The 57,671-nt window shown below is 25.7% G+C and carries 52 protein-coding genes, 8 tRNA genes and 1 pseudogene (1 of these 61 running past the window's edge); 25 read left to right on the top strand and 36 right to left on the bottom strand.

Features of this window, described 5'->3' with window-relative positions; all coding sequences use genetic code 4:
• The 5 genes from T380_RS03815 to T380_RS0100935 form a co-directional block, all read right to left on the bottom strand.
• On the bottom strand, positions 1 to 2,039 hold a 2,039-nt coding region (locus tag T380_RS03815), incomplete at its 3' end, for a coiled-coil domain-containing protein (RefSeq protein ID WP_036436703.1).
• Positions 2,040 to 2,423: 384 nt separating this feature from the next.
• Positions 2,424 to 3,605 (bottom strand): restriction endonuclease subunit S, encoded by a 1,182-nt coding sequence (locus tag T380_RS04445; protein ID WP_211246871.1) that lies wholly within the window; start codon positions 3,603 to 3,605, stop codon positions 2,424 to 2,426.
• A complete protein-coding gene (locus T380_RS03830; protein WP_245594769.1) occupies positions 3,548 to 5,350 on the bottom strand; it encodes an HsdM family class I SAM-dependent methyltransferase in 1,803 nt (600 codons plus the stop codon). The genes T380_RS04445 and T380_RS03830 overlap by 58 nt, the downstream gene beginning before the upstream one ends.
• Before the next feature lie 86 nt (positions 5,351 to 5,436).
• Positions 5,437 to 5,634, bottom strand: a complete 198-nt coding sequence (locus tag T380_RS04500) for a hypothetical protein (RefSeq protein WP_211246872.1) — start codon at positions 5,632 to 5,634, stop codon at positions 5,437 to 5,439.
• Positions 5,635 to 6,266: 632 nt separating this feature from the next.
• Complete coding sequence (locus T380_RS0100935) at positions 6,267 to 7,961, bottom strand: hypothetical protein (protein ID WP_027334082.1); 1,695 nt, start codon at positions 7,959 to 7,961, stop codon at positions 6,267 to 6,269.
• Between the two features lie 96 nt (positions 7,962 to 8,057).
• On the opposite strand from T380_RS0100935, the gene T380_RS0100940 reads away from it, so the two are divergent.
• Genes T380_RS0100940 through T380_RS0100960 form a run of 5 tightly spaced genes read left to right on the top strand, consistent with a single transcriptional unit; the run spans position 8,058 to position 13,295 of the window.
• The gene (locus T380_RS0100940; protein ID WP_027334083.1) at positions 8,058 to 9,884 is read left to right on the top strand and encodes an ABC transporter permease; all 1,827 of its coding nucleotides are present in this window, start codon (positions 8,058 to 8,060) and stop codon (positions 9,882 to 9,884) included.
• The gene (locus T380_RS0100945) at positions 9,884 to 10,591 is read left to right on the top strand and encodes an ABC transporter ATP-binding protein (RefSeq protein WP_027334084.1); all 708 of its coding nucleotides are present in this window, start codon (positions 9,884 to 9,886) and stop codon (positions 10,589 to 10,591) included. Before T380_RS0100940 ends, T380_RS0100945 begins: the two co-directional genes overlap by 1 nt.
• Entirely contained in the window at positions 10,563 to 11,600 is a 1,038-nt protein-coding gene (locus T380_RS0100950; protein ID WP_156930187.1) for an aromatic motif membrane protein, read from the top strand. The genes T380_RS0100945 and T380_RS0100950 overlap by 29 nt, the downstream gene beginning before the upstream one ends.
• Positions 11,590 to 12,432 (top strand): aromatic motif membrane protein, encoded by an 843-nt coding sequence (locus T380_RS0100955; protein WP_027334086.1) that lies wholly within the window; start codon positions 11,590 to 11,592, stop codon positions 12,430 to 12,432. The genes T380_RS0100950 and T380_RS0100955 overlap by 11 nt, the downstream gene beginning before the upstream one ends.
• An 11-nt stretch (positions 12,433 to 12,443) precedes the next feature.
• A complete protein-coding gene (locus T380_RS0100960) occupies positions 12,444 to 13,295 on the top strand; it encodes an aromatic motif membrane protein (protein WP_027334087.1) in 852 nt (283 codons plus the stop codon).
• A gap of 24 nt (positions 13,296 to 13,319) precedes the next feature.
• On the opposite strand, the gene T380_RS0100965 is transcribed toward T380_RS0100960, so the two are convergent.
• From T380_RS0100965 to T380_RS0101035, 15 genes are all read right to left on the bottom strand, one after another.
• On the bottom strand, positions 13,320 to 13,616 hold the full coding sequence (locus T380_RS0100965; protein WP_027334088.1) for an MMB_0454 family protein: 297 nt from the start codon (positions 13,614 to 13,616) through the stop codon (positions 13,320 to 13,322).
• The gene (gene efp / locus T380_RS0100970; RefSeq protein ID WP_027334089.1) at positions 13,616 to 14,176 is read right to left on the bottom strand and encodes an elongation factor P; all 561 of its coding nucleotides are present in this window, start codon (positions 14,174 to 14,176) and stop codon (positions 13,616 to 13,618) included. Before efp ends, T380_RS0100965 begins: the two co-directional genes overlap by 1 nt.
• An 8-nt stretch (positions 14,177 to 14,184) precedes the next feature.
• Positions 14,185 to 16,851: a cation-translocating P-type ATPase gene (locus T380_RS0100975; RefSeq protein WP_051599941.1), complete on the bottom strand. Its 2,667-nt coding sequence runs from the start codon at positions 16,849 to 16,851 to the stop codon at positions 14,185 to 14,187.
• Between the two features lie 38 nt (positions 16,852 to 16,889).
• A complete protein-coding gene (locus T380_RS0100980; protein WP_027334091.1) occupies positions 16,890 to 17,441 on the bottom strand; it encodes a hypothetical protein in 552 nt (183 codons plus the stop codon).
• Between the two features lie 72 nt (positions 17,442 to 17,513).
• Positions 17,514 to 19,778, bottom strand: a complete 2,265-nt coding sequence (locus tag T380_RS0100985; RefSeq protein ID WP_027334092.1) for an ABC transporter permease subunit — start codon at positions 19,776 to 19,778, stop codon at positions 17,514 to 17,516.
• Positions 19,765 to 21,366: a sugar ABC transporter ATP-binding protein gene (locus tag T380_RS0100990; RefSeq protein ID WP_211246873.1), complete on the bottom strand. Its 1,602-nt coding sequence runs from the start codon at positions 21,364 to 21,366 to the stop codon at positions 19,765 to 19,767. The genes T380_RS0100985 and T380_RS0100990 overlap by 14 nt, the downstream gene beginning before the upstream one ends.
• Positions 21,367 to 21,485: 119 nt before the next feature.
• Positions 21,486 to 21,561, bottom strand: a tRNA-Lys gene (locus T380_RS0100995).
• A 5-nt stretch (positions 21,562 to 21,566) separates the two neighbouring features.
• Positions 21,567 to 21,652, bottom strand: a tRNA-Leu gene (locus T380_RS0101000).
• 123 nt (positions 21,653 to 21,775) lie between these two features.
• On the bottom strand, positions 21,776 to 22,429 hold the full coding sequence (phoU, locus tag T380_RS0101005; RefSeq protein WP_027334094.1) for a phosphate signaling complex protein PhoU: 654 nt from the start codon (positions 22,427 to 22,429) through the stop codon (positions 21,776 to 21,778).
• Positions 22,430 to 22,432: 3 nt separating this feature from the next.
• Complete coding sequence (gene pstB, locus T380_RS0101010) at positions 22,433 to 23,248, bottom strand: phosphate ABC transporter ATP-binding protein PstB (RefSeq protein WP_027334095.1); 816 nt, start codon at positions 23,246 to 23,248, stop codon at positions 22,433 to 22,435.
• A complete protein-coding gene (gene pstA / locus T380_RS0101015; RefSeq protein ID WP_027334096.1) occupies positions 23,241 to 25,250 on the bottom strand; it encodes a phosphate ABC transporter permease PstA in 2,010 nt (669 codons plus the stop codon). Before pstA ends, pstB begins: the two co-directional genes overlap by 8 nt.
• Before the next feature lie 19 nt (positions 25,251 to 25,269).
• Positions 25,270 to 26,379 carry a PstS family phosphate ABC transporter substrate-binding protein gene (locus T380_RS0101020; protein ID WP_169734556.1) on the bottom strand — a complete coding sequence of 370 codons (1,110 nt, stop codon included), beginning with the start codon at positions 26,377 to 26,379 and terminating at the stop codon, positions 25,270 to 25,272.
• A 369-nt stretch (positions 26,380 to 26,748) separates the two neighbouring features.
• Positions 26,749 to 27,159, bottom strand: coding sequence for a hypothetical protein (locus T380_RS0101025; protein ID WP_027334098.1), 411 nt, complete (start codon positions 27,157 to 27,159; stop codon positions 26,749 to 26,751).
• A gap of 40 nt (positions 27,160 to 27,199) precedes the next feature.
• Positions 27,200 to 28,087 carry an aquaporin gene (locus tag T380_RS0101030; RefSeq protein WP_036436714.1) on the bottom strand — a complete coding sequence of 296 codons (888 nt, stop codon included), beginning with the start codon at positions 28,085 to 28,087 and terminating at the stop codon, positions 27,200 to 27,202.
• Positions 28,087 to 29,127, bottom strand: coding sequence for an NAD(P)-dependent oxidoreductase (locus T380_RS0101035; RefSeq protein WP_027334100.1), 1,041 nt, complete (start codon positions 29,125 to 29,127; stop codon positions 28,087 to 28,089). Before T380_RS0101035 ends, T380_RS0101030 begins: the two co-directional genes overlap by 1 nt.
• An 87-nt stretch (positions 29,128 to 29,214) precedes the next feature.
• On the opposite strand from T380_RS0101035, the gene T380_RS0101040 reads away from it, so the two are divergent.
• Positions 29,215 to 30,006 carry a PTS glucose transporter subunit IIA gene (locus T380_RS0101040; RefSeq protein WP_027334101.1) on the top strand — a complete coding sequence of 264 codons (792 nt, stop codon included), beginning with the start codon at positions 29,215 to 29,217 and terminating at the stop codon, positions 30,004 to 30,006.
• A gap of 98 nt (positions 30,007 to 30,104) precedes the next feature.
• Here the strand turns inward: T380_RS0101040 and T380_RS0101045 are convergent.
• The 3 genes from T380_RS0101045 to T380_RS0101055 all read right to left on the bottom strand — a co-directional run bounded on the left by T380_RS0101045 (position 30,105) and on the right by T380_RS0101055 (position 34,160).
• A tRNA-Gly gene (locus T380_RS0101045) sits at positions 30,105 to 30,178 on the bottom strand.
• Between the two features lie 82 nt (positions 30,179 to 30,260).
• A complete protein-coding gene (locus T380_RS0101050; protein WP_027334102.1) occupies positions 30,261 to 32,114 on the bottom strand; it encodes a hypothetical protein in 1,854 nt (617 codons plus the stop codon).
• 69 nt (positions 32,115 to 32,183) lie between these two features.
• On the bottom strand, positions 32,184 to 34,160 hold the full coding sequence (locus tag T380_RS0101055) for a beta-N-acetylglucosaminidase domain-containing protein (protein WP_027334103.1): 1,977 nt from the start codon (positions 34,158 to 34,160) through the stop codon (positions 32,184 to 32,186).
• A 162-nt stretch (positions 34,161 to 34,322) separates the two neighbouring features.
• Between T380_RS0101055 and T380_RS0101060 the strand changes: the two genes are divergently transcribed.
• The 4 genes from T380_RS0101060 to T380_RS03835 all read left to right on the top strand — a co-directional run bounded on the left by T380_RS0101060 (position 34,323) and on the right by T380_RS03835 (position 35,777).
• The gene (locus T380_RS0101060; RefSeq protein ID WP_027334104.1) at positions 34,323 to 34,541 is read left to right on the top strand and encodes a phosphopantetheine-binding protein; all 219 of its coding nucleotides are present in this window, start codon (positions 34,323 to 34,325) and stop codon (positions 34,539 to 34,541) included.
• Positions 34,542 to 34,571: 30 nt separating this feature from the next.
• Positions 34,572 to 34,647: transfer RNA gene (locus tag T380_RS0101065), tRNA-Trp, on the top strand.
• Positions 34,648 to 34,717: 70 nt separating this feature from the next.
• Positions 34,718 to 34,984, top strand: coding sequence for a 30S ribosomal protein S20 (rpsT, locus tag T380_RS0101070; RefSeq protein WP_027334105.1), 267 nt, complete (start codon positions 34,718 to 34,720; stop codon positions 34,982 to 34,984).
• Positions 34,985 to 35,039: 55 nt separating this feature from the next.
• Entirely contained in the window at positions 35,040 to 35,777 is a 738-nt protein-coding gene (locus T380_RS03835) for a glycerophosphodiester phosphodiesterase family protein (protein ID WP_036436718.1), read from the top strand.
• Positions 35,778 to 35,788: 11 nt separating this feature from the next.
• Here T380_RS03835 and truB read toward each other — a convergent pair whose 3' ends face one another.
• Positions 35,789 to 36,643 carry a tRNA pseudouridine(55) synthase TruB gene (gene truB, locus T380_RS0101080; protein WP_027334106.1) on the bottom strand — a complete coding sequence of 285 codons (855 nt, stop codon included), beginning with the start codon at positions 36,641 to 36,643 and terminating at the stop codon, positions 35,789 to 35,791.
• A gap of 106 nt (positions 36,644 to 36,749) precedes the next feature.
• Between truB and T380_RS0101085 the strand changes: the two genes are divergently transcribed.
• Complete coding sequence (locus tag T380_RS0101085; protein WP_156930188.1) at positions 36,750 to 37,586, top strand: alpha/beta hydrolase family protein; 837 nt, start codon at positions 36,750 to 36,752, stop codon at positions 37,584 to 37,586.
• A gap of 18 nt (positions 37,587 to 37,604) precedes the next feature.
• On the opposite strand, the gene T380_RS0101090 is transcribed toward T380_RS0101085, so the two are convergent.
• A complete protein-coding gene (locus T380_RS0101090; RefSeq protein ID WP_084259803.1) occupies positions 37,605 to 38,156 on the bottom strand; it encodes a DJ-1/PfpI family protein in 552 nt (183 codons plus the stop codon).
• Positions 38,157 to 38,248: 92 nt separating this feature from the next.
• Between T380_RS0101090 and T380_RS0101095 the strand changes: the two genes are divergently transcribed.
• The 6 genes from T380_RS0101095 to infB all read left to right on the top strand — a co-directional run bounded on the left by T380_RS0101095 (position 38,249) and on the right by infB (position 42,595).
• Positions 38,249 to 38,323 (top strand) — tRNA-Cys (locus T380_RS0101095).
• 4 nt (positions 38,324 to 38,327) lie between these two features.
• Positions 38,328 to 38,404 (top strand) — tRNA-Arg (locus T380_RS0101100).
• Positions 38,405 to 38,538: 134 nt separating this feature from the next.
• Positions 38,539 to 38,952 (top strand): ribosome assembly cofactor RimP, encoded by a 414-nt coding sequence (locus T380_RS0101105; RefSeq protein ID WP_027334109.1) that lies wholly within the window; start codon positions 38,539 to 38,541, stop codon positions 38,950 to 38,952.
• Positions 38,953 to 38,963: 11 nt separating this feature from the next.
• Positions 38,964 to 40,550, top strand: a complete 1,587-nt coding sequence (locus T380_RS0101110) for a NusA N-terminal domain-containing protein (RefSeq protein WP_027334110.1) — start codon at positions 38,964 to 38,966, stop codon at positions 40,548 to 40,550.
• Positions 40,534 to 40,803, top strand: a complete 270-nt coding sequence (locus T380_RS0101115; protein ID WP_027334111.1) for a YlxR family protein — start codon at positions 40,534 to 40,536, stop codon at positions 40,801 to 40,803. Before T380_RS0101110 ends, T380_RS0101115 begins: the two co-directional genes overlap by 17 nt.
• Positions 40,793 to 42,595 (top strand): translation initiation factor IF-2, encoded by a 1,803-nt coding sequence (gene infB / locus T380_RS0101120; RefSeq protein WP_027334112.1) that lies wholly within the window; start codon positions 40,793 to 40,795, stop codon positions 42,593 to 42,595. The genes T380_RS0101115 and infB overlap by 11 nt, the downstream gene beginning before the upstream one ends.
• Before the next feature lie 31 nt (positions 42,596 to 42,626).
• On the opposite strand, the gene mnmA is transcribed toward infB, so the two are convergent.
• Entirely contained in the window at positions 42,627 to 43,709 is a 1,083-nt protein-coding gene (mnmA, locus tag T380_RS0101125) for a tRNA 2-thiouridine(34) synthase MnmA (RefSeq protein WP_027334113.1), read from the bottom strand.
• A gap of 56 nt (positions 43,710 to 43,765) precedes the next feature.
• Between mnmA and T380_RS0101130 the strand changes: the two genes are divergently transcribed.
• A complete protein-coding gene (locus T380_RS0101130; RefSeq protein WP_027334114.1) occupies positions 43,766 to 44,212 on the top strand; it encodes a hypothetical protein in 447 nt (148 codons plus the stop codon).
• Between the two features lie 32 nt (positions 44,213 to 44,244).
• On the opposite strand, the gene rplT is transcribed toward T380_RS0101130, so the two are convergent.
• The 4 genes from rplT to T380_RS0101150 form a co-directional block, all read right to left on the bottom strand.
• Positions 44,245 to 44,598 (bottom strand): 50S ribosomal protein L20, encoded by a 354-nt coding sequence (rplT, locus tag T380_RS0101135; protein WP_425411600.1) that lies wholly within the window; start codon positions 44,596 to 44,598, stop codon positions 44,245 to 44,247.
• 6 nt (positions 44,599 to 44,604) lie between these two features.
• Positions 44,605 to 44,784, bottom strand: coding sequence for a 50S ribosomal protein L35 (rpmI, locus tag T380_RS0101140; protein WP_425411598.1), 180 nt, complete (start codon positions 44,782 to 44,784; stop codon positions 44,605 to 44,607).
• Entirely contained in the window at positions 44,750 to 45,487 is a 738-nt protein-coding gene (gene infC, locus T380_RS0101145) for a translation initiation factor IF-3 (RefSeq protein WP_425411599.1), read from the bottom strand. Before infC ends, rpmI begins: the two co-directional genes overlap by 35 nt.
• A gap of 91 nt (positions 45,488 to 45,578) precedes the next feature.
• Positions 45,579 to 45,848, bottom strand: coding sequence for an HPr family phosphocarrier protein (locus tag T380_RS0101150; protein ID WP_027334118.1), 270 nt, complete (start codon positions 45,846 to 45,848; stop codon positions 45,579 to 45,581).
• Between the two features lie 134 nt (positions 45,849 to 45,982).
• On the opposite strand from T380_RS0101150, the gene T380_RS03840 reads away from it, so the two are divergent.
• From T380_RS03840 to T380_RS0101165, 3 genes are read left to right on the top strand one after another with little or no spacing between them, the layout of a single operon-like run.
• Entirely contained in the window at positions 45,983 to 46,267 is a 285-nt protein-coding gene (locus T380_RS03840; RefSeq protein ID WP_051599942.1) for a putative quinol monooxygenase, read from the top strand.
• Between the two features lie 8 nt (positions 46,268 to 46,275).
• Positions 46,276 to 46,974: a purine-nucleoside phosphorylase gene (deoD, locus tag T380_RS0101160; protein ID WP_027334119.1), complete on the top strand. Its 699-nt coding sequence runs from the start codon at positions 46,276 to 46,278 to the stop codon at positions 46,972 to 46,974.
• Positions 46,974 to 48,269, top strand: coding sequence for a thymidine phosphorylase (locus tag T380_RS0101165; protein ID WP_027334120.1), 1,296 nt, complete (start codon positions 46,974 to 46,976; stop codon positions 48,267 to 48,269). The genes deoD and T380_RS0101165 overlap by 1 nt, the downstream gene beginning before the upstream one ends.
• Before the next feature lie 90 nt (positions 48,270 to 48,359).
• On the opposite strand, the gene T380_RS0101170 is transcribed toward T380_RS0101165, so the two are convergent.
• Positions 48,360 to 48,452 (bottom strand) — tRNA-Ser (locus T380_RS0101170).
• Positions 48,453 to 48,531: 79 nt separating this feature from the next.
• On the opposite strand from T380_RS0101170, the gene T380_RS0101175 reads away from it, so the two are divergent.
• Entirely contained in the window at positions 48,532 to 49,860 is a 1,329-nt protein-coding gene (locus T380_RS0101175) for a C1 family peptidase (RefSeq protein ID WP_027334121.1), read from the top strand.
• A gap of 12 nt (positions 49,861 to 49,872) precedes the next feature.
• Here the strand turns inward: T380_RS0101175 and T380_RS0101180 are convergent, their stop codons facing one another.
• Positions 49,873 to 50,712, bottom strand: a complete 840-nt coding sequence (locus tag T380_RS0101180; protein ID WP_027334122.1) for a methionyl-tRNA formyltransferase — start codon at positions 50,710 to 50,712, stop codon at positions 49,873 to 49,875.
• Between the two features lie 90 nt (positions 50,713 to 50,802).
• Between T380_RS0101180 and T380_RS0101185 the strand changes: the two genes are divergently transcribed.
• The 3 genes from T380_RS0101185 to T380_RS0101195 all read left to right on the top strand — a co-directional run bounded on the left by T380_RS0101185 (position 50,803) and on the right by T380_RS0101195 (position 53,068).
• Entirely contained in the window at positions 50,803 to 52,164 is a 1,362-nt protein-coding gene (locus tag T380_RS0101185; RefSeq protein WP_027334123.1) for a M17 family metallopeptidase, read from the top strand.
• Between the two features lie 162 nt (positions 52,165 to 52,326).
• Positions 52,327 to 52,770: a hypothetical protein gene (locus T380_RS0101190; RefSeq protein WP_027334124.1), complete on the top strand. Its 444-nt coding sequence runs from the start codon at positions 52,327 to 52,329 to the stop codon at positions 52,768 to 52,770.
• Between the two features lie 34 nt (positions 52,771 to 52,804).
• Positions 52,805 to 53,068 carry a hypothetical protein gene (locus T380_RS0101195; protein WP_027334125.1) on the top strand — a complete coding sequence of 88 codons (264 nt, stop codon included), beginning with the start codon at positions 52,805 to 52,807 and terminating at the stop codon, positions 53,066 to 53,068.
• 36 nt (positions 53,069 to 53,104) lie between these two features.
• On the opposite strand, the gene T380_RS0101200 is transcribed toward T380_RS0101195, so the two are convergent.
• The 4 genes and pseudogenes from T380_RS0101200 to T380_RS0101215 form a co-directional block, all read right to left on the bottom strand.
• Complete coding sequence (locus tag T380_RS0101200; protein WP_027334126.1) at positions 53,105 to 53,785, bottom strand: 16S rRNA (uracil(1498)-N(3))-methyltransferase; 681 nt, start codon at positions 53,783 to 53,785, stop codon at positions 53,105 to 53,107.
• 3 nt (positions 53,786 to 53,788) lie between these two features.
• Positions 53,789 to 55,540 (bottom strand): MATE family efflux transporter, encoded by a 1,752-nt coding sequence (locus tag T380_RS0101205; protein WP_036436724.1) that lies wholly within the window; start codon positions 55,538 to 55,540, stop codon positions 53,789 to 53,791.
• Positions 55,541 to 55,973: 433 nt separating this feature from the next.
• A pseudogene (locus tag T380_RS03845) lies at positions 55,974 to 57,299 on the bottom strand (glycosyltransferase family 2 protein).
• Positions 57,300 to 57,616: 317 nt separating this feature from the next.
• A tRNA-Ile gene (locus T380_RS0101215) sits at positions 57,617 to 57,671 on the bottom strand (it continues 22 nt past the right edge of the window).

Consider the following 57,671-nt stretch of genomic DNA (forward strand, 5'->3'; position numbering starts at 1 on the left):
AAACTTGAATCATTAACTTTTGTTTTTAAATCACTTAAATAGTTTAAATAATTTGTTTTTGAAGCACTTGTATATTTATCGTAATTTTCGTTTTCTTCAGATTTAATTTTTTCTAGAAGTAAATGTTTAAATGTTGTAGCTTTTGCTAATTCGTCTTGAATTTCTTTTTTCTTAGTTTGAAGATCGCTATTGTTTACATCTGCGGGTACATTATATTCATTTAAATATTTTGTAAGTTTTTCTTTTTCACTAGCGGGAAGTGATTTATTATTTTCTACAGATTTTTTAGAATCTTCAATAAATTTCTTTAATTCGTTAACTTTATTTTCTTCAAGTAACTTTTTCTTTTCATCTATTTCTTTTAGCTTTTGATTATATGTTGTTTCATTGTTTGCAAAATTAGGATCGTTAACTTCTTTTTCTAAATCTTTTAAATAATTAATAAAATTATTTTTTGATACACTTGTATATTTACTATAATCTAGAGCCTTTTCAGACGAAATTCTTGATATTAATTTATCTTTAATATTAAATTGTTTTATGTAATTATCTAATTGAATAATTTTTTTATTATAATCATCTCTCGTTATATCCTTCGATACATCTTGTTTTTCTAAATAATCTATAATAATTGTCTTATCACTTGTTAAATAATTATCAGATACATTTACTTTATCTTTTAATTCATTTATTTTATTTTTTAAGACATCATTGTTTTTGATAAATACTGTCTTTTTCAATGTGTTAATAGAATCAATTTTATCTTTTAATTGCAACGAAGTAATACCATCACCTAATTTATTTTCGTCTTTTAATTTATTTAATAAATTTTTTAATTCATCAGATTGTGGTTGATATAAATCTCAATTAGTTGTATCATATTTATTAATTTCTCTACTTAAAGCATCTCTATTAGAAACTAAACTGTCAAAAATTCTTTTATTTATTTCTTCAATTTCTTTATCATAATCTGCTTTTGTTATTTCTATTCTAAAAAAGGTTTTTAACTTATTTTTATATTCTTCTATTATTTGCTTAATTATTGTCTTTGATTTATCATATGAATTTTTTGTATAATAATCCTTATTTTCATCTAATGACTTTTCTAATTTGTCAATTTCGTTTAAAATATCATGTTCAACCGTGCTTGAATATGATGTTATTTCATTTATAGCAACTTGTTTGCCAGCATATTTTTTAAAAAGCTTTTCTAATTGACTTTTATATCTAACATCATATGTCTCTGTTGTACCACCTGTATTTAACCGATATATATAACCAGTTTTAGCTCCGTTGCTAAATGTATTCGTTAAACATACATATTCTGACCCATTTCATTTTCAGGCACTTTTATATCATAAATCTTGCAATTGGTCTGAAAAAGGTAATGCAGATTTTTTACCTCCAAAAAAATTTATTTCAACAAAAGTTATTTTGTCATCAACTTTCTTACTAATGTCTGCAACATTTAAAAATCAATAACCAGAATTAGGATCTTTATAAAAATCACTTCTAGTATAATTTATTTTATGAATTAATTTACTTGGCTCTGATGCAGATGTATATGGACTATAAAAAGCAATACCTATTCTATCACATAGATACTTTTCTTCTTTACCGAAATTAATTCTAAACATTTTTAAAAACTTAGATTTTTCTATCTGAAATTGAAAATAATGTTCTTTATCTTGCGCGTCTTCTCATGTTCCATTATTTTCGAATCCAAAATATGTTGAAATTCATGAAGTTTTATCATCGTTATCAAATACATTACCTGGTGTTATTATGTTGTTATCCAAATAATTAGGAAGTTCTATACTCTTCAAAGGACCTGTAATGACTGGAGCAACTGTATCACTTGGCATACCTTTAGTATTATTTATGTTTTTATACTTAGAAAAAATATCCTTTGCACCATCTGTTTGGTTTTCATATTTAATGTCTTTAGTTGCATTAGGAATTCTACTTATTTCTGCGCTTATTAAAATAGCGGGTGATAATGCAAGAGCACTTAAATAAATTAATTTTTTAATTTTCATAATGTTTCCTCCACAAAAATTATATATATATATATATTTTTTTGCAAATTAAAATTTTGTAATACCTATTAAAATTTAATGAACAATAACCACTTTATTTTTCATGATTCAAAATTGTTTTTATTTCATAAATAATGTTATAACATAAAAATTACCTTTATCTTTACTAAATAAATTAAATTAAAAATTTTCAATTTTGTTAAAGAATCAATATTTAACAATTATAAAAGTTGGATTATAACATATGCAAAATCAGAAATCATGTAAAAAATTATTTGTTTAATATCTTGCTAAAGTAAGTGTTGGTTATTTTAAAATAATTAGCATTTAATCTAGCAATTAAGTTGAAAATAAAAAATACTGTTTTTTTGAATAACAATATTTTTATTTTTTTTCTAAAACTTCCTTTGTTTTTTCAATTTTTTTATCCGCAAACAAAACTACTTCTTTAATAACAAGTTTTTTTATAGCTGATATTAAAGTTTCCATATAGGTAAAATCTATTTCACCATTTTTGGTTATGGGGAGTTGGGTTATATCGTTTTTTAAGTTTTCTCTTCGCGGATACCCGCTATATCCACCATATCCCAAATTATTGATTAACGAACCTATAAATAATTTTTGGTTTAAGTTCCAATGTGGCATACACATAATTAAAATATTATTTGCTAAAAGAAATTGCCCTTTATGATAAGTTACTGTTCCACTATATTTGCCTCTTGTTGATATTGTTAAGCTATCTTGAAAAACTTCTCTCTCGTCTGGAATATCAGTTGTATAATATTTTATACCATTATTTACTGTTTTGCCACTTATTACTGGTAAAGAATTTTTTAAGTATTTATTAAATCGATTTATCCATTGTTTATTTTGACCATATACCCATTTATCAACATCAAACAAATCCCCAATTCTAAAATCTTGTCATTTTAAACTTTCAAAATTTTTAATTGCTTTTTCTTCTTCACTAGTTAATTTATAATCATTTAAACCAGTAACCTTTAGATAGGCCTCAAGCTCGGCAAAACGCTGAGCCTCAAGCTCGGCAACAAAGCTTTCCATAAATTCAAAATCGATTTTTCCGTCTTTAGTTATGGGGAGTTGGATATATTCTTTTTTTACCTTATTCCAACCAGATTTATTTCCTCAATTATATTTTGTATATATTTTATTTAAAGACGCAACAATAAAGTGATTTATTTTCTTAATATTTATGTTGTCATCTATAAATCTAAATGCGTAACTATCTTGCAAAACTGTAAAATCATGAGGCTGATAGAATGCTTTTCCAAAGCCATTAGCTGTTGCTGAAAATACATTTTTTAAAATGGTGGCATTTGTTCTTTTTATATATCTCCCTATTTGATTATTTGACAAAACAGCTGTTGTTGAAGGTAAATCACCACTTTCATTATTTATAACTTTGTTGGTTTTAATTTTTTCAAACAAATTCCTAATCTTAAACTCGCCCCACTGAACATTATTTAGCTTTTGTTCCAGTGGGGTATCTATTTTTTTGTAGATTCATCCTCGCTTTCATTTTTTATTAGATTTGAAACTTCCCATGCTAAATAATCAGCTACCGTTTTTTTAAAATCTGCTAAATCTGGTCTCGTGTCAATTGACAGCATTTGATTCCAATCTGCCCCATTTTCTGGATCAATATGTCCCTCATAATATTCTTTTTCTGTAAAAATATTAAGCTTGTCTTTGCCAAACTTCACAAGATTAACAACTTCTTCATATCTGCCTAATGCATTATCTGTATCTTTTAAATTTATGTTTGGTTTCTTTGCTTTTTTCCTATCTCTTCTAGTATAACCATCATTAGAAAACTCAATAAATTTTACTACATCATCTTTTTCATGGGCTTCTCCTACCCTAAAGACATAAATATAGGTCTGTACATTCGATTTGCCAATAAATAAATCTCCCGGCATTTTTATACTTGCTAAAAGTTTTGAATGTTTTAAAATTTTTTTGTTATATGGAATAGCTTGGCCACTTCCAGTACTATTTTGAATAATAACAGCCCCATATCCCTTATCCATCATCGATAATGCTTTTTCTACGAAAATCATCCCATTCCCAGCTTGCGAATATGGAGGATTTAATACAAAAGCAGTAGCGGGAAATTTATCTTCCGTTCTACCAAAGCCATATTTACCGTCAAAGTCTAAAAGGGAATCAGCGTTTATAATATTAGAAGATCCATCCCCCATTAAAATCATATTTAAGACGGCTAACATATAGATATTTGATAGCACCTCAATACCGAGTAACTGCTCAGATTTAATATGTGCTTCTTTTCTTAAATACTCATCGGGAGACTTTATCTTTTCCTTTGCATCTTTTAGCATCTCATTCATAGCAGCGACAAGAAGACCTGCGGAACCTGTTGCGAAGTCCCAAACATAAGAATTCATATTAACTCTTGTTAGTTTTACAAGAAGTTTTGCCACATAAGAAGGAGTTAAGATTACATCATTTAACTTATCTTGAGTAAAGCCAAGCCATGAATACATTTCATTAAATAATTTGCCTGTAAAGTCAGTTGTGAGTCCTATTTTATAATAAATGCCAAGATCATCAACAATCTTTGTAAAAACCCTTTTTAATTGACTTTCTCCATCGACTGGTTTATTTATATTTTCAGCAGTTAAAGTGTTTTGGAGGGTTCTAACAATTAAATCTCTTTTGCTATCAGGTAGATTTTTCTCATTTAAAAAGGCTCTTATCTTTCTTAGAACAATATCACCGTCAGTGTTGCCTTCTTCAATACTGGATTTTAAATCATCTTTCCTAAGGGGGGCGACCTTGTCGGCAACCCCTAGCGTTGCGATAATTGTAGCGGCAACAAGGTAAACTCTATCATTTTCAGACAAACCCTTTTCTTCCTTGTAAATATCGTTATTTAACTTATTAAGGCTTGCTTGAATCTCTTTTTCTTTTTGTTCCCTTAACCTTTCGATTTCTTCTTCACTTAATGATAGTTCTTTAACCTTGGCGATAAAATCATCAAAGTTTGATTTTTTAAGAAAAGAAAAATCAGAAAATTCTCCAACTTTTTGACCAATTCCAAAATTTGATTTAGAAACAAAATAAACACCTATTTCATGTTGAAGTTTTCCCAAATCATCTTTATAGCCAGTCATACCTATAGCAATAACATCAGTATAACTGGTATAATGCAAAATAGCATTAGCATAATGAACGGCACCATTCACTGCATATTCTTTAATGATATTATTATTAGGTTGTTTCTTTTTAACATCATTCTTTACCACTTGCTTTGCCACTTGCTTTGCCACTTGTCCATTTGGATCTAATTTGACAAGTTTATCTTTATACCCTTTATATTCAATTAAAATTGGATAATAATCGGTATTTTTATCTTTTAATAAAAGTTTACAATCTGGTCTATTTCCACCAGTGCCCCCCCCTTAGAAACATAGTTTTCTAGAGCTTTATCAATTTCTGTATTTAAGTTTTCTTGCTCTAATTTGTATTCTAGATTATAACTTTTTAGCCAACCATTACCAAGTTCAGCAATATTAGGTTCTACTGATTGATTTTTTTTCATAATTTTATTCATCCCTTCACTATTTTAATTTTATTGTTAAAAGTGTATTTTTAAAAATTATAAAAGATTTTTCATTTAATAAAAAAAATATAAATTTATAAAGTAAAACGACTTCATTTAATAAAAATAAATATTGTTTTTTAATCTAAATTGATTTCTTAATTTTGGTTAATTTCAATTTATTTTAATATTAATTTAAAAAATAAAATTGTTTTTTTAAAATCAATTAATGTTAACACAAATCCCACATCACTTGAGCATCTTTTGTTTTCAAAACAAGCGATGCGATAAAGTGCCATGGCATTTTTTGCTTCCTTAATTGTTCATTAACCATTAAGGTGTTTATTTATTTTTAATTTAAATAATCTTTTGATACCATTATTTTTGAAACATATATTTTACTTAGGATCTTTTTTCTTTTTAAAGGGTAAAACTAATTGAACTTCATTTAATTATTCTTTTGTGTATTGGGTTCACAAATTTTACTACATGAAAAAGCACTAAATGTAAATTTAACTTTAATGTTGGTAAAACTAATAATAAGTTCTTAGTTTTTTTATTTTTATCCTTTACATTCTTTACATTTTTTAATATTATTTATAGTTTTTTTATTTTGAGCAATATATATCAAATATCAAAATATTTTAAAAAATAAATAATCTATATAAATTTAGAATAAAATAATTTAATTTATCTTCATCATTAAATTTACTTAAATTTGACAAATATTGTTTATTTCTACCATCTTTAATCGATAAATAATTAAATGTGATCTTTCTTTCTTCATCAAAATTAATGATGTCTTTTCTTGAAATATATGTTTTTACTAAATTGTTAATCTTGTTATCAAATCCTTCATCTAATTTAATATTAAATTCTTTTAAGTTGTTATTCATTTCATTATTGACTCTTAGATATAAATTAGATATATTGATATCTGTAACTCCATTCCCTATAAATTTATTATTTGTTTCATTTTTTTTATTTAAAAATGAAACATAATTTTTAGCTATATTAAAATAATCACTATCCTTAATTCCAGCTTGTTTTTTATCCATAAAATTTAATATACACTCTAAAAATAAAATTGTTTCTTCATTATAAAAATAATTATTGATTATTTTTTCTGCTTTTATTAATCCTAAGGAAATTTCATTATTTTCAGATATTAATTTGTTTTTTTCTTCAAAGTTTAAATTATCAGGTATATTTCAAGGACTAAATTCTAATAATGCTTTAATATCTAAATCAAAATTATCTATTTTACTTAAATTTTTAATAAACTCTTTGTTTATATTTAATTTATCCTCACTTTCGGTTGGTATTCATTTTTTATCAATAAATCCATCATTATCCTCATCTCACATTGAATCAATGCCCCCAGTATTTTTAGGGTCTCAAATTTTATTAAATTTATTATTTTTATTTTTAAAAAAATCATCAATTTTCTTTGAAATCTCTCTTTTTTGTTGTTTAACTTCTTCGGAATCATCAGGGTTTATTTTATTTCCTATTTCATCTCAAATTAATAGAAATATATCATTTTCGGGATTTCATTTACCTTCAATAAAATCCACATCAGGTATTCAAAATATATCATTTTTACCATTGTCATCCAAATCACACATTACTTTAAACATATAATTATCTTCTGTTATTAATTTTTTAAATGATCCTTTTAATGCCGCAACAATTTCATTATCAGTAATTAATTTTAATAGCCCCATAACTGGCCTAGTGTATTTGCTTGAAGCTTTTGCTTTTTTAAATGTTAATGTTTCAAAAATATTATTATTTATTTTTAAAATCTCATTATCATGTGTAAGAGCTAGGCCGCAAACATTAATCGTTGAAACAACAAGAGGCATCGATGATATCATGGATAAACCTGCTCCTCCAAGTCTATGAAATAATATTGTTTTATTTTTACTCTTCCTTTTCTTTAATGGTTTTTTTAATATTTTTTTTAAAAATATACCGTATATAATTTCAAATATTATTGTAAAAAATACAAAAATTATAAATAAATAAATTCCGTTTATTAACGGTAAAAAGAACTGTATGAATGACTCATATTCTGTTGCATTAACAAATTTATTTGCTATTTTTGTAGCAATATTTTCCAAAATTGGAAAAGATAAAATAGATAAAATAATAATTAGAGATTGATATAGAAAAAAATATATCGAATAAAAAATACCTCTTATGAAACCAAATAAAAACGCTAACCCTAAGACTAAAATGCAAATACTTATTAAAAATAAATAAGAAAAATTTTCAGGGATAATTTTTCTTCAATAATAAGAAATATCATTACATAAATTTTGAATATTATCCATTTTATTATTATAATTTAAATGATTTTTTATGTTTTAAAGATAATTTTTTATATGATATAATAACTTTGATTTACTTTTAAAAGTGTAGAAAGAAATATGAAAAACAAAAATATAAATTTGATTTCATTCTTTTATAAGTTCTTATTCTTAAAGAAAAACACAATTATAATTCCTCTTTCAATAATTATTTTGAACTTATCTCTATTATCCATATTTTATTTCATTAAAATCGAAGGTAGATTTTTACCAGTAATAACTTATTCATTAATATTTTTAGAATTAATAATTACTATAGTTTATTCCGGTATTAAAAATTTAAACCTATATAACGATTTAGAAAATGAAGGATTAGAAATCATTATTTTTTCAAAACCAATAAAAAGAAACAACATTATACTAGCTAAAATATTAACCTTATCAACTTTAGGGCTTATTTATTCTTTTATTATTTCATTATCAAACTTACTCATTTTAATTAAATTAAACATTATGCCATGGTACTCTTTTTTCGCATATAGCTTTGTAAGTATTTATTTTAGCTTTTTGATTTTCGGAATAATTGTATCACTTTTATCCTTGAAAACCAACAAAGAAATATCACTATCATTACCATTACTTAGTTTTATATCTTTAACATTAACTGGTTCTTTTATTCAATCAAACTCTGTTTCAACAGTAGAAAATATGGCATATTATTTAAATAAAGAATATAAATATACTCATGCTGGAAATATAGCTGATATTGAATCATTTTATTTAAACAATCAAAAGGATAAATTGTATTTAATACCAAACGGATATGATGAGAAATATTTTACAAAAGAACAAAATAAATATTTAAAAGAGTTAAGTCAGGTTACAAAAAACTCGGGAAGAGAATGGCAAATTTTTTCATGATTTAGTATTCCTTACCAATTTGTAGATATATTAAATATAAATAGTGAAAATATTTTTAATTTATTAAGTGGTGAAAAGAGATCAAACCTTGCAAATACTTTTTATTATCCAAATCAAGAAAACATTGCATATTCATATAAAATTTCTAAAGAAAACGATTTGTTTAAACTTAGTGACAAAACAACAACAACCATTATTCCAAACCTTCTTAAAATGAATTCTGTCATAGATAACCAAAAAAATACAGAAATTAATTATGCAAGAGTTGGTTTTAATAATGAAAATGCAATTTTTCCAGAAGATGATGAAAATATGATGTTAAGCCCAGATAACATAATTGGTTCTGTTAAATGAAAATATGTATTTGAACTACTCAATTCAAGTTATTTTAATAAAGAGGCAAATATATTTTTTACTAATTTATTGGAAAAATTAAGCGATTCAAAAGATAATATAAAAACATCGATAAATAATAAAAAAGAAATTTTAAATGCTATTTCGGAATATATAAATAACGAACAAAATAATTTAATGAAAATACAAGATAAAAATGTAACAGTTTTTGATCAAGCCGCAATTTTTGATACTAAATTAATTAAAAACCTAACAGAAAAAAAAGTCTATATTGCAATTGGTCTTATTTATTATGCGTATTTTAATTATCATGATTCTTTTATTCTTAAGGATTTACTAATAAATGAAAAAGAAAGCAAATTAACTCCAAGTTATCAAGTTACCCCATTTATAATAAAAATTAATAATATTAATTATTATTTAGGTGGATTTGATAATTTTCAAGAAAAAAATGTTTATAAAAAAATAAATGATAAAGACAAAATAGTTGTTAGATATGAGGCGGAAGAAAACCCTAATAAAAATTTATTTTGTTTAACTAGAGATGTTTATGTAGTTGAACGAGATAAACATGTTAATGACAAACCAAAATATATTCTTATTTGATTCGTCTTAGGATTAACTTTGATGCTTTTAAGTTATTATGTGTTTAGTAAAAAGGACTATAAATAATGTGTGAAAATATATTGGAAGTTAAAAATTTAACTAAAATTTATAATAAAAAAACTGGCGTTAAAAACATTTCTTTTTCTGTACCTAAGGGGGATTTTCATTCATTTATAGGAGAAAATGGAGCTGGTAAAACAACTACAATCAAATCAATTATTGGTTCATACATAAACTTTTCTGGTGATATCTTTATAAATAAAATAAATAATAAAAAAGCAAATAGCAAAAATATTATCGGTTATGTTCCAGAGGTAGCCAAATTTCCTAAAGAAATAAAAGTTTATGATTATTTAAAATATTTTGCCTTGTTATCAGACATTGATCCACATGAAATTAATAAAAAAATTGATTTTTTATTAGAAAAATTCAAAATATCTGATTTAAAATACAAAAAACCTTACTCTTTTAGCTCAGGGCAAAAGAAAAAAGTTTTGCTTATTCAAGCATTAATTCATGATCCGTTACTAATAATACTTGACGAACCATCAGCAAATTTGGATCCCATTGCTCGTTTTGAACTTTTTGATTTACTGCAAGAAATTAAAAAAAATGGTACTACAATTTTTATTTCATCTCATATATTATCCGAAATAGATAGATACACTGATTCTTTAACATTAATTCATGAAGGGGAAATAAAATATAGTGGAGTGAAATATGATAACCTTGAAAAAATATTCTATGAAAAAATTATCGAAAATAATAATTAGTTCATTATTAATTTCATCTCTTTTTGCATCCTCTTGTGAATTTGAAAAAATAAATAGATACAATGAGAAAGAAACAACTTATTCATATTTAGAACCAGATCCTATTTACAAAAATAACTTTATTCAATCATTATTAAAAATTAATTTTAATGATGATATTAATAAAATAAATTCATATATAAACATTACAAAAGAAACAAAATATCAAAATCTAGAGGAATTATCAAATGCCCTAGTTTGATACTTACCTTTTAGAATCAATTCAATTAATGCGGCAGGAACAGGGCGTCAGAAATTTGCTTTAAATTCACAGAAAATTATTTGTAATACACTAGAAAAAAACTGGTTATGATATCTTGTGAATATTGATAAAATAAGTTTTGTTTTTAATCCTTATGGAAGCAAATATGCTAAAAAAGAAATTAATAAAAAAATTGATGGAAAAATAGTTACATTAACGGATGAATCGCAATTTAAAGAACTTAAGGAAAAGTTTAATAATTCAATTATTTATAATCTTAAAAACAATAATATTAAAACTAATAAAACATTTAAATTGATTGATTTGGGTATAAAAGATGACGAAAATGATATATACAAAAACAAGATTGTTGGTTTTATATTTTATGAGGATAATTTTTATATTAAATATTATCAATTCGATCATGAAAATAAAACAAATTTTATATTTTACCCTCATCTTTATTACATGGAAAAAATTAATTTAGATGTTTTAAAATCAATCGAAAAAAATTTGTGAGACACAAAAAATAGTAAAAAAGATGAATATATTAAATATTTAGTTGATACGGATGATCCAAACGATCCGTTTTATACTCCTGATATTTTAAAGGAAGAAAAGATGAAATACAATGATAAAAACTTTATATCATTGTTTAACGATATATACATAGATATTGAGACAGATATATTTGACAACTATTGATTAAGCAATGACTTAGAACATAAAATATATCGTTTTACATGGAGGTATGTGAATGAAAAATAAAAAAATATTTATTCTAGCACCATTATTTTTGTCATTTTTCATACCTTCATGCACAAACAAAAATAGTGAATATAAATTATCTTCAATAATTTCAAATTCAAAAGATGTAGTTATTAATAAATTAAAAGCAAAAGAAGAATATACAAATGATGTTATCAATAATTTTATAGATTTAGCTTATGGATCTCAAAGTTCTATCGAAAAAGATAAATACATAAAAAGTCAAAAAGAAAATCACGATATTCTTTTAGCTCAAGCAAAAGAATTTTCTGTAGAAATCAAGAAAAATAAAAGAAATTACTTATTTTCTGAAAATTCCTATTTGAAAAAGTACAATGATTGATTTTCTGAAAATTGATTATTCGTGCTTTTAAATATTAATAAGTTTTATGGTGAATTTAAAGAGTTTTATTTCCTAAAATATAATGATGGTATTTTAAATTCAGATAAATATATAGGTGATGTATCAAAAAATAAAGGTACAAATGCTATTTTTCCCGACAAAAATATTAGCGACATTAAAGATTCAAAGGGTGAAAATTCACATATGAGTGATAAAAAATATTATTTCTTCCTTATAAATAAAAGTATATTTCGAATATGTTTTAAAAATGAAAATTTAAACAAAAAAACTGTTATTTTTGAGCCGTTTGTTTGCTCTTTTACAAATAGCGAAGCTGATAAAATTTCATTAACATTAATAGAAACTATATATCATAATGTAGTTTTTCATGGAGAAAAAAATGAATCAGATATAGATATGTTTGAGAAAACAATGGTGGAACACTTAAAATATAATTATCCAACAACTTCTGTTATATTACTAAAATAGAAAGGAATAAAATGAAAAAATATAAAATATTTACTTTAATATCTAGTTTTTTTGCATTTGGATTCCTAAATCTATCAGTTTCATGTCAAACATATAATATTAATTTTAAACATAGCCATAATAACTTTGATGATTTTTGCAAAAACAAGCAAATTAACAAATTATTAAATTTTATATATGATAATGATTCAGACAAAATTAATACCTACATAAAATCACAAAAAACATTAAATAGCTCTAATTATATTAATAAAGTTAAAGAAAATCTATATTTCAATAGCAATTTAATTAATTCGTATCAATATGATGGTCATCAAATAGATATTTTTAAAGAAAAAGTTCCTTACCCTATGCAGAATCCAGAAAGTTATGATAATTTAATATCTGAAAATTGATTATGATATTTATATAATTTGCCAAATTTCAAATTTGTCTATGCTCCCTTGTTTCAAAATGAAGCAAGTGATGAAATATTTAAAAAAACTCAATGATTAAGTCGGAAAATTGGTAGAAAATGTATTCCTACAACGAATAATATTATAGATATAACTTGTTCACAAATTGAAAAAAATAATGATGATTGATGATCAATTGACTTGCTTACTAGTGATGGATATATTATAAATATTGAAAAATTTATCGATAACGATGAAAAAAAGATTAGATTAAAAAGTTATTTATATACCTTTAAAAATCTTTTACTAGAAGAAGAAAACATAAAAAACTTCAATTTAACAAAATATGCACAAACATTCACTGATTTTGAAAACATAGACAATTTAACAACTAAACAAGCTTTGTTTTCTGAAAAATATGGTAGTGATAGATTACAATTTTCATTATATTCGGTAATTGCAAAATAAAAAACATAGAATCACTATGTTTTTTTAATTCAAAATATTTAATTGAATATTTTCAGGTTTTGATGTAATTAGTAATTTAACTATATTTTCTATTCCATTATATAGTTCTTTTACCACAGAACTTACATTATGGTTACCATTAATTCGAAAAGTAACTTTTACCTTTACATTGTTATTGTTTTCGGTTACTTGTACATCAGATGAACCTTCAACTTCTAAGTATTCATATTTTGATAGTAAATGGTCTATTTGTTGTTTAAATACATTAACATGAACTCCATATGCTTGATTTGCGCTATGGTTTCTAACAATATAATACATTACTTAGCCTTACCAACATATTTACCTGTTACAGTAGAAATTGTTATTACATCTTTTTCTTTAATAAACATTGGAGTTTCTAGTTCATATCCTGTTTCAACAGTAACCTTCTTTTGTGGGTTTGTTGTGGTATTTCCTTTTACCGCATCTGGCGCATCGGTTACAACCAAATCTACATTAGGACTTAGTTCAATATCTAAAATTTCTGATTCAAACATTCTTACTAATACACGACTTGATTCTTTTATAAAATTTAGTTCTCATTCAACATGTGATACTGGTATATTAATTTGTTCATATGTTTCTTCATCCATTAAAACAATATTCTCTCCATCGTTGTATAAATAGCTCATATTTTTTTTATCAATTCTAGCTGGTTGAACACGATCTCCGCCAGTAAATGTTTTAATAGTAATGGCACCTGTTCTTAAATTTTTTGCTTTCGCCTTAACATTTGCTTGTCCACGTCCTTGTTTTGAGTGTTGTGCTTCTAAAACAACATATATTTCATTATCGTCTTGAAATGTTACTCCAGGTTTAAATTCGTTTACGTTTATCATAATACTCCTTATTTATTAAATATATACTTATTAATAATACTATAAATTTCAAATGTTAAATAAATACCACCTAAAAATCCAAGAACAATTAAAATTAATGTTTTATCAGTAAATAAATTACTTGTTACCTTGAACACTTCTGCTATATTTGGAACCGCTGCAACAATTAATAACCAAAATAGTGAAAATATAACAGAACCATATACAAGTTTATGTTTAAGAGGATTTGTCATAAAAATAGGTGTATCAGCCATAAGATTTAAACTAGAAATAACTGCTGCAATTCCTAAAATTAAAAACACAACACTTGATCCGTAAAGACACATTTTATTTGTTTGGTTAATTTGTATAGCATAATTAGCAGCCAAATAATAAGCAATTAATGAAACAATTCCTATTAATGCACCTAATCATATAACATCTATCCCCATTCTTCTTGCAAATATACTTTCATTTTTAGGATATGGCTTATTTTTCATATAATCTATATCATTTTTTTGAAGCCCAAGAGCAATAGCTGGGAATCCATGGGTAAATAAATTAATTCATAAAAGTTGTGTTGGACTTAAAATAAAAAAGTCGATATTGTTATTCTTTATTTCATTTTTAAAAATAAGATTAAAAAATAAAAGACCAAAGAATACTAATACAATTTCTGCAACAGATGTAATTAATAAGTTTTTAATTACTGTACGGATAGTTTCATAGATACTTCTCCCATTTTTGACAGCGCTAACGATTGTAGAAAAATTATCATCAACAAGAATCATATCAGCAGCTTCTTTTGAAACCTCGGTGCCAGTAATCCCCATTGCACAACCTATATCCGCAGCTTTTAATGCTGGAGCATCATTAACTCCATCCCCCGTCATTGCCACAACGTTTTTTTGTAATTGTAATAACTTAACTAAACGTATTTTATCCTTAGGGGCAACTCTTGCAAAAACATTACAATGAGACAATTTGGATAATAATTCATCATCGATCATATTATCTAAATCTTTGCCTTCTAGCACAACATCATCTTTAGCAAAAATACCTAATTGTTTTGCTATTGCTTTTGCTGTTATCGCATTATCTCCAGTAATCATGATTGTTCTAATACCAGCTTTTTTACATATATCAATTGCCTCTTTACTTGTAATCCGAAGAGGATCAATCATTCCCACTAAACCCACAAAATCTAAATTATTTTCTAAATCGAATAAATTTATTGATTCAAGACTTTTAATAGTTGTATTATCCAATTTTTTATATGCGATAGCCAATGTTCTTAGCGCATTATTCGCTCATTTTTCAATAATTTCATATTCATTTTTATAAGATTCGTTGTTTTTACATTTTTTTAATAAAACTTCAGGTGCACCTTTTGTTATTAAATAATAATTTCCATCAATTAAATTAATACTTGACATCAATTTACGAGTTGAGTCAAACGGAATAACTTTAATTCTTTTATATTTATTATCAAGCTCATGTTTAGTTTTATATAAATTTAAATCAAGTGATTTTTGAATAATGGCTATTTCAGTTGGATCGCCAACAAAATGCGTTTCATTATTCGATACATTAATATGTGCATCACTCGCTAAAGAACCATATATTAATAATTTATTAATGTCATTATCTTTGTACAAATAATGTTCAACTATTGTCATTTTATTTTGTGTTAATGTGCCTGTTTTATCAGAACAAATTACTGATGTCGATCCCAAAGTTTCAACAGCCATTAATGACTTAACAATAGCTTTTTGCTTTGCCATATTTTGAACACTAAGAGCTAAAATTATAGTTGTAAATGTAACCAACCCTTCAGGTATTGCTGCAACAGCTAATGAGATAGCATTAATTATATTTGTTGTTCAAATTGCACTATTATTTAAAGAAATTCCATTTATTGTTTGAAATAGTATTTGAATAAGCACTGTTAAAACAAAAAGAGTTAATCCAAAATATCCAAAAATTTTACCTAATTTATTTATTTTATATTGTAAAGGAGTTGTAGTTGTTTCTTGCTTATTAATCATTGATGAAATTTTACCTATTTCAGTATCCATCCCAATTTGAGTAACTATAAATTCTGCGCTACCAGTGGCAACCAGAGTTGAAGAAAAAACTTTAAAAAATTGCTCTGCAAGTGGTAATTTATCATTAATTTCTTTACTTACTTTTTTGCTAATAGCTTCAGATTCACCAGTTAATGACGTTTCAATAACTTTAAGTTCGCTCGCAGATAATAAAATTCCATCTGCAGGAACTATATCTCCTGATTCAATTAAAACAATATCGCCTACCGTTAGTTCTTTACTATCAATATTTTGCACTATATTATCTCGATACACTTTTACTTTAAGTGGATTAAGTTTTGATAAAGCTTGAACAGCTTGCGACGATTTAATTTCTTGAATTAATCCAATAAGAGCATTAATTATAATAACCAATAATATAATTCCTGCCTCGACAAATTTGATAATATCAAATTTATTAGTAATTGCATCGTATATTGCCATCGATAATGAAAATACCGTAGCAATTATCAACATTATTACCATCAAATCTTTAAATTGTTCCAAAAAAATTAGAAATTTGTTTTTTTGTTTTTTTTCTTTTAATTTATTAAGCCCATATTTTTTTTGTAACTCATTGGCTTTATTTGTTGTTAAACCTTTAATCATATTCCAATTATAATAAAAAACCTGCATTAGCAAGTTTTTTAAATACCCGCCTTACAAAAAATTAATCCTGTAAAATTTAATCCAAATGAAATAGGAACACTTAATTTCAAGAATCATAAAACACCATCTGAATAATTTATCTTTCCTGTAAAATTTAAAATCAAAATCACAAAAAAACTAATCATAAGTAATCAACCTAATAATAATAAAGGCGCTCCTAATCAACGATTTTTAAAAAATCCAAATATTATTTTTATCAAGAATAGAATTACATATCATGCTAAAAATACAATTGCAAGCAACCCCAAGCAAAAACCAAGTGACATTAGGATGCATGTTGTAACATCTGCTGATGCCGCATTTTTTATTGAGTCAATAATTTCATTAAACTTTTTAGTCATCGATGGTAACTCATCTAATGCAAGAATATTAATTGTATTTATTTCAGTTTCTGGTAATTTGCCTAAAAATGTGTTACTAAAATTTACGAAAAATCAATAAATAATAGGCGCAAGAAATAATACCAAAAATATTAAAACAGTTAAAGAACCGCCAATAGACATTTTAAGTTTTTGCTTTCCCTCTGACATATATCTCCTAAAATAATTTTATAACATAAATTATACAACAATCTAGATATTAAAAAAACAAGAAACTTGTTTTTAACCTATCTTACGATTATTAAATACATCAATACCAACAGCACTTATTAATATAATACCTTTAATTATATATTGATATGCATTTGATACTTGAAGTAAATTAAGCGAGTTATTTATAACAGACATTATAAAACCACCAATAATAGTTCCTATAACATTACCAGTACCACCACTCGCGCTAGCTCCACCAACATACACGGCAGCTATAACATCTAATTCTTGTCCTATACCAGTACTTGCTGGTATAACACCTTGAGAACCAGCATAAGTAAATCCGGCTAATCCCATCATTAATCCGATAGTTAAATAAATATAAAATGTTGTTCTTTTTGGATTAATACCCGAAAGTTGGGCAGCCACCCTATTGCCACCAATGGCATATACTTTTCTACCAAATGATGTATTTTTTGTAATAATAAACATAATAATTATTGCTACAAATATAAATACAATAAATCATCTTGTGCCATTTGTATTTCTTGCAAAAATAAGACCAAATACAATAATGACCAAACTAATAAATAATGTTTTTATTGTGAATGTTAATGGCTTATCAACTAAAAGATTATATTTTTCAGCTTTTCTTCTTGAAACAATGCATAAAATTGCGGCAAATATGCTAAATAATATAAATGCTAAAAATATAAATAGAAAGAATGGTTCTGATTTAGTTCCTATATTAACATCTGGTATTTTCTTTTGTAAGAATCTAAGAGAATCTTCATTAGATAAGTTAGAAGGCAATCCGCTAGAAATTAATAACATCAACCCATTAATAATAAGTGTTGTACCTAAAGTTGTAACGAATGCTGGTATTTTTAAATATCCAATTATAAACCCATTAAAAATACCAATAAGAGCACCAATAGATAATGAACATAAAAGAACAAATACATCCTTTCCTGGCAAATCCTGTAAATATTCATTATTTATTTTTATAGTTAAATATGCCACCATACCATACGCGACTCCAGCACTTAAATCAATGTATCCAGCAATAATAACAAGTAACATACCCATTGATATAATAAAGACAAAGCTATTATATTTAAAGTTATTAATTATTTGAACTGGTTTTAAAACAGAGAAATCACTTAGAAAACCAAAAACCAATAAAAGGATAACCATTATATAGAACATAGAAAATTTTCTAAAATTTGAAGAAAATCTTTTTAAGTAAAAACTTATTGAGTTACCAAATAAATGATTTGCATATAAGTCATCAATAGCTACCTTTAATTTTTTTAATGGTTTAATTGGCATTATAATTTGTTTTCTTGCGTTTAAATCATCATTTTCTTTCTTTTTATTTAATTCAAGTTTTTCATGTTTTAAATCATAAATTGCATTAAAATCCATTTTTTTCAAGTTTGCAAGTAAGTTATTTCATTTACGTTGTAATTGAACTGAATTAATAGAAATTTCATCTATTAATTTATTTGCTTTTTCACTTGAAATAGCATAAATATCTCTTTTGTATTCAATATTTTTAATTTTCTTTTCTGTGTTAGCTTGAATTTCAGATATTTTCTTTTCATATTTAGCTTTTAATTTTTGATATCTTAATTCAGCACGATTATTTATTGCTGATATTTTTTCGTTATATATATCTTGAGGTTTGTTTTTTTGTCCGTATTTAATTTGAACATTTTGTATTTCTCTTAAATTTTTATCAATAAGTTCATTTATTCTATCAACATTTTTATAATAAATATCTTCATATTCTTTTGTTTTTTGTTCTAATAACTTGTTATATTTGTCATTAATAATTGTAATATCATGTTCTAAAACCGGAATTGATTTTAATTCTTCATCATTTAAATTATCTTTTACTTTATTTAAATACCTAAGTTGTGATTTTTTAGTTAATAATTTATTTTGCAATGGATACATTTTATCTAATCCATAGGCATTAGAAAATAATTCTTTATTATTTTTTAAGAAATTCAAATCATCTTTTAGTATCACATCTAATGTTTTATGAAAATTAATATATGGAGTTACCCCCGATACTGAACTTAACTCTTTTTTTAATTTTAGTTTGGCTTCTAAAATATTGTATTTTTTATTGATTTTATTTTCTTTTTTAAGCATTTTAACCTTACGCAACTTATTATTGGTTTCAGTTAAAAATGTATTTTTTTCAATTAGTAATTCTTGCTTAATTTCTCTTAATGCATCTTTTTTAGTCTTTTTTAATTCTTCTTGTTTTCTTTTTATCAAGTTTTTTTCTTTTAATGTTTCAAAATTATTAATTTGTGACATTTGCTCCTCCTTCTTTATTTTGTGTACCAATAGAAATTTGCATAATTTTTTCACTAGTTGCTTCTATTGTTGGTAATTCGCCTTTAATTACACCGTGTGACATTACAAAAATACGATCTGTAATTCCAAGCAATTCTTCAATTTCGCTAGAGATAACCACTACTCCTTTACCAGCTTCGCTCATATTAAAAAGTAGTTTATATATTTCGTATTTTGAACCTACATCAATTCCTTTTGTTGGTTCATCAACAATTAATACATCAAACTCTGTCGATAATGACTTAGCAAGCAACACTTTTTGTTGATTTCCACCCGATAATGTATTTACTGGGTAAAAAATATCTGGTACCTTGATATTAACTTGATATTTACGCTTAACAGAATTATCAATTTCTTTGTTTTTATTTAAAAAACCAAATTTATTATAAATATGACCAGCTGATTGATTTATATTTGTATGAACAGAAAACATTTGAATTAAACCTTCATTTTTTCTATCTTCTGACGCATATGCCAGTCCATTTTTCAATGCTTGAGAAATATTTTTAAAATCAACTGTTTTTCCATTTAACTTCATTGTTCCGTGTTTTTTAACACCATATGCGTTACCAAAAATAGATTTTGCCAGTTCTGACCTGCCAGAACCCACAAGTCCACTTATACCAACAATTTCTCCTCTTCTAACATTGAATGAAGCATTTTTTACTCGCATAAAACCACTAATCTTAGGATCTTCAACAGCTCATTCATTTACTTCTAAAATAATATCCCCAATTTCTCGATTTGTAGGTTTTGATGGAAATTTACTACCTAATTCTCTTCCAACAATATCTTTAATTAACCTATCTTCACTAATTGGTTCATCGAGTGAATTTTCATAATCGGAAATATGACTTCCATCGCGAATAATAGTAATATCATCAGATACATAAGCAACTTCTTTTAATTTATGTGACACAAATATACTTGTTATCCCATTTTCATCTCTAAGCTTTTTAACTATATCTAATAATGCGTAACTATCCGAATCATTCAACGATGATGTAGGTTCATCTAAGATTAATAATCTTGCTTGCTTGGATAGAGCTTTTGCTATTTCTAGTAATTGTTGTTGAGCTATAGATAACATACCAGCTTTTGTTAATGGATCAATTTTTAAGCCTACCATATACATGTAATATTTTGCTTGCTTAAGCATTTCTGTTCAATTTAAAAAACCAAATTTATTTTTTATATATCTACCAACAAACATATTTTCATATGCGCTTAATTCGGGAGAAATTGCTAGCTCCTGATGAATAATTGCAATCCCGGCTTTTTCTGAATCTTTTAAATTAGAAAAATTTGTTTCAATACCTTCAAATACAACACTTCCGGAAAACTTATTATTAGGAATAACCCCAGAAATAATTTTTAAAAGAGTTGATTTTCCGGCTCCATTTTCTCCTACTAAACCTAATATTTTCCCTTTTTTTACCTTAAAAGAAACATTGTTTAGAGCAACTACACCAGGATATGTTTTTGTAACTTTATTAAGTTCAAGAATATATCTTTCTTTTTCCACATTGCCTTTCTTATATATTAACATTTATATTTTATATAAACTAACATTTATACATATTAAAAATATAAATTAAGATATGGAACAAAACCACTTTAAAACAAAAAACACACTAAAAAGTGTGTTTTTTGCGGACATATTTGAAATGGTACGTCTTAGAGGATTCGAACCTCTGACCCAATGGTTAAAAGCCATTTGCTCTACCTTCTGAGCTAAAGACGCATATATGGTGCCTAAGACTGGACTTGAACCAGCACAGAGTTGCCTCCGAGGGATTTTAAGTCCCTTGCGTCTACCATTCCGCCACTTAGGCTAGTAGCCAATTTATTATACAAAAAAAATAAAAAAAATATTATTTTTTTATAAAAATATTTATATTTTTAAAACATCAAAAAATTAAAAATATCAGTAAATATTGTATATTTTAAAAGAAAATTTATAATTTTGCGTGTTTTCCATTTATTATATAATATAATGACTCACAAATATTAACTATATGATCCCCAGCTCTTTCCAAACTGTTTGCCAAATTAATTAAATAAACCCTCTCACTAATTTCTGCTTCTGTATGTTGTTTTTTAGAAAAAGATGCAATTAATTCCTTGTTTACCTCTAATGTTTTAAGGTCAACGACTTCATCATCTCCAACAAGTTTTATAATAAGTTCATTATTTTCTTTTTCAATATTTTCGCAAAGCGATCTTAACATTTTAAGAACTGCATCATATATATCTCTAATTCTTCTTACACTACTTGCACTTGGTTTTTTAACATTCAATACAAAACGCCCAATATGTTTTGCATAATCACCAATTCTTTCTAATTCTTTAACAATGATTAAGTATGAGACAGCTCTACGTAAATATTTTGCTAATGGTTCTTTTGTTAATACAAAACTAATATCATTTTTAATTGATTCCATTTCATTATCAATTTTTATATCGTCATCTACAACAATTTGCGCTAATTCTTGATCATTTTCAACTAATGAACAATATGCTTTTTCATGTTGATATAAAACAGTATTGGTAAGATCTATTAGTCTTTTTTTTATTTTTAAAATTTCATTTGTAATAATTGAATTCGACATAAATTACCCCATCTTTCCATTAATATAATCAGCAGTTAAATTTTCACTTGGATTAGTAAAAATTTTCTTTGTTTCATCAAATTCTATAAGTTTACCCATATAGAAAAATGCTGTCAAATCACTAATTCTAGCGGCTTGTTGCATAGAGTGAGTTACTATAATAATTGTATAATTATTTCTTAGTTTATCAATTAGTTCTTCAATTTTTGAAGTTGCTATAGGATCAAGAGCACTTGTTGGTTCATCCATTAAAAGAACATCAGGTTTTAAAGCTATTGCTCTAGCTATACAAAGTCTTTGTTGTTGTCCACCACTTAATCCCTGGGCATCATCACCTAATCTATCTTTTACCTCTTCTCACAATGCAGCATCAACAAGGGCATCTTTAACAATTTTATTTAATTCTACAGGATTTTTAATACCATTACTACGAGGACCATACGCAATATTGTCATATATAGACATTGGAAAAGGTGTTGGTTTTTGAAACACCATACCTACCTTGCTTCTTATTTCAATAGGAGACATCTTGTTTGCATTACTTTTCTTAAAAACATTTTTTATTGAATTTATTAATCCACCATTATTTTGAACTATATTTATTCCATTAAAAATAATTTCACCTTCAGTCACGGTGTCTGGAATTAAATTATTCATTAAATTGAAACAACGTATAAATGTACTTTTACCACATCCACTAGGCCCTATAAAAGCTGTAACATTATTTTTTGGTATATTAATATTAATATCTTTTAAAGCATGTGTATGTTTTTTATTGTAGTAAAAATTTAAATTTTTTACTTCAAAAATATTATCCATACAACACCTCCTTCTCTTTGTCTTTATTTTTTAATAATTTTAAAATGTGTTTATTGAATTTAATTCGACGTTTCTTTTTTATATAATTAATTAATGGTTCAACACTATAGGAAATAATAATTAATAATGTAATTATTAATATTGTTATAAATGCAAATTTATATGATTGTCCTATTCTATACGACATACTTTCAACTCCATAAACTTGATTTTCTAAAATTCATGTATTAAGAGTTTGTCCATGATTTAGTAATCCATAATTAGGGTTAAATGACATACCTAATGTAAGGAAAACTGGGGCGGTTTCTGATATTATCCTAGACATAGAAAGAATAGTTCCTGATATTATTCCGGATATTGATATGGGTATAATAATTTTTCTAATTGTTTCTCATTTTCCGGCACCTAATGCTAATGATGAATTCCGTAATTCTTGCGGAATATTCGTTATAACTTGTTCGATGCTTCTCGTATATGTTGGTAAAATAACAAGCACCATCGTTAACGCGCCAGCAATAAGGCTTCTTGTTCCGCCGGGTAATTTTAGTCCCATAACTTCCAAGAACATCATCATACCAAAAATACCAAATAAGATGCTTGGTGTTCCTCCTAAAGAATCTAAAAAGAATTGTATTAATTTTCCATATCATTTATGTTTTGCATACTCGGCTAAAAATATTGCGGTAAATAATGCTAATGGAAATGTCAATATTATTGTTAAAATGATTAATAAAATTGTTCAAATTAAAGAGTTCATTATTCCATTTTTTTTGTAATTAAAATCCATTAATCTTAATTTAGGGGCACCTATTAAAATAACATCATACAAAATTCAGACAACAATCATGGTAACAAATATCGCGCTAATGATTTCGAAAAATATTGTTCAAAATAAATTAAATATCTTAACATTATAAACATACTTATCATGTTTTATCTTGCAAATTTTTATGCATAAAAAGGATAAAATAGAACTTATTCAATACTCTATATATTTAAAAGCTATTTTGAATAATTTATTTAAAATTAAAATTAAATAATAAATACTAGTTCAAGGAAGTTTTAATGTATCAATAAGAATATTTTTTCAATCTTTTTTTGAATAAGGTAGGGAAATTTTAAATCTTTTTTTACTCGAAATTCTAGAGACAATAAATATTAGAATCATGACTATAACAAACAAGCTAAGACCCATAGCAAAAGCGTTTTCAACAACTGATTCTTGAGTTGCATCAGTAAACATATAACCAGCTATTGCAGTAGATAATGTCTTATAACTTTCATTAAATAAGCCAAACCCCTCTTTAAAAACATTAGGAGGCGTTGTTGAATATAGCAAAATTGATGTAGCCATAGTTTCACCAATTGCTCTTCCCAATGCCACAATACAAGCAACATATATACCTGGTTTTATAGATTTTAAAGCTACATTATATATTGCCTTTGTTCTTGTATTCCCGAGCGCAACTGAAGACTCAACCAACTGGTTTGAGACAAGGTAAAGCTGATTTGTAATTAATGACACCATTGTTGGAATAATCATAATTGCTAGCATTAGCGTTGCATTAAAAATAGTTATACTTGCATCAGTTCCTGTAATAATACCCGATAATTTACCTAAAGAATTATAAGCAAATACCCCATAAATAATACTTGGAACACCCGCCAATATATCAACAACAATTCGAAACAATCGACCATAACGAAGTAGCCTATATCTTATAAGAATTGCTAAACGTTTTGAAATTGGAAGCGCAATTAAAACCGCGCCAACACTTGTAATTAGACTTACACACAACGAACCTCAAATTCCAAATCCTTCAAGAATATCCGCTGTAAAAAAGATTGTATATCAATTGCTTTTAATAGCCGGAAATGCTTTTTTTAATATAAAGCTAAACATTGCCACTAAAGCAACAATTGAAAAACATGAAACAGTAAATATAATACATTTCAATATAAAATCAATAATTTTTTTGTTTTTTATCGATTTTTCTCCCATTTAACTCCTTTCAATTATTCTAAATTTTTAAACCATAAAGCGCATTAGTTCCTTTATCTTTTTTAAATTTTTTAATTTTATTTGGGTCATATTTAAATTTTTCATACATCTCTATATCAGATTTTTCTAGGTCATTTTGCAACTCTATTTGTTCTTTAGTTAAATCAACAAAATCTAGGTTTTTAACTAATGCTTGAACTTCTTTATTTAATAAAAATTTAACAAATTTAATTGAATCGCTATTTGTTACATCATATATAACGTTAAATGGTCTTGTTCATTTATATGTTCCTAAGGAAACATTTTCTAACTTTGGATCTCATATTTCTGATTCATTAACTTTAATTCTTGCCATTTTTACTTTATTATTTTCATTTTTTAATCCAAATCCAAGAGATACATAAGTTAGAGAACCTACTCTTTGATCCACGAAATTAAATGCGGTAGAATTTGGTTCAGGTGTTTGTTGATCATTTGGGATAGTTTTGTGATTTTCAAATTCTTCTTTTTGTTCTTTTGTAAGTTTAATATATTTTTTCAATGTATTCATAAAGCCATCGGTAGTTCCAGAAGTGGATTTACCACCCTCTCTACCATAAACTTTAGCAAATTCATTATTTTCATTTTCTAAGTTAATCACAAGTTTACTCCATGTAACTTTTTCTCCATTGTAAGCTTTGGCAAGTTCTTTTATGTCAATGATTGGCGACTCATTATTAATAGTTTTTGATTTTTTAGGTAAATGCACAGCAACTCCGATTGCATCAATTGACCATGTAACTGTGCGTAAGTTAGGATTTAGTCACGATTTATTTTCTCCGGGGGTTTTGCTCGAACTTGTCATAGCAAATGGTTGACTTGGAGTTTTTTTATTCATAGATTTAAAACCACCACCAGAACCTGTGGAGTCATATGAAAGATTACCATTAGATATGCCAATAAGTTTACTCATTATCGGAAGAACTGAACTTGATCCTTGTCCAGCGATTGTGGTTGTTATACCAGAATTAATTCAATTTGGCAAAATTATATTATTAGAAACATTTTCTTCACAAGAAAGCGAAAGAAAAGGAGTCATTGTACATATGGCTAATATATGGGAAAAAAATAATTTCTTTTTTTTACTCATCTTTTTTACTAGTCCTATTTGTTTTTACGAAATTATTATACAAAAAAATACTAAAATTTTTTTTTAGTTTTTTTTATTACTTTATTTAAGTATTTTTATTTAATTTATAGTTTTCATTCTCTCCTAATTTTCATAATTCTTGTCATAGGATTGATATACTAAATAAACTTAATAACCTTTATGTTTAATATAAATAAATTAAATAATAAAGGTGATTAGATAAAAAAACAATTTTTTTAAATCAAAAATTAAATAATTAGAATAGTTTTATAATTGCGTTTTTTAAAAAAATAACTTTTTATATGCAAAAATTATATAAAAAGCAATGTAATTACATTGCTTTCTTACTAAAATTCATTAACGTTTTTATTATTTTCTTACAAGCAATAATGATGTTACTATAATATATGCTGGTACTGAAAAACATAAAAATGAACAAATGACGATTCCAAACGCTCTATAATTTATGTTTGAACCAGATGCTGCTAATATTGTGTAAATTAATGCAATAACTGAAACTAGAAAGACAACAATAAGAATCCACATAAATGCTTGGTGCAATGGTTTTCTCCAACTTGACTTACCAAACACGTTAATAAAATATCCCGCAACACTTTGCACCATCAATGTAAAAATTACTGAACCTGAAATAGTTAGCAGAATTAATGAGCCATTACCGTTACTACTTATAGATTCAATAAATCCAAAAATTGCCAATGCCAAAATAACACTTGAAAAAACTATTTGAGATATTAAATATCCTCTTTTTTTATTCGACATATTTACTCCTTTTTTAATTAATTATATATTAAAAATTTTCTTATTTAAGTTGATCAATTTTAAAATTTTTATATGCAATTATTTTTGTTACAAATGGATTTATATAATTTTCTAATATACCTTGCACAAGGGCATAAAATACTGCTGACAAAGATGAGCCGAACAACATAGCTAAAGTTGCCACAATTAAATCAATTTTTGCATCTTGTATATCCTTTACATATTTAAAAGCACATGAACCATTTTTAAGTCCGAAAAATAAATCCGGAACTTGTTGCGCCAATCCTCTTGCAGGATTAATTGCGGCACTTCCAAGTAAAAGCCCGAATAAAACTGATAATGATATTATAAACATTATAAGAATATCACGAGTCTTATCTTTTAAATTAGGACTAAAAATAGGAAACAATAAAATTGAAGTCATAACCATTTCACCAAAAAATATTCACGCACCACCCGCAGCAATACTATTGCTTTCAATAAAATCTTTATTTGAAACTGCTAATGCCGAAATTGACAAATTAGCCGCATCATTATTATTTGTATTTTTTCCAATTCAGTAAATAATTAATCCAGTTAAAATTCCGGCTATCATTTGAATAGCAATTTTAGCTAATCCATAAATACATGTATTTAATCCATTTATCATTCTATACAATGTAACAGCAGGATTAAGATCACAAGATCATCTTAAAAAAACAAGAAGCGCAATCCCAACAACTATAAACCCTGCGTAAAACGCAACAATTAAATTGTGAATCATAAATGATTCAACAGATTTATTATTAATCAATATAGATAAACCCGCTAATCCAAAACTTATTCATATAGTTCCAAAAAATTCTGCAGATAAGTGTTTAAACCAATTTATTCATGAATTTGGTTCTTTTGCATAACTTCTATCTTTCATTTTAAAATAATTAAACATTATCCATTCACCACCTTTCCATTTTCTAGTAATTCTAATGCTTTTGTAAAATCATTTTTTTGTGCCATATCAGCATTTTCTAATGTTATTTTTGCTATTTGTTCTAATGAGATATCTGTTAAATATGCTTGATGACTTGTGACAATCACATTTTCGAACTCTAGCAATTCCTTCCATTCCTTATCTATTTTTTGAATGTCTTTAGCTAGTTCTGAAATATCATTATAAAATCTTCCTTCTTCTCTTTCTAAAACATCTACAGCTAAACCGCCAATCTTTTTATTTTTTAATGCTTCAATGATATCACTCAAATTTATTATTTCTCCTCTTGCGGTGTTTACAATAATAACATCATTTTTCATATGTTTTATAGCGTGTTTATCAATAATATATTTTGTTGAAGGAAGAAGAGGGGCATGAATACTTATAAAATCACTGTTTTTTATTAATGTTAAAAAACTTACATACTCAAAATTCATTTTTTTAGCTAATTCAAAATTATGAACTTGCATATATTGGTCATAAACGATTACTTTTGCTTTTAAACCCTTTGCCATTATTATAAATTCTTGGCCTATTTGTCCAGCACCTATTACACCTATAATTGAATTTTCTACATTTTTACCATTTAAATCATTTAAACTAAAATTATATTTTTTTACTTTACTTATTGCTTGGGGTATTTTTCTATTAAGTGCTAGCATTGTTGTTAATGCAAATTCCGCAACGCTACTTGCCGAATAATTGGGAACCCTAAATACCTTTATATTTACTTTTTTAGCATGTTTTAAATCAACTTTATTGTAACCCATTGATCTTTGTAATCAATATTTGACATTATACTTACTCAATAATTCTAATATAAATTTATCTCCACTAGTATTAACGAAAGCACAAATTGCATCAAAACCTTTTGCCAAAGATACATTTTCAATGGTTAAATTTTCTTTAAAATATGTAATTTCATGATTGCTATAAATATTAGCTTTATTAAAATAATAAATGTCGTATTCTTTAGCATCAAAAAATGCAATTTTCATTTTTTACCTCTTTTTTAACATATTATATTTTAATAAAAATAATAAATTTTACCTTATTTAATTTTTAAATAATATAATAAAAAAATAATGACTAGAGATGAAAAAATAAAATTAATTAAAGCACTTGGAGGATTTGAAAACATATTGCTTATGTCTAACTGTGCAACAAAGTTAAGATATGATATTTTAAATAAAGAAGATATAAATCTTGATTTAATTAAAGAATTAAATCCTAATAATATTGAATTAATAGGACAAAATCATATTCAAATAGATTTCGGGGATGATGCCGAACAAATTAATATAGAGATACAAAATATCAAAATTAATGAAAACGTAAAGATTGATAAATTCAATAAAAATAAAGAAAATTTACTCAAAAACAATAAAAAGTTGCACAAATATAGATGTAATAATATTATTTATTCTACAAATAAAGGGATTTCTATACCTTTATCAAATTTAAATGATGATTCATTTTCGAAATCATTATTAGGCCGTGGCTACGCGATAAAAGTAGATGAGTTTAAAAGCATAAATATTCACGCACCTGTATCTGGAGAAGTAATTTTTATTTATCCATCAAAACATGCATATGGCATAAAAACAAAATTTGGAAATGAAGTACTAGTTCATATTGGAATAGGATTAGGAAAATATAATGGAATAGGGATTGAATCATTTGTAAAAATTGGGCAAAATGTAAATCATGGTGATAAAATAGCTCATCTAGACATAGAAAAATTAAAAAAATTTAATGATAAATCACTTAGATTTGAAATAATAACCGTTTTAACTGACCCGGTTCGTAAATATACTAACTTTGAGTTATTACTTGATAAAATAAATAAACCAAACCTTCCATGATTTAGGATTTAAATATTAAATGGAAACAATATATAAATTTTTCATAAAATAAATATTTATTAAAAAAATATCACAATTGTGATATTTTTTAATGATCAAATAAACTGATATGGAGCGAGTGAAGGGAATCGAACCCTCATAGTCAGCTTGGAAGGCTGAAGTTCTACCATTGAACTACACTCGCACATAAACTTTATATATTATATTATAAAAATGCTTTTTAGATTAAAAAAATAAAAACACTTTATGTATTTTTATTTTTTAAATTAAAATTTTTTCATTATTTTGATTAAAATTATAAATATTCCTATAAATGATAAAACAAATAAAATATTTAATCCAAATTGATGTCAATTAAATGGAGTTGTCTCATTAATTTTAGTTATTTGCTTGTTATCCATATTATTTAATTGACTTATTTTTTTAATTGTTTCAACTTCAAACTCTAAATCATTTATAGTATCGATTATTTTTTCTTTATATTCTATATTATTTAATACATTTTCTGCTTTTTTTGTCTCATTTTCAATCATAACTTTAACATTTTTATCAGAATCAAATTTATGATTATTAACAAAATTTTTTGTTTGTAAAATTTTATCTTCTAAAATATAATAATATTTTTTATCAAATGGTCATGATTTATTTATTTCTTTATATTTAGAAAATATTTTCTCAAACTTAATTTTATGATTTCTAATATCAGATATTGTTTTATTGTCAAAATTAATAATGAAATTATTTACTTGATTTAATAATTCATCAATTTTATTTGTTAGTTTTTTATTATTTTCAAAATTGTTATGTTTCTTCAATTCAACAATATTAGATTTGATCTTATCAAAAATAAAGTAATAGGTTTTTTTAAGCTTGAATGAAAAATCATTTAGTAATTCGGTTGCTTCACGAAGTATAAATTGACATCTTGATTTTAAAAGAATTTTATCACCTTTAAAAAAGGCATATTTATCAAGCTCATCCTTAAATATACCTAATCGATTTGCATCATACATATCAGCAATATCAGAATCAATTAATTTTCATTCATTCATAGCATCATTTAATTCATTATAAATTTTAGTTAATTTAGCTTCATCATAATCCTTATTAAATTTTAAGGATGTAAATACACTATGTTGTTCCTCTCTCATTTTTTTAAATATAGAAGGTGAAATAGTTTCTATTTTAACATCCTTAGTAATTACAGGTATAAGTAGGTCGTAAAAAGTTGAAATTAAAGACATCATTTTATTGTAGCCATCATCCATAAAATCTTCTTTCATAGCTTTTTCATATAGATCAAAATATGATTGGTATTCCATGAAAGCCGATTGAAATTCAGTTTCATCATATACTAATTGATTTTCTCATGTTTTTAACTGATCCAAAAGATCTTTAACATCCTTTTCACTCAAATTATTTTCATTATTTTTTAATGCATTATTAATAGCAAATAATGATTTCTCATATGGCAAATAAGATTTCTTTGTGTAAAATTCTTTATTTTTTATTTTTATAGTTTTTAGTTTATCAACATCACCCTTCAAAACAGGATTATTTAAGCTATTTTCTAAATTATCAGCAATTATATTGATTTGTTGTTGAATAATAATATTTTTTGTCTTCGCTTCCACTATATAATCAACAAGTTTTTTAACTTCATTTTTTTGATCAGTTGTCCATTTATCTTTATTTATAGTTTTCTCTTTTTTAAGAAGTAAATCTAATTTTTCATAATTAGGTAAATTTGTTTCTTTTGACATTGAAATGTTTTTTATATGAAGTGGTTTGGAGTAAATAATTTTAAATGAATCAATTCTATATTTATCAGCATCAACTCTAAAAGCTTCTCTTTTATGCGCTAATTTACCTGCATTTATTTGTTCATTTTTATTAGTTGTTTTATTAAATACATTTAAGATAATATTTGCATCAGAAATATATGAAAGTTCTTGTTCTATAAATATTGTATTAAATTGTTCGTCTTGATTTTTATAATTAGAAATTTCTAAAACACCTTCTTTATCATTTGAAACGAAATTAGAATATTGTTCATAATTATATTTATTATTGGGTATAGAAACTACATAATCAAGTGGTAAATTAATTTTCTCATTCAATATTCATTTAAGCAAAGGATATAAATAATCTCTACCAGTTCTAATTAAAATTCTTTCTTTTTTATATTTTTAAGTTTTTAAATCAAAATATGTAACCTCAGGACCTAAAAGATTTTCATAATAATCCAAATATTTTTTTGTCAATATAAGGTTATGAATAGAAGATGGTGTTAGTTGTTCTATTTTTACTTTCTCTGCTAAATTTAAATCAATATCCTTAAATACTAATAATGCATGTTGCATAGATTTAGCAAGATAATTAAGATTTAATAAATATGGTTCTAATTCTTTTAAAAATTTCTTATTTTTTGATAAAGTATTTAATAAACTAATACTACTTTGTATAGCATCAACTTCACTTAATATCTCATTTATAATAATTTCATTAAAAGAATTTTTTAATAATTCAATAGAACCTTTATATTTATGTTGTATACTATAGGACTCACTATTTGTTGTTAATCCATTTTTAATATTTGGTACAACAAATTCATTTTTTTCTTTGTCTCAAATTCTAGTTGAAGAAATATGATTAAGCGTACTAAATAATTGCTTAATACTTGGTTCTATTTTTGCAATAGTATCCAAATAGATATTTTTAGGATCAAGATCAACATTATTTCACATTAATGAACCAATAATTGCCATTGCAATTTTCGATGCTTCAGCTTCATCCATACATTTTAAAACATAACCAGGAAGTGTAGTATTAACAAAAGGTATTTCTTCTAATCAACTTAAGTGCAAGGTTGAGCGATCATATATGTTTGTAGGCCAATTAAATGGAATTATAAATTTATTATTATAAAAATCTATAGTTTCATCGCTTGGAACAAAGGGAGATATAGCATCCGTTTTAATAAAAATATCTTTTAATTGTATATTTTTTTGATATTCCCTTAACACATCAAATGAATTCTTGTTTGCATCATTTAAATTAGGAATTAATATTCACTGAGTAATATTACGACCTTCATTTTTTCCCCATTGTCATAACTCATCCATTATTTTAGAAACATTGTTTACATTTTCATTAGAAAGACTAAAATCAATACCAAATTGTCTTGCTCCAGCATCATATAATTGTTGAAATTTATTTTTGAGAATATTTAATGATTCTTCATAATTATTATTTAAATCAATTATTTTATTATTTTTACCTTCTTTATTTAATGACCAAGGATTCATTATTCATGTAAAATTAATACCATTTTCATTAGCCGCTTCTATAATTTTTTTTATTTCTTCTATTTTATCTTCAGAATATAATTCATTTCATTTGTTTGTACAATAAATATCGTCAGTCCCATATATGTATGAATTTAATTTATATTTGATACCAAATTCAAATAAAGATTTAAGTTCTTCTAATGTTCAAGAAAATTTTTTATCGCCTTCGGTAAATGCCCTAAATTTACTATTAGCAGAATCTGTTATAAAAAAATTGCGAATATTTCTTCCTATCAAATCATCAAAAATTCATGAAAGTGTTGAAAAGGCAAAAAATAATGCCTGTTTATTTTTTACCATAATTGAAATTTCATTGTTATTTGAATAAATTGAATATCAATCATTTTTATGAATTTCACTTCAAAACTCAAAAGGCGTAGGCATTACATCAATATGTTTATTTTTAATGCTTAAAGAAATATCATCATCTCCATCAACAAAACCTATTGATATCTTTGTATTAGTGGTAATACGTCTATTTTTATTATTAGGATTAGAAATTTTAATATTATTTGCTTCTAATGTTTTTTTAATAAAAGATAATATATTACTATCTAGATTTTTATTTTCATAACATAAATCTATTTCTTCAGTCATGAAATATGAACCATAAAATTCAACAAAACCAAACGGTTTTGGAAATATTTCATATCTTTTTTTACTTATATATTTATCATCATCAGAAATATATTTAATAAATTTATTAAAGGCAAAGTCATTTACATTGCCAATCTTAAAATTCATTGAGGAAAAGCTCGCAACACTAACTATGGGCGCCAAAGCTAATAATGTTTTTAAAATAAATTTATTTTTCATTCTTAAATTCCTTTCAAAATACTTGTATAAATACATATATTTAATATGTGTATAATTATTATTCTCTAAAATATATCAAAAAAAATTCAATATGTATCTTTTTCACTAATTTTTGCCATTTTTTTTATAATATAAGTAAAAAATAAACGAAAGTGAAGAATTATGGAAGAAAAAATAATAAGTGCTATTCAAAATTTAACTAATTTAAAAGTTAATATAAATTCAAGTATTGAAGAATTAGGTATTGATTCTTTAGATCTTGTACAACTTGTTGTTGATGCAGAAAATGAATTTAACATACAAATTGATGATGAAGAGATTGCTGGTATAAAATATGTTAAAGATTTTATTAATTTAGCAAAAAGTAAATTAAGTAATTAGTATATAATTTTGTTTATCATATTTGGCTATAGGGGTATAGTTCAATCGGTAGAACAACGGGCTTCAACCCCGTGTGTTGTGGGTTCGAGTCCTGCTACCCCTGCCATTTTTTTATTTTTAAAAAATAAAATGTATAATAAATAAGATTTTTATTTATAAATATAAAAAGGAGAAAAATGGCAAATATTAAATCTAAGGTTAAAAATATTGCTCGGATTGAAAAACGTCGTGCAAGTAACTTCGCATTTAAGTCAAGAATTAAAAAAGCTATTCGCGCCGCAAGGGAAGCTGTTGAATCAAATTCAGATAAAGCAAAAGAACTTGTCGCTAATGCTCATAGCTTAATTAATAAAGCGGCCTCAAAAGGTGTTTACCACCCTAATAAGGCAGCACGTAAATCTTCAAGACTTGATTTATTTGTACAAAAACATACACAAAAATAGTTCAAGCTTAATATTAATCCTAGATTTCTAGGATTTTTTTATTTAAAAGGAATGTATGGAAAGAATTAAAAAAGACCATTGATTAAGAAAAAAATTTATTGCCCACCGTGGTTTCCATAATGAAATTTATCCTGAAAATTCACTGGGTGCATTTCAATATGCAATTGATAATAATTTTGCAATAGAATTAGATATACATCTTTTAAAAGATGGCAATATAATTGTTTTTCATGACGATAATTTATATAGAATGACAGGTTTTAATAGAGACATAAAAAATACAACTTGAACAGAAATTAAAGATTTAAGACTGAAAAATACGGAATATTGTATTCCATTGTTTTCTAATGTTTTAGAATTAGTAGCTGGTAAAGTTCCTTTATTAATAGAATTTAAAACTGGTTCAAAAAATCATGCTCTAGAAGAAAAGGCGTGAGAAATTCTAAAAAATTATAAGCATGAATATGCAATTCAATCTTTTGATCCGTTTATAGTATTTTGATTTAGAAAAAATGCTCCTTTTGTTATAAGAGGGATATTATCAGGTAGTTTTAAGAATGAAAAATTACCTTTTTATAAAAAATTTATTTTAAAAAAATTACTATTAAGAAAGAAGATTAGACCAGACTTTATTAATTATGAAATTGATTTTTTAAAAAGTAAAATAATTTTAAAATTAAGTAAAAAAAATATTATTTTAGGGTGAACAGCAAGAAACAAAAAAACATTTTTTGATAATTATAATCTTGGTTATAACTGTATATTTGAAAATTTTAACCCAAACAATAAATAAAATAATTCTTGTTATTGAAGCCTTTTCCCAAAAAGCTTTTTAACTTTTATAAAACCATCAGTTATATTTATAATTCCATAAACTTCATATTTATCTTTATCAACCAAAATATAGTCGTCATTTTTATTTATTATTTTTTTATACCAATCTAACTTACATACATAATTAAAATGATTTTTTTGCAATTCAATTACATCTTTCTTATTTGTCAAAATAATATTATTTTTAAAAAGTTTTTTTATTATTTCTTTATGCGATATACCAAAACTAATACCACTAATTTCATACCTATCTAAATTTGTCATTGTTGCATAAGTTCCTAATTCATTTCCTAAATCATTAACAATACTTCTTATATATGTACCATTAGAAACGTGAATATCAAATTTTAATATCTGATTTTCTACGTCAAAATCTACATTTTCTATACTAAAAATTTTAATTTGTATGTTTGGCAGCGTAAATTTTACATTACCTCTTGCTAAATCATATGCTCTTTTACCATTCACTTTTTTTGCTGAAAAAATAGGTGGTTTTTGAAAATCCACTTTTTTAATTTTTTCAATAGAATTCATTATTTCTTCTAGAGAAAAACATTTTTTTGTTGTTTTATTTACAACCATACCGGTTATATCAAATGTATCTGTTTGAAAACCTAGTTGGGACTCAACATGATATTTTTTTGTTTTGTTTTTTATAAATGTAAAAAGTTTTGCATCATCATCACTGCCCAAAAGTAAACAACCTGTTGCCAATGGATCAAGCGTTCCTGAATGACCTATTTTTATTATTTTGTTGTTTTTCGCAAAGTTAGTTATAGCTGCAAAACTAGATATATTTTTTTCTTTCCTTATAAGATAAAACATGAATATATTTTAAACAAAAAAACTACTTTATAGTATGAAATAACAATATAAAATAATATTTATTTCCTCGTTTATATGTATTTTATTTTTAATGTATTATTTAGATATGATTAATTTTTACAAAATAAACAATCAAATTGACCAAATATTTGTTCAAGATAACAACTCAATAAACACGTTAGTTTTTATTCATGGAGTAAACTCTAATTTTGAATTTGCTAGAAGAGTTTATGGCGAAAAATTAAATTTTAATGTTATAGCATTAAATATGCCTGGTTCAAAAATGAATTTAAATAATCAAGATGCAAATTATAACGAATGAATAAAATATGCTAGTTGAATAATGGACAATATTAAAAACTCAAATATTTATTTATTATGTCACTCCATTGGTGGAGCAGTTGCATATGAAATAACTAAAAAATATAATTGCATTGAAACATTTTTGGTAAATCCAATCCACCCGGACATGAGACATACAATAGGATATAAAATTCTTTCTTTAGCACATAGCGATTCTGTTATTGCAAAAAAATCAATTACATCACTATTAAAATTAAACACATTAAATAATATTTATCAACGTAACTTAATGGATGTTTTTATCAATCCGAAATCTGCTTGATTTGAAATGATAAAAGAAAACGTCATTAATCTTGATTTTTTAAATAAATTGAATGATATGTATAACGAAATAAAGGACAAAACAACTTTTATTGTCTCTGAAAAAGATATTGTAATAGATGGATTAAAACTAATTAATTATCTTGAAGATAATAAAATGAATTTTATTAAAATTGGCAATGACCACAATCCTTTTATTAAAAATAGTAAGGAAATAGTTGATTTTTTAAATTCAAAAATTCCGTTTAAAAAACGTCCAAGGCATTGATTTAGAAAAACAAAAATATTTAATCTGAAAATAATCAAAAATAAAAAATAAAAAGTTCATATGAACTTTTTATTTTGGATTTGTGCCATTAGCTATTTGATTTGCTAACTCATCACCAAATAATGTTCTTATTATTTGAATGGCAAAATCATGAGATGCATATGGCGATTTCCCCGTTACTAAATTACCTTCCACACAAACTAAATCATTAACTCTATTTTTTCCTGGTTTAAAATTTGGCATTGGATAAGAAGCATATTTTTTAACCGGAATTAGACCATTTTCATAAAGCGCATTAGGAGCATCACAAATAGCAAATACATATTTTTTACTATCCATAAAGTATTTAACTAAATCTAATCCTCTTTTATCTTTTCTTAATGTTTGTGCTTGTTTGCCACCAACTATTAATATTCCATCATATAATTCTGGTTTTAATTCTTCCTTAATAACATTAAGTTTTATAACCTTATGAACCCCAGTTACATCCTTATAATCAGGATTGTAATATGTAACATTTATTTTTTTTGTTCTTTCCAAAATACCTAGAGTACCAGCCAATTCAATATCTTGAAAATCATCATAAACTAAAACAAGTAAATTCATTTTTCCTCCCAACATTATATTTCAATTATATATCTTTATTAACAATGAAAATTAATTATTAAAGATATATTTATATGTTAAAATAATAAAGCAACTATTTAAATGTTGGCACCATAGCCAAACGGCCAAGGCATGGGTCTGCAACACCCTGATTACCGGTTCGAATCCGGTTGGTGCCTCCATTGTGCGCCCGTAGCTCAATTGGACAGAGTGCTTGGTTACGGCCCAAGAGGTTAGGGGTTCGACTCCTCTCGGGCGCGCCATATAATTTTTATTACCACAAATAAATATCGGTTAAGCCGATATTTTTATTTATGTAAAAATAATATATAATAGAAGTGCAGTTTTATATAAAAAGTTGCGCTTGCGTAACTTTTTATTTATTAAGGAGAGTGAATTGAAAGAAAAAATATTAAATGAATTTGGCAAATACATTTCAAATATAAATATAAAAAACGATATTTTTGAAGTTGAAACAACTTTAGATAACTTAAATGATGTTACCGATTTAAGCAGTAAAATAGTTAAATTTATCAACGTGAATGATGCGTCTTTTTTAGAAAATTACAATATCGAAGTACTTTCTAAAGGATCTGAAATTGATATAAAACAAGAAAATATAAACAATTTTATTGATAAAAAATTAAAAATTGTTTGCAATAAAATTGTAAATAACCATAATGAATATTGCGGAAAAATCATAGAAAATAATGATGAATATATAATTGTTTTATGAAACGCTAAAGGTCAATTTCGTAAACAAAAAATAAAATGGTCTGAAATAAGCAAAATTGAAATTAAATACTATTAAAGGAGATGAATATGGCAAGAAATGAAGAAAATTTAAATAATATAAACTATTTTGGTTTCTTTGAAGAAATCGCAAAATCAAAAAATTTAGAAATAATAGACGTAATTAATTGTTTTAAAACCGCTATTGAACAAGTGTTTTTAAAAATGGACCCTGAATCAAAAGTAGAATTTGAGATAGATAGATCTCAAAATATTTTTAAGTTTTATAAAAATAAAATTGTATTAAATGATGAAGACTATGAACATGATTTTAGAGCCGATAAAAAGAAAGAAGCTTTTATTGCTACTTTTATAAAACTTTCTGATGCACAAAAAATACAAAATGATATTCAAGATAATGACCAAATAAAAGTAGAAGTTATTTTCACTAAATTACCACAACAAAACGAGAGAGCAATTAGGTCGCAATTTAGTCAATTGTTAAATACTATCTCAAAAGAAAATATATACAACAAATATAAAGATAAAATAGGTACATTGGTTAAAGCTAGAATTACATCACGTGGACCAAAAGGTATAAATTTATTAATTAAAGATGATAATTTATTAGCTTTTATGCCTTTAAAATATACACACAAAAAATATCTTGAAGCAAATGATACAAGTTTAGAAATTGATGCATATGTTGAAACTGTAATGCCAGAATCAAAATACTCTCAAATAATTTTATCAACCGTTTCTAATAAAATATTGTTAAACGAATTTGAAAAACAAATTCCAGAAATTGCCAATAAAGAAATTGCAATTATTAATATAGCACGTAATGCAAGTAATAGAAGTAAGGTTTCAATTGCTCCTTGCGACAACAAACAAATTGATTATGATATAACTGGTGCAGTAATAGGTCCTAACTCTTCAAGAATAAATGCCATTTGTGAAAAATTAGGTGAAGAAAAAATTGACATTGTTCGCTATAGCGAAAACAAAATTGATTATATAGTTAATGCTTTTATGCCAGCTAGAATACTCAGTGTTATCGAAAAATCAAAAGATGAATATGATGTTATAGTACCAAATTCTCAATTAACTTTAGCTATAGGTAAAGGTGGTGTAAATGTCTCACTTGTTGTTGATTTAGTAAATGCCAAATTAAATATATTAAAATATGATGAGGCAATAAAAAATAATATCCAAATTATTTTTAATGGTAATGTTTCTGAAGCAGAACTCGATGAACTTAATAAAGACATTAAAAGAGAGCGTTCTACCTTTACTAGAATTCCTAGAAATAAACAAAAAGAACGTCACCAAAAACCAAAAGATATGTTCGAATCTGTTGATTTTGATTCAATTATGAATGAAATCAATGAATTTAATAATATAGTTAAAACTAGTGATTCTTACTCAGAATATAAAGATGAGTTAACAAAAGATATTGAAAAAATTCCACGTTCATTTTCTAAAAAAGATAACTCAGATAAAGATGATTTTGAAAATGATTTTGCAGAATTTGAACAAGCTATGAAAGAATCATCATCTAAAGAAAGCTTAATGGATATTCAAAAAACAATGTCAAACTTTACAACAGATAAAGACTTACTTGATTCACTAGGAGACTTAAATATAGGTGATATTACAGATGAAGACTGAGATTAGAACAAGAAAATGCGTCTTTACTAACCAAATATTATCCATTGATCAACTATTAAGATTTAATAAAAATAAAAATAATGAAATTTCAATAGATTGAAATAATTCATTAAAAGGTCGTGGAGCATATATAATAAAAAATAAGAAAATAATTTTAGAAGCATTAAATCGTAAGATACTACACAAATCATATCGAATGAATGTTTCTCAGGATGTCTATACAAAAGTAATTAAGGAGGTGGAAGAATATGGCTGATAAACGTAATCAATCAAAAAATATAGATCAAATTAAATCACAACTTAAAAAGGTTGTTACAGAAGTTAAAGATGGTGTTCTTATTTATTCGGGTAGAATGTCAATTTCGGATCTAGCAAAAAAATTAAATATAAATGCCAATGAAATAATTAAAAAATTCCTTTTACAAGGCAAAGCTTATCCACTTAACTATGTTTTAAGCGAAGAAGAAATTGCTGAAGTTTGTTTTGATCATGGAATCGACTTAAAAAGAGAACAAGAAATTAATGCATCAAACTTTCTAAACGAGGTGAAATTTGATGACAAGGAAGAAGAATTAGTTAGTCGCCCACCCGTTGTAACAGTTATGGGTCATGTTGACCATGGTAAAACAACATTAATTGATAAGATGCGTAAAACTAATGTTGCCGCAAATGAAGCATCAGGAATTACACAACACACTGGAGCTTATCAAGTTGTATACAAAGGCAAAAAAATAACTTTTATTGATACCCCGGGCCATGAAGCATTTACTCAAATGCGTTCACGTGGTGCAAAAATTACCGACATTATAATTTTGGTTGTTGCCGCCGATGATGGTGTTATGCCGCAAACTAAAGAAGCTATTTTTCATGCAAAATCATCTAATGTTCCATTAATTGTATTTATAAATAAGATAGATAGACCTAACAAGGATATAGAAAAAATAAAAGCAGAGCTAGCTGCTGAAGATGTTATTGTTGAAGATTATGGTGGTGATACACAAGTTGTTTTAGGTAGCGCATTACAAGAAAAAGGAATTAAAGAATTATTTGAAAAAATTCTATTTTTAGCCGAGGTTTTAGACCTTAAAGCAAATAGAAGACGTTTCCCTATTGGAACCGTTATTGAATCTAAATTGGATAAGGGATTAGGAGCTGTAACAACATTAATAGTCGAGAATGGTACTCTTTATAAGGGTGATTTTATTGTTGCCGGGAGCAAATACGGAAGAATTAGAGCATTAATGGATTCTAATTACAAAAATGTTGTTCATGCACATCCTGGTGCCCCAGTTCTTGTAACCGGACTTAACTATCTACCCTTAGCTGGTGACAGATTTGTTGGCTTTAAAGATGAAAAATTTGCAAAAAAATTAGCAAATGAAAAGCGTTTAAAAGATAAACAAACAGAACTTTATGAAAAAACACAAGAAGTTGAAATTACTGGTAAAAAAGTAATAAATATAATTATAAGAAGTGACACTCAAGGTACTGCAGAAGCAATAAAACAAACAATAGATAAAAAAGAAAATGATGATGCTGTTATAAGAGTTATTTCATATAGTGGTGGACAAGTAACAAACTCAGATTTACTGCTTGCACAAACTGCAAATGCTCAAATATTTTGTTTCAATATTAAACCTGATTTAAGTACTAAACAAGGAGCAAAAAATTTAGGTGTTAGAATTTCTACATATAATGTAATTTATAAAATTATTGAAGATGTTGAAGCTATTTTATCAAGTAATGAAATGCCTATTTATGAAGATTTCAAAATTGGCGAAGCTCATGTTATGAAGTTATTTACTTATTCAAAAGTTGGAACGATAGCTGGTTGCATGATGGATGAAGGGATAGTAAAGTCAAATTCTAAAGTAAAAGTTATTAGAAATAAAAAAGTTGTCCATGTTGGCTTTAATGATACATTACGTAGAGGAACTAATGATGCCAAAGAGGTTCAAAAAGGTAAAGATTTTGGCCTTCATATAAAAGGGTTTAATGATATAAAATTAGACGATATATTAGAATTTTGAGAAGAACGAAGAGTAAACTAAAAAAACCGTTTTTGACGGTTTTTTTATTAAATTACATTGTTTTATCAATAATTGCCCCACCGATTACTTTATCATTTTCATAAATAACAACTTGTTGGCCTGGGGTAACGGCATATGCACCTTGTTCATAAGAAACAATAATGTTATTATTCTCAATAATTTCCAAATTAATTGGTATATCTTTTTGACGGTATCTAAATTTAGCGCTTAAATTATTTCAATTAGTAATATCTGAAATTTGATTAAAATTACTTGCAAATAATTTAAAAGATTTTAAGTATTCCATATGACTAATTGGCGCAACATAAACTATGTTTTTTTGAACATTGTGACCACAAACATAGTGTTTTTCTTTTTGGCCACCTAATTTTAACCCTTTTCTTTGTCCGAGAGTATAATACATGCTTCCTTCATGTTTTCCGATTACTTTGTTATCTATAATACTTATAATATCTCCCGGTTGCGCAGGTATATAATTCTGTAAAAATTTTGTAAAATTTCTTTCACCTATAAAACAAATACCTGTACTATCTTTTTTGCTTGCTGTTACTAAATCTAATTTTTTAGCAATTTTTCTAATTTCTGGCTTTGTTAATTCCGCAAGAGGCATTAATACATTTTCAAGTTGCTTATTAGTCAATTGAGCTAAAAAATAAGATTGATCTTTATTTTCATCTTTTGCTTTATATAATTTTGAATTTATAACTTTTGCATAATGACCTGTCGCTAAAAAATCTCCTTTTAATGTATCAAAAGCATACTTTGCAAATAAATCAAATTTGATATACTTATTGCATAAAATATCAGGATTAGGTGTGCGCCCTTTTTTATATTCATTAATTAAATCACTAAAAACAAGATCTCAATATTCTTTAATAAAATCAACTCTACATAGCTTTATACCTAATTTATCAGCAACACTTTTAGCATCAAGATAATCTTGTTCTTGAGTGCATATATCACCAAAAAAATTATTTCCTAGTATATCATTATTAGCCATTGAGTCTCAGTTGCGCATAAACAAACCGATTACCTCATAACCTTGTTTTTTTAATAAATATGCAGCAACAGATGAATCAACCCCACCACTCATTCCAAGCACAACTTTTTTCATATAAAAACCTTCTTTAATTTATTAATACTATATATAATATATAAAAAAGGAGAAAAATGGATGCTAAAAAACTCTGTTTAAAAATTTGTTTTATAACATTATTATCTATTGGTGCATTTTCAATGTTAAATATGATAGCAATATTAATAACCTCATTGGCAAAAAGTTCCACCATTATTTATGCACTATCTGGTTATACTTTGACAACCGGAATGGTTCTTGTCGGGGTTCCTATCTTATCTTTTTTATTAATTTACACATTTAATATCAAAAAAGACATTTTTTCAAACAAAAACATTGATAATTCAAGAATTAAGTTGTTAGTAATAGCGTTCATAATTTTAGATTTAATAAGCGCTTTTTATGTGGTAATCTCATTATTATCAACACTTATTATTCCAGAATTATGACTTATTATTATAAATAATGTATTGTTAATATCGGCAATAACATTTGCAATTATTCAAATTTATTCTTTCATAAAGAATATTAGATTTGAATAAAATATAATACAAAAAAATAAATGCTCATGCATTTATTTTTTATTTTTTATTTGATTAACAAGTTTTGAAAATGTTTCAGGTTCATTAATGGCTAATTCTGATAACATTTTTCTATTTATTAAAATGTTATTTTCTTTTAATCCATTAATAAATCTTGAATAAGATATACCTTGTTCACGAACTGCGGCATTTATTCTTGATATTCATAATTTTCTAAAATCACGTTTTACTTGTTTTCTATCTCTAAAAGCATATGTTCATGACTTGACAACTGCTTGTTTGGCTACTTTGTAACCTACAGATTTATGTCCAAAATATCCTTTAGCAAGTTTTAATCATTTTCTACGTCTTGTTTTTGTAACTGTTCCACCTTTAACTCTCATGATTTCTCCTTAAATTAAAGCCTTAAATCTCTTAACATCACTTGGATGCATTATGGTTGATTTACGAGATTGACGTTTTTGTTTTGTTGATTTATTTTGTGCTAAATGTGAACGATATGCTTGTTCACGCATTATTTTTCCAGTACCTGTAATTTTAATCCTCTTTTTTAGAGAACTCTTTGTCTTCATTTTTGGCATTATCTTTCTCCATCTCTGTATTTTTTTGTTCTTTTAAAAATTTAGCAATTTTCACTTTTGAAGGTTGAATTTGTAAATCTAAAAAACGATCTTGTGTTAAAGTAGCTTCTTTTGCTATTTCAGCAATATCTTCAACCAATAAAAAAAACCTATTTAGTGTTTCATGGCCCAACTCTTGACGTGTAAGTTCGCGACCTCTAAATTTAAGACTTACTTTAATTCTGTCACCATTCAATAAGAACTCTCTAGCTTTTCTAGCTTTTGTTTGAAGATCATGATCACCTATAAGAGGAGTTAAACGAACTTGTCTATTTTGTATGTTTGTTTGTTTTTCCTTAACCTCTTTAGCTTTTTTCTTGCGATTATATTTAAACTTACCATAATCCAAAATTTTTGCAATTGGATTTGGTTGAATATTAATTAAAACTAAATCCATACGTTTTTCTTTTGCCATCGCAATGGCGGCATCACGCTCCATAACACCTATTTTTTCATTATTTTCATCAATAACAAAAACTTTTTTATACGGAATAAATTCGTTTAATGTATGTTCAGCCTTTGGACCATTATTTTTTATATTTACTGCTATAATTTTCTCCTTAAAATAAATAAAAAAGTGGTTTCCCACCCCTTTACAACAAAAAAGATTATCTAATTGATAAGGTATCAACAATAAATAACTTAATTGTAGCAAAACCCATGAATATATCCATCAGGTGAGAAGTGATTCTACTTTCTGCAATTAATTATTGCTTTATAATGATACCATATTTTATAAATTATATTTAATTATCAATAATATTATTAGCAATCATTACTTTTTTAAGCCCCTCAATGGCAGCAACTTCATCACTTCCATCCGCTGTTATTGTAACTTGAGTATTTGTTTTAACTCCTAGCGACATTATATTCATAATTGATTTTAAATTACCAGATGCTGTTGCTGTTTTAAGCTCTATTTTAGAACTATATTTAGCTGCTTCTTGGCATAATTGAGATGCAGGTCTTGCATGTAAACCAATTGGGTCAATAATTGTAACTTTAATTTCTTTCATATCTTTCTCCTAATCATGTATGATAATCTTATTAATAAATTATAAACTACAATTATTTATTTAAATGCATTTTTTGATAATATAGCATTTTTAACCAATATGTGTATAATTTTAGAACAATATGAAAGGGAAAAATGGTATTTTTAGTTATCACATACATAATAAAAAATGAATTTAGAAATAGTTTTATTGAAGCTGCAAACAAATATATTGATGCTTCAAGAAAAGAAACTATTAATCTATCTTTTGATTATGGACAAGGGAAAAATGAAAATGATTTTGTCTTCGTTTCAAGATGAGTTAGCGATAAATCATATAACGAACACAAAAAAACTGAACATTTTAAAGAATTTGCAAATTCAATTATCCCTATGTTAGGTGATAATTTTATACCGAATATTATAAAGGGGATTAGATAGGAGAAAAAATGACACCACACATTAATGCAAAACCTGGTTCAATAGCAAAAACCGTTTTAATGCCAGGAGATCCGCTTCGTGCAAAATATATTGCCGAAACATATTTAAAAAATGTAGAATTAGTTTCTAGCGTTAGAAATGTTTTGATGTATACTGGAGAATACAACGGTAAAAAAATAAGTGTTGCCGCTAGTGGTATGGGATGCCCATCTATTGGAATATATAGTTACGAACTTTTTAAATTTTATGATGTTGATAACATTATTAGGATTGGCTCAGCTGGTTCATACATCAAAAATTTAGATTTATATACAACAGTGCTAGCTACTGAATCATATTCAGATTCAAGCGCTTTTTCAGAATTAGTATTAGGTGAAACAACCAATATTGCCAAACCTAGTGAATCATTAAATAAAAAACTTCGTGAAAGCGCAAAAAAATTAAACATTAAATTAGTTGAAGGAAGAATTCATTCATCAGAAGTTTTTTATGCTTCTAGACCACTTGAAGAAACAATTAAAATTACTAAATCATTAGCAGTTGAAATGGAATCTTATGCACTATTTATAAACGCTAAAAAATTAAACAAAAATGCAGCATGTCTTTTAACGATTTCTGATAATTTAATTACACACAAAGAAACAACCCCATTAGAACGTCAAAACTCTTTTAATGATATGATGAAAATTGCATTAGGAGTTGCATAATGCGTGTAACAGATATTATTAATAAAAAAATTAATAAGATCGAACTTTCTAAAGAGGAAATTGATTTTTTAGTTAATGGCTATGTTGAAGGAAAAATCCCGGATTACCAAATGTCAGCATTTTTAATGGCGGTAGTTTTTAATTCAATGAGTTCGAAAGAACTAGGTTTTTTAACAAAAGCATATATAAAATCTGGTGAAGTTTTGGACTTAAGTAAAATTAAAGGGATAAAAGTGGATAAACACTCAACTGGTGGCGTTGGAGATAAAACAACCATTGCTATAGCACCAATTGTATCATCATTAGGTGCTCCAGTGGCAAAAATGTCAGGAAGAGGATTAGGGCATACAGGGGGGACCATTGATAAGCTCGAAACTATTCCTGGCTATAGAATCGAATTAACTCAACAAGAATTTATTGATAATGTAATAAAACATGGTGTTGCTGTTGTTGGACAATCAAAATCACTAGTGCCCGCAGATAAAAAAACCTATGCACTTAGAGATGTTACCGGAACCGTTAACTCAATACCGCTTATTGCTGCTTCAATTATGTCTAAAAAACTTGCGACAGGAGCAAACGCTATCTTACTTGATGTTAAATGTGGTGAGGGAGCTTTTATGAAGGATTTAAAATCAGCCAGAGAATTAGCAACCACAATGATTAATATAGGAAAAGAATTAAATGTTGATGTAAGAGCAGAAATTACAAACATGTCTAGTCCTATTGGAAAAGAAATTGGAAATAAAAACGAGGTGCTAGAAGCTATTAAAACATTAAAAGGTGAAGGACCAGAAGATTTTAATGAATTGGTTTATTCAAGTTGCGCAACCATGCTAGATCAAGCAGGAATTGAAAAAGATCATAAAAAAGCATATAAATTAATAGATGAGTCAATAAAAAGTGGAAAAGCACTTAATAAATTTTATGAGTGAATTAGTTCGCAAAGCGGTGACATAGAGGCATTAAAAAATCCTTTGTTTTGAAATCCTAAATATAAATTTGAAGTTAAATCAAAAACTGATGGGTATATGAATATATATGATAGTTTAGTATTTGGAAATGTTGCTATGAAACTTGGCGCTGGTAGATTAACAAAAGAAGATATAATAGATAATGAAGCAGGCATTACCATAATTAAAAAAACAAATGATAATGTTAAAATAGGCGATGTGATTTTTCGCTTATATTCATCAAACCCAATAGATTTAAACCTTATAAAAGAATTAGAAAAAGGATTTGAAATTAATAAACAAAAAGTCGAAAATAAAGTAATTTTAGATAGACTAAAATAATAAAAAACAAACAAATATTGTTTGTTTTTTATTGAATTATTTAATTTTTTGTATAGAAAAAACACTTTGTTATATAAAGTGTTTTTTATATGGCGGACAATGAGGGATTTGAACCCCCGCGAAAGTTGCCTCTCCTAACGGTTTTCGAAACCGCCCCCTTCAACCGAACTTGGGTAATTGTCCATTTTATATTTAATTATGACATAATAATACAAATTTGTAATATTATAAATATTATACAAACAAAATGAAAGAGGTGAAAATGATAGATCAAAAATTATTAAAAGAATTTGCGAAAAAATATGATTCAAAAAAAGAAAATAAGGCCGTTGAGTCAGCTATAGCTCGCGTTGGAATTTTAGAGGCATCAATAAATAATGAAGCCATTAAAAGACATACATTCAAATTTTCAAACACTACAAAAAAAGGCGACATAACAAATCAAAATAATAGTGGTAGATGCTGAATGTTTGCTGCATTAAATACAGCAAGAGTAAAAACAATGGAAAAATATAATTTGAAAACAACCGAATTTTCACAAAGTTATACATTTTTCTGAGATAAACTAGAAAGATCAAATTATTTTTTAGATGCAATTATTGATACCGTTAAAGAAAAATTAGATTCTAGGTTAATTGCCCATTTATTAAAAAACCCGCTTGAAGATGGTGGACAGTGAGATATGTTTAGCGCCATTTTAAGAAAATATGGAGTTGTTCCAAAAGACCATATGCCTGAAACATTAAATTCTGAACGTAGTTATCAAATGAATTCAAATTTAACTAGTATGTTAAGATATTTTGCATATGAATTACGTAGTGAATATGCAAACACTAAAAAAATTGAAAATCTAAAAAATATGAAAAAGAAGTATTTACAAATTATTTATAATGTTTTAGTTAAATCGCTTGGACGCATACCCGAATTTGTAGAATTTGAATATGAAGATAAAGATGGTAAATATCATCGTTTAGAAAAAATGACTCCACAAGAATTCTTTAAAGAGGTTGTTGGTTGAAATTTAGATGACAAAGTTAGTGTTATTAATGCTCCAACAGAAGATAAACCATATAATAAAGTTTACACAGTTAAATATTTAGGAAATGTTGTAGAAGCAAAACCTATTAGGCATTTAAATTTACCTATTGGCGAACTTAAAAGAATGGCAATAGCGGCAATAAAAGATAAAGAACCAGTTTGATTTGGTTGCGATGTTGGCAAAATGAGCAATAGCAAACAAGGTATCATGGATCATGAAATGTATAATTTTGAAGATACGCTAGGATATATGCCAAATTGAACAAAAGCTCAACGTTTAGATTATGGCGAAAGTCTTTTAACACACGCAATGGTATTTACTGGTGTAAACTTGGATGACAAAGGTAACCCAATTACATGACAAGTAGAAAACTCATGAGGTGATAAAATTGGTAAAAATGGAGTATTTTCTATGTCTGATAAATGGTTTGACGAATTTGCATATCAAATAATGATTGACAAAAAATACTTAACAAATGAACAAAAAGAAATTTATGAAAGTGCAAAACTTGTTGAATTATCACCATGAGATCCTATTGGCGCTCTAGCATAATAAAATAGTGGATTAATTATTTAAATCCACTATTTTTTTTGATTCAAATTGATATTTCGTTAAATATAGATTCCCGTCTTTTAATTCTATAAATGGGGCGCCCTTAATTTGTTTGACTTGTGCTCTAAAAACTTTAACTCTTTTATTGTTTATAAAAGTAAATGCGCCAGGATTATCAGCATATGCTCTAATAATATTTATGTTTTCAGAAATTGTTTTATCAATTTTAAGCTCGCCATTTTCCTTTTCTAACTTAGGAGCAAAAGTTACAAACCTTTCGTCTTGTTTAGTAATAAATATATCATTTTTCTCTATTTTTTCTAATCATAAATTGATATTATTCTTTGCTAATTCAGTAATTTTACTGAATAAAATAGAAGTTGTGTCATTTGGTTCTATATCAATTTTTTTTGTAAAAAGTATATCACCTGCATCCATTATTTTTGTCATGTATATCAAACTTATTCCTGTCTCTTTTTCATCATTTAAACATGCATGTTGTATTGGGGCGGCGCCACGATATTTAGGTAATAAACTACCATGAATATTGATTGCAGCAATCTTTGGTAATAAGAGTATTTTCTCAGGAATATATTGACCAAAAGCATATGTTAATAAAATATCGAAATCTAATTGTTTTAATTCTTCGTATATATTTCCTATTTTGTCAGGTTTGAAAAGTAAAAAGTTATTTTTTTTCGCAAAAGCCGATACCTTATTTTCACATAATTGTTGTCCTCGATTAGCTTTTTTATCTGGTTGAGTAATTACGGCTATAATATCATGTTTTTTTGATATTTCAAAAAAAACAGGGACCGTAAACTCTGGTGTTCCACAAATAATTATTTTCATATGTTTATTTTACAAAAAATTAATATTTTTATTACCTTTATATTAAAATATACATTATAAATTATTATTTTTTTAACATGAAAGGAAAAAATGAATAAACCAAATAATAAAAGAAATAAAAATATTGTTTTATTAAAGGGAACTTTTAATAAAAATGAAAAAGAAAATTTAATAACCGAATTCGGAGTTATCACGGAATATTTAGAAAACAATGAGGCATTTGTTTTTTTAGGAGATAGAGAAAAATTTAATACCACTTCATTAAAAAATGTTGCAACAAAAATTGTTACAACATCAAAAAGAAGTTATGAAATAGATTTAGACTCATTTATAACAAATAATATTGATATAAATACAATTGCAACTTATTTTGCCGAATCTATATCATACAATACTGAAAAAATTTGAAATAAAAAAACACAAAAAAATGAATCAAAAGCTAATAAATTTGAATTATTAACAACAAAAAAAATAGATGATAATGAATGAAACAAATCTCAAATATTAATTAATGCAATAAAAATGACTAGAGATCTTCAAATTATGTCTCCAAATGAACTTAATTCTGAAAATATGGCTAAACTAGTTGAAGAAAATGCAAAACCTTTTTTGAATGATAAATTTAGTATTAAGATTCTAAATAAAAAAGAAATTGAAAAAGAAAAAATGGGATTATTACTATCAGTAAATAAAGGTAGTATGTATGAACCTAGAGTTGTAGTTTTAGAATATAAAGGCGACCCTAATTCAGATAAAAAAATAGTTTATGTAGGAAAAGGTATTACATTTGATTCTGGGGGTTATAGTTTAAAACCATCCAGATATATGATAGGAATGAAGTTTGATATGTCTGGGGCCGCAATTGTGGCATCAAGCCTGATTTCCATAGCTCAATTACAGCCAAAATCAAATGTAGCAGCAGTTTTATGTATAACAGATAATAGAATTAACGGCGATGCTTCATTACCAGATTCTGTTTGGACATCAATGAATGGTAAAACTGTTGAAGTTAACAACACAGATGCAGAAGGAAGACTTGTGATGGCTGACGGAATAACTTATGCAATTAGAAAATTAAAAGCAACAAGAGTAGTTGATGTAGCAACACTAACAGGAGCTATTTTAACCGCGCTAGGAACAACATACACCGGAATCTGAGCAACAACTGAAAATGCATGAAATGATATTTCTATGGCTGCTTTAAACTCAAATGAATTAGTATGAAGAATGCCTCTTAATGATGAATTTGCAAAAAATATAAAAAAATCAGAGGTTGCCGATCTTAAAAACACAGACTTTTCCGGAAATGGTGGCTCATGTTCAGCCGCAATGTTTTTAAAAGAATTTACAGAAGATGTGGAATACATACATTGTGATATAGCGGGAACCTCTGAACAAAATGGAATTCCTACTGGTGTAATGGTTAAAACACTTACAGAATTAGCACTTTAAAATCAAAAAAACTAATAAAAACCCGTTATTTTATTAAATAATGGGTTTTTTTATTTCAATAATAAAATATTTTATTTACTAAAAAATACGAAAAAATGATGGTTTTTTGGAATTTTTTTTGTTTTTTTTTATAATAACTCATATTTTAAAAAGAATGAGGAAATGAAAAAGACAAAATTATTATTATTTGGTTCTTTAACAATTTCTACGTTATTAGTTGCATCAACAATAGGATGCAATAGTAAACAAGAAAACAAAAAGGAAAAAGAAGAAGATTCAAAAAAACCAAAAGACACAAGAATTAAAACAGTTGAGAAGATTAATGTTGATAAGGCTGGATTAAAAAATATATTGGATGTTTATCTATCGGATGATGAAATAAATAAATTACTTAACTTTTACATTAATGAAATAAATGCTGTCCCAAATTCATTAAATAAGGCCATATATTTTTCAGAAGATGTAGTGAATCAAGCAGTTAATGCTCATGCAACAAAAATATTAAACCTTCACATTAAACATGCTTTAAAAAACAAAACATTATTATCAAGTTTTAAAAACCACTTTAATAAAGTAGTAAAAAAACAAGAGTGGCTTTTTAAGTAAAGCATTAGGACTTGGAAAACTTAGTCTAACTCTAATGGATACAAAATTTGAAAAAGCAAAATGCTTTATCAAAGCCGCTAAAGAGCAAAATGATGAGGAATATGAATTAAATTATAATTCAGTACTTTTCACTAATGAATATAAGGATTTTATAAGTTCAGAAAAAATAAAATTTGATAATTGATTAAAAAAAGGTTCCGCCCTTATTGAAAGCGGTAAATGAACAAAGGATAATTTACCAGAAATAAAAGAGGTAGTTAAATCTTTATTACGTTTTAATACCCCAGATAAAGAATAAAAATACACAAAACATCAAAAATTTTTGTGTATTTTTTTAATTTAAATTATTAATATTTGAAACCATTTTTAAAATTGATGTTTCTGATCTTAAAATTCTTTTACCAAGGCTAATTATTTTGTAATTATTATTTTTCGCTATATCAATTTCATTATCGGTAAATCCACCCTCGGGACCTGATAAAAAAACTAAATTACCACTAAATTGATATTGATTATTTTCTAAGCCATACTTTTCATGAGCAATATATTTGTTGTATTTTGGGTAAATTTTGATAAATTGCTCAAAATTTATTGGTGCATGAATTTTAATTCAACTATTTCTAAAACATTGTTCACATGCCGCTTTCGAAATTAAAGTTCAACGATCTATTTTTTTGTTTATATCTTTTTCATTTCATATAACGGAAATATTTTTTGTTATTAATAAATAAATTTCCTTAACACCTAACTCTGTTAATTTTTGAATTAATAAGTCAATTTTTTTATACTTAATTAATGGCAAACCAACAATAATATCATTTTTATACTCATTATTAATATTTGTTTTTTCAATAATTTTTGCTTTGTTATTTTCTAATTTACAAATATAGTATTCATTATTATATAAACAATGAAATTGTTGATTTTCTTTAATTCTATTAACTTTTATGTGATTTAATGTTTCTTTACTTAAGATAAAAAAATCATTTTGTTTTTCATACACGATATATCGCATTTTTTAATCCTGTTTTTGAACACTTATTTTTTCATATTCTTCAGCTTGCTTAATTATTTTGTGTTCTAATTTTCTTAAAAATGTTAGTTTATTTTGATCAATATAAGGAATTTTTTTATACAAATATCAAAATGAAACTATCCCTAAAATTAACCCCGTCACAAAAGAATTAATTATTCAACCTATAGCAATAGACATATTTGCAACCCAAGTACCATAACCATTTTTGTATAATAATAATCCTGTAACGTATGACAATGACATAATAACTACAAAACTTAAAAATCCTTCAAAAGCAGCCACAATGTTTGACATTACAACATTATTTGTCCCTTGGAATAGAATTAATGCAACTATAACAGGTGAGAAAAACAATATTCTAAATGAAAACATTCTTAAAAACAAAATACTTCCATTTTTTTTATCATCTTGAACATTTAATAATTCAACAAATTGATTCGCAAATACATTCATTAACACGATTGAAACGATAGCAACAATAACAGCAGATGTTAACCCCCATATCATCGTTTCTTTACAACGCTTAAAATTACGATTAGCATAGTTATAAGACATAAGAGGTCTAACACCATCAGTTATACCGAAAATACCATACATAAATAACACTAAAATAGGATTTGATTTAGACCAATAATATTGGAAATTAGCTGGATCACTAAATTCAGAATGGCTAAATATAAAAGTAATAACAAAAATAGAAAAACCAATTGTAAATGTTCTAATAAAACCGCTTAATCCTAAGAGAGATATTGGAACAAGCATATTTTTTTTAAATTTAAATTTAAATAAATGATTTATATCAAGTCATGTTTTTTGTTTTCTTGCATTGTATCAGCAATATGATAAGTAACCAAGTAGATTTATTGATCATCCAATTAATGTAGCTAGCGCGCCACCTAGCACCCCTAATTTAAATACAATAATAAATAACATATCTAATAATATGTTGCTTATATTTGAAATTATTGCAATAAAAAGAACATAATTATTTCTGCCTTCAGCTTTTATTAAAAATGATAATATAACATGTAAAGCCATTATAAATGCGCCGCCAGCATAAACATATATGTAATCCTTTGCCCAAGCAACACTAAGATCATGCGCTGCATCAAAATATGCTTTCATAAGTAAAAAATCATCACCCATTTTATTTGCTACAACATTATCATATGTATTATTTCCGGCCAAAATGTCTGGCACACCTAAAATAGATACAAATATAGCAATCATACCAGATATTAAACCAACTATAAATGACATCCAAAAAACTGTGGCTCATACATCTTTCCCTAGCTTCTCATGATTTTTTGCAATTAACTTTGTATAGTAAACACTAGAACCAACGGGAATAAAAAGTACTATTGCATTTATAATAATTATTATTGGATTAAAACTAACTATAGCTGTTGATACAACAGTATTCGAAGTCATTAATGACAACTCGGAATATTTTGTTTTATCGGTTATATTGCTATTATATATTTTAATAAGTTCTTGAAGCTCTTCGCTAGATAAAGATTTAAACCCGTCTATATATCCATAAATTAAACCATCATCCCCAAATAATGGCTTTGTCTCTGGTGTAAATTGTTGAATTAATAGTTGATCTACGAATGTATAAAGACCAGCCATAATAGCACTTAAAAGTGCCGGTATACCAACAATTCAAATTACTTTTGCAACTTTTGTTTCATTAAAAAGTTTATAAGCTTTTTCTTGTTTTTGATTATTCATAGTATTTATTATATTAAATAATAAAAAATTTATAGATTTAATTATGAATCTATCAAAAAAATAAATTTTTTAGTTATTTATTCATTTACTATTTTGAAGATTATTAATTTAATTAAAATGAATATTATCATCATGTATTTTCGCAAAATCAATATTACTTAATTTAATCTATATTTACATAAATATGATTATCAATTAAAAGAAAAATTATATTATTTATAGATAAGTAACTAATTGATTTAAAAAATATTGAATAAAATTATTATATTAAGTACTTTTTAACGTATTAAATTATGCGTTTGTAAAATAAGTTAAGTCTATATTTGGCATAAATTAATAGAATTAAATCTAATACTTTTTTTAAAATATAAGAATATAGGCAATTACAAATCATTAATAAATCGATAGTTTGGTTTTAAAATAACTTAAAAAATTACTGTTGTTCTTTTCTTTTAATAGGTGTTGTTGAATAAGTTTTTTTAAATAATGATAGAAATGAAATTGGGAGATATGTAAACATAAAAAATGGGTAGGTAAAAATTGAAATAATTTTTATTTTAGCAGTGGTGTTAATCTTGTTCCAATTCTTTACAACGGTAATAAAAGACCATATTAAAAAATTTATAAAAATTGTACCAAAAATATATAATGGAGTACAAAAAACATAAGAACATAAAAAAGCAAAATAAGGTGATTGAACATCTAAATCATAATTAACATAACAGTTTAAAAATATTAAAAAACATGTTAATAAATATAAAACAAAATTTATTATTAAAGTAATACATATTGGTAATATATTAGTGTAATTTGATATTAATTGTATTGGTTTATTTTTAAAAGTTACAAGTTGTTTCAAAAGTTTTGAAGAATATAAAACAAAAACTTGTTTAAATCCCACGCATCATCTCATTCTTTGTTTTCACGAGCTCTTAAAATCAATCGGCTGTTCATCATAAAATATAGCACTATCAGTATATCCGCTTTTAATTTTATTTAATAAAAGTCATTGAGTAAATTCAATATCGTGGCTTAATGAATTAAAATCTCATCAATTTGTTTTTTATAAGATATTTCTTGTAAAAGAAAATCCAGTTCCATTAACATATGCGGAGTATCCTAAGGTAGCTCTCCCTTTATTAATAATATTAGACTCTTTTATAAACTGAATCGAATTAGCGCTAGATATTCAATTATCACCAAAATTTTTTGAATTCCTATATGTTGTAACCACCTCTACTTTATCATTAAAATCAAACAATTTATTAACTTCATAAACTCAATTTTCATCTAAAACATTATCGGCATCAAATGAACAAAAACAGTCATATTTTTTTAACAAATTATTATCTCTAATATGTCTAAGTCCATATTGTATAGCAAAATTACCACCCCGTAATGTTTTATGAAATCTTTGTAAAACATTAATATTTTTATCAATACCTATATTATATGTTTGACGTTGATCGGTACAATTATCCGCAACTAAATAAATATCAATTAATCCATCATATTTTTGATTTTTTATACTATCAATTAGTTTACCAACAACAGCAGATTCATTGTGAGCTGGAATAATAATGGCAAAATTCCTATTTTTACTTGGTTTATAATTTCTATATATTTTTTTCTTCTTAGCGAAAGAAAAAATTAAATAAAGCCACTCAGAAAATGAAGTAATAAACATGAAAAATATACCAATACCTAAAGTAATTCAAAAAAATATATTTGTTATTTGTTCTAAAATAATATTATTCATAAATATTTACCTTTCACATAATTACCCCAAATTACTATTGATAATTTCTAATTATTGAAATTTTAAATCCATAACAACTATTTAGCATTTAACACTATCTAGTAACTTATACTTATATATAAAGTGGAATTTACTAATAATCATTTTTCTTTTCTTCTATAATGCAAAATATTATAACATTTTATATTTAATTTAAATTAATGCTTTATTTTTACTATTTTGTCATAATTTAGGAAATAAATTGAATGCATAAATACATAAATTTACTTTACTTAAAATAAAAAAAGGACATAGTCCTTTTGATCAAATAAATGAAATGGTGCGAACGAATGGAATCGAACCATCGACCTCACGATTATCAGTCGTGTGCTC

It is taken from the genome of Mycoplasma elephantis ATCC 51980, assembly GCF_000687815.1.
In the GTDB taxonomy this organism is placed as follows: Bacteria; Bacillota_I; Bacilli_A; order Mycoplasmatales; family Metamycoplasmataceae; genus Mycoplasma_H; species Mycoplasma_H elephantis.